The organism is Streptomyces sp. NPDC031132, assembly GCF_055570595.1.
The window spans coordinates 60680-117153 of record NZ_JBVIGX010000021.1 but is presented as its reverse complement, the minus strand read 5'-3'; the positions used below and the strand labels follow the sequence as shown (position 1 = coordinate 117153).

At 72.1% G+C, this 56474-nt stretch carries 50 protein-coding genes and 1 tRNA gene (1 of these 51 cut by a window edge); 28 read left to right on the top strand and 23 right to left on the bottom strand.

Going from position 1 to position 56474, the window contains the following annotated elements; all coding sequences use genetic code 11:
• The 8 genes from ACZ49B_RS26860 to ACZ49B_RS26825 all read left to right on the top strand — a co-directional run.
• A protein-coding gene (locus ACZ49B_RS26860) for an AfsR/SARP family transcriptional regulator (RefSeq protein WP_468310701.1) crosses the window boundary here: on the top strand, positions 1–78 show its 3' end. It extends 1971 nt beyond the left edge of the window; 78 of the gene's 2049 nt are visible here — the last part of the coding sequence; the start codon falls outside the window, past its left edge; it ends in the stop codon at positions 76–78.
• A 150-nt stretch (positions 79–228) separates the two neighbouring features.
• On the top strand, positions 229–1536 hold the full coding sequence (gene purB, locus ACZ49B_RS26855; protein WP_468310699.1) for an adenylosuccinate lyase: 1308 nt from the start codon (positions 229–231) through the stop codon (positions 1534–1536).
• Positions 1523–1927: a GNAT family N-acetyltransferase gene (locus ACZ49B_RS26850; RefSeq protein WP_030299240.1), complete on the top strand. Its 405-nt coding sequence runs from the start codon at positions 1523–1525 to the stop codon at positions 1925–1927. Before purB ends, ACZ49B_RS26850 begins: the two co-directional genes overlap by 14 nt.
• A gap of 66 nt (positions 1928–1993) precedes the next feature.
• Positions 1994–3766, top strand: a complete 1773-nt coding sequence (locus ACZ49B_RS26845) for a hypothetical protein (protein ID WP_468310696.1) — start codon at positions 1994–1996, stop codon at positions 3764–3766.
• Positions 3756–5213: an amidase gene (locus ACZ49B_RS26840; RefSeq protein WP_468310692.1), complete on the top strand. Its 1458-nt coding sequence runs from the start codon at positions 3756–3758 to the stop codon at positions 5211–5213. Before ACZ49B_RS26845 ends, ACZ49B_RS26840 begins: the two co-directional genes overlap by 11 nt.
• Positions 5210–6781 carry a glutamine synthetase family protein gene (locus tag ACZ49B_RS26835; RefSeq protein ID WP_468310689.1) on the top strand — a complete coding sequence of 524 codons (1572 nt, stop codon included), beginning with the start codon at positions 5210–5212 and terminating at the stop codon, positions 6779–6781. Before ACZ49B_RS26840 ends, ACZ49B_RS26835 begins: the two co-directional genes overlap by 4 nt.
• Before the next feature lie 110 nt (positions 6782–6891).
• Positions 6892–7554 carry a thymidylate kinase gene (locus ACZ49B_RS26830; RefSeq protein WP_468310686.1) on the top strand — a complete coding sequence of 221 codons (663 nt, stop codon included), beginning with the start codon at positions 6892–6894 and terminating at the stop codon, positions 7552–7554.
• Positions 7554–8777 carry an MFS transporter gene (locus tag ACZ49B_RS26825; protein WP_468310683.1) on the top strand — a complete coding sequence of 408 codons (1224 nt, stop codon included), beginning with the start codon at positions 7554–7556 and terminating at the stop codon, positions 8775–8777. Before ACZ49B_RS26830 ends, ACZ49B_RS26825 begins: the two co-directional genes overlap by 1 nt.
• 38 nt (positions 8778–8815) lie before the next feature.
• Here the strand turns inward: ACZ49B_RS26825 and ACZ49B_RS26820 are convergent, their stop codons facing one another.
• The 9 genes from ACZ49B_RS26820 to asnB form a co-directional block, all read right to left on the bottom strand.
• Positions 8816–10015 carry a GNAT family N-acetyltransferase gene (locus ACZ49B_RS26820; protein ID WP_468310680.1) on the bottom strand — a complete coding sequence of 400 codons (1200 nt, stop codon included), beginning with the start codon at positions 10013–10015 and terminating at the stop codon, positions 8816–8818.
• Positions 10016–10067: 52 nt separating this feature from the next.
• Positions 10068–11117 (bottom strand): methyltransferase, encoded by a 1050-nt coding sequence (locus tag ACZ49B_RS26815; RefSeq protein ID WP_468310679.1) that lies wholly within the window; start codon positions 11115–11117, stop codon positions 10068–10070.
• On the bottom strand, positions 11114–12049 hold the full coding sequence (locus ACZ49B_RS26810; RefSeq protein ID WP_468310676.1) for a TauD/TfdA family dioxygenase: 936 nt from the start codon (positions 12047–12049) through the stop codon (positions 11114–11116). Before ACZ49B_RS26810 ends, ACZ49B_RS26815 begins: the two co-directional genes overlap by 4 nt.
• Entirely contained in the window at positions 12050–13378 is a 1329-nt protein-coding gene (locus tag ACZ49B_RS26805) for a biotin carboxylase N-terminal domain-containing protein (RefSeq protein WP_468310673.1), read from the bottom strand.
• 20 nt (positions 13379–13398) lie between these two features.
• Complete coding sequence (locus ACZ49B_RS26800) at positions 13399–14160, bottom strand: metallophosphoesterase (protein ID WP_468310670.1); 762 nt, start codon at positions 14158–14160, stop codon at positions 13399–13401.
• Positions 14157–15269 carry a phosphonopyruvate decarboxylase gene (aepY, locus tag ACZ49B_RS26795; protein ID WP_468310667.1) on the bottom strand — a complete coding sequence of 371 codons (1113 nt, stop codon included), beginning with the start codon at positions 15267–15269 and terminating at the stop codon, positions 14157–14159. The genes ACZ49B_RS26800 and aepY overlap by 4 nt, the downstream gene beginning before the upstream one ends.
• A complete protein-coding gene (locus tag ACZ49B_RS26790; RefSeq protein WP_468310664.1) occupies positions 15266–16120 on the bottom strand; it encodes an isocitrate lyase/phosphoenolpyruvate mutase family protein in 855 nt (284 codons plus the stop codon). Before ACZ49B_RS26790 ends, aepY begins: the two co-directional genes overlap by 4 nt.
• The gene (locus ACZ49B_RS26785; RefSeq protein WP_468310661.1) at positions 16120–16821 is read right to left on the bottom strand and encodes a class I SAM-dependent methyltransferase; all 702 of its coding nucleotides are present in this window, start codon (positions 16819–16821) and stop codon (positions 16120–16122) included. Before ACZ49B_RS26785 ends, ACZ49B_RS26790 begins: the two co-directional genes overlap by 1 nt.
• A gap of 95 nt (positions 16822–16916) precedes the next feature.
• The gene (gene asnB / locus ACZ49B_RS26780; protein ID WP_468310659.1) at positions 16917–19100 is read right to left on the bottom strand and encodes an asparagine synthase (glutamine-hydrolyzing); all 2184 of its coding nucleotides are present in this window, start codon (positions 19098–19100) and stop codon (positions 16917–16919) included.
• Positions 19101–19516: 416 nt separating this feature from the next.
• On the opposite strand from asnB, the gene ACZ49B_RS26775 reads away from it, so the two are divergent.
• Positions 19517–22228, top strand: coding sequence for an AAA family ATPase (locus tag ACZ49B_RS26775; RefSeq protein WP_468310656.1), 2712 nt, complete (start codon positions 19517–19519; stop codon positions 22226–22228).
• A gap of 80 nt (positions 22229–22308) precedes the next feature.
• Here ACZ49B_RS26775 and ACZ49B_RS26770 read toward each other — a convergent pair.
• Both ACZ49B_RS26770 and ACZ49B_RS26765 read right to left on the bottom strand, forming a co-directional pair.
• A tRNA-Pro gene (locus ACZ49B_RS26770) sits at positions 22309–22382 on the bottom strand.
• Positions 22383–22550: 168 nt separating this feature from the next.
• Complete coding sequence (locus ACZ49B_RS26765; RefSeq protein ID WP_468310653.1) at positions 22551–23489, bottom strand: metallophosphoesterase; 939 nt, start codon at positions 23487–23489, stop codon at positions 22551–22553.
• A gap of 67 nt (positions 23490–23556) precedes the next feature.
• On the opposite strand from ACZ49B_RS26765, the gene ACZ49B_RS26760 reads away from it, so the two are divergent.
• The gene (locus tag ACZ49B_RS26760; protein ID WP_468310651.1) at positions 23557–24018 is read left to right on the top strand and encodes a GatB/YqeY domain-containing protein; all 462 of its coding nucleotides are present in this window, start codon (positions 23557–23559) and stop codon (positions 24016–24018) included.
• Between the two features lie 80 nt (positions 24019–24098).
• Here the strand turns inward: ACZ49B_RS26760 and ACZ49B_RS26755 are convergent, their stop codons facing one another.
• Positions 24099–26405 carry a transglycosylase domain-containing protein gene (locus tag ACZ49B_RS26755; protein WP_468310649.1) on the bottom strand — a complete coding sequence of 769 codons (2307 nt, stop codon included), beginning with the start codon at positions 26403–26405 and terminating at the stop codon, positions 24099–24101.
• Positions 26406–26802: 397 nt separating this feature from the next.
• Between ACZ49B_RS26755 and ACZ49B_RS26750 the strand changes: the two genes are divergently transcribed.
• Positions 26803–27153, top strand: coding sequence for a WhiB family transcriptional regulator (locus ACZ49B_RS26750; RefSeq protein WP_030299276.1), 351 nt, complete (start codon positions 26803–26805; stop codon positions 27151–27153).
• 62 nt (positions 27154–27215) lie between these two features.
• Here ACZ49B_RS26750 and bagB read toward each other — a convergent pair whose 3' ends face one another.
• Both bagB and bagA read right to left on the bottom strand, forming a co-directional pair.
• Positions 27216–28571 (bottom strand): ATPase BagB, encoded by a 1356-nt coding sequence (bagB, locus tag ACZ49B_RS26745; RefSeq protein ID WP_468310646.1) that lies wholly within the window; start codon positions 28569–28571, stop codon positions 27216–27218.
• Positions 28568–29548, bottom strand: coding sequence for an ATPase BagA (gene bagA / locus ACZ49B_RS26740; RefSeq protein ID WP_468310644.1), 981 nt, complete (start codon positions 29546–29548; stop codon positions 28568–28570). The genes bagB and bagA overlap by 4 nt, the downstream gene beginning before the upstream one ends.
• Before the next feature lie 72 nt (positions 29549–29620).
• Here bagA and ACZ49B_RS26735 point away from each other — a divergent pair, with 72 nt between their 5' ends.
• The 5 genes from ACZ49B_RS26735 (at position 29621) to ACZ49B_RS26715 (ending at position 32457) form a co-directional block, all read left to right on the top strand.
• The gene (locus ACZ49B_RS26735) at positions 29621–29782 is read left to right on the top strand and encodes a DUF4177 domain-containing protein (protein WP_007264966.1); all 162 of its coding nucleotides are present in this window, start codon (positions 29621–29623) and stop codon (positions 29780–29782) included.
• Positions 29779–30249, top strand: a complete 471-nt coding sequence (locus tag ACZ49B_RS26730; protein WP_468310641.1) for a RidA family protein — start codon at positions 29779–29781, stop codon at positions 30247–30249. Before ACZ49B_RS26735 ends, ACZ49B_RS26730 begins: the two co-directional genes overlap by 4 nt.
• A gap of 266 nt (positions 30250–30515) precedes the next feature.
• Complete coding sequence (locus ACZ49B_RS26725; protein ID WP_468310727.1) at positions 30516–31328, top strand: NUDIX hydrolase; 813 nt, start codon at positions 30516–30518, stop codon at positions 31326–31328.
• Positions 31325–32170 carry an MBL fold metallo-hydrolase gene (locus ACZ49B_RS26720; protein WP_468310638.1) on the top strand — a complete coding sequence of 282 codons (846 nt, stop codon included), beginning with the start codon at positions 31325–31327 and terminating at the stop codon, positions 32168–32170. Before ACZ49B_RS26725 ends, ACZ49B_RS26720 begins: the two co-directional genes overlap by 4 nt.
• The gene (locus ACZ49B_RS26715; protein WP_468310635.1) at positions 32167–32457 is read left to right on the top strand and encodes a hypothetical protein; all 291 of its coding nucleotides are present in this window, start codon (positions 32167–32169) and stop codon (positions 32455–32457) included. Before ACZ49B_RS26720 ends, ACZ49B_RS26715 begins: the two co-directional genes overlap by 4 nt.
• 8 nt (positions 32458–32465) lie before the next feature.
• Here the strand turns inward: ACZ49B_RS26715 and ACZ49B_RS26710 are convergent, their stop codons facing one another.
• Positions 32466–33266 carry a nucleotidyltransferase domain-containing protein gene (locus tag ACZ49B_RS26710; protein ID WP_468310633.1) on the bottom strand — a complete coding sequence of 267 codons (801 nt, stop codon included), beginning with the start codon at positions 33264–33266 and terminating at the stop codon, positions 32466–32468.
• Positions 33267–33371: 105 nt separating this feature from the next.
• Positions 33372–34046 (bottom strand): Crp/Fnr family transcriptional regulator, encoded by a 675-nt coding sequence (locus ACZ49B_RS26705; protein WP_003981529.1) that lies wholly within the window; start codon positions 34044–34046, stop codon positions 33372–33374.
• A gap of 353 nt (positions 34047–34399) precedes the next feature.
• Between ACZ49B_RS26705 and nth the strand changes: the two genes are divergently transcribed.
• The 3 genes from nth (at position 34400) to ACZ49B_RS26690 (ending at position 37303) form a co-directional block, all read left to right on the top strand.
• The gene (gene nth, locus ACZ49B_RS26700; RefSeq protein ID WP_468310725.1) at positions 34400–35167 is read left to right on the top strand and encodes an endonuclease III; all 768 of its coding nucleotides are present in this window, start codon (positions 34400–34402) and stop codon (positions 35165–35167) included.
• A gap of 161 nt (positions 35168–35328) precedes the next feature.
• A complete protein-coding gene (locus ACZ49B_RS26695) occupies positions 35329–36087 on the top strand; it encodes an NUDIX hydrolase (RefSeq protein ID WP_468310631.1) in 759 nt (252 codons plus the stop codon).
• Between the two features lie 13 nt (positions 36088–36100).
• On the top strand, positions 36101–37303 hold the full coding sequence (locus ACZ49B_RS26690; RefSeq protein WP_468310628.1) for a MarP family serine protease: 1203 nt from the start codon (positions 36101–36103) through the stop codon (positions 37301–37303).
• Positions 37304–37659: 356 nt separating this feature from the next.
• On the opposite strand, the gene ACZ49B_RS26685 is transcribed toward ACZ49B_RS26690, so the two are convergent.
• From ACZ49B_RS26685 to ACZ49B_RS26665, 5 genes are all read right to left on the bottom strand, one after another.
• The gene (locus ACZ49B_RS26685) at positions 37660–38619 is read right to left on the bottom strand and encodes an alpha/beta fold hydrolase (protein WP_468310627.1); all 960 of its coding nucleotides are present in this window, start codon (positions 38617–38619) and stop codon (positions 37660–37662) included.
• Positions 38616–39074: a phage holin family protein gene (locus ACZ49B_RS26680; RefSeq protein ID WP_468310624.1), complete on the bottom strand. Its 459-nt coding sequence runs from the start codon at positions 39072–39074 to the stop codon at positions 38616–38618. Before ACZ49B_RS26680 ends, ACZ49B_RS26685 begins: the two co-directional genes overlap by 4 nt.
• Positions 39075–39170: 96 nt before the next feature.
• Positions 39171–40634, bottom strand: coding sequence for a Na+/H+ antiporter NhaA (gene nhaA, locus ACZ49B_RS26675; RefSeq protein ID WP_468310621.1), 1464 nt, complete (start codon positions 40632–40634; stop codon positions 39171–39173).
• Positions 40635–40816: 182 nt separating this feature from the next.
• Positions 40817–42814: an acetate--CoA ligase gene (acs, locus tag ACZ49B_RS26670; protein WP_468310619.1), complete on the bottom strand. Its 1998-nt coding sequence runs from the start codon at positions 42812–42814 to the stop codon at positions 40817–40819.
• Between the two features lie 222 nt (positions 42815–43036).
• Complete coding sequence (locus tag ACZ49B_RS26665; protein WP_468310617.1) at positions 43037–45586, bottom strand: SulP family inorganic anion transporter; 2550 nt, start codon at positions 45584–45586, stop codon at positions 43037–43039.
• Positions 45587–45819: 233 nt separating this feature from the next.
• On the opposite strand from ACZ49B_RS26665, the gene ACZ49B_RS26660 reads away from it, so the two are divergent.
• On the top strand, positions 45820–47130 hold the full coding sequence (locus tag ACZ49B_RS26660; protein WP_468310615.1) for a polysaccharide deacetylase family protein: 1311 nt from the start codon (positions 45820–45822) through the stop codon (positions 47128–47130).
• Here ACZ49B_RS26660 and ACZ49B_RS26655 read toward each other — a convergent pair.
• The gene (locus ACZ49B_RS26655) at positions 47084–48124 is read right to left on the bottom strand and encodes an ATP-binding protein (RefSeq protein ID WP_468310614.1); all 1041 of its coding nucleotides are present in this window, start codon (positions 48122–48124) and stop codon (positions 47084–47086) included. The genes ACZ49B_RS26660 and ACZ49B_RS26655 overlap by 47 nt on opposite strands.
• Positions 48125–48233: 109 nt before the next feature.
• On the opposite strand from ACZ49B_RS26655, the gene ACZ49B_RS26650 reads away from it, so the two are divergent.
• On the top strand, positions 48234–49055 hold the full coding sequence (locus tag ACZ49B_RS26650) for a Fic family protein (RefSeq protein ID WP_468310611.1): 822 nt from the start codon (positions 48234–48236) through the stop codon (positions 49053–49055).
• 943 nt (positions 49056–49998) lie between these two features.
• On the opposite strand, the gene ACZ49B_RS26645 is transcribed toward ACZ49B_RS26650, so the two are convergent.
• Positions 49999–50835, bottom strand: coding sequence for an HAD family hydrolase (locus tag ACZ49B_RS26645; RefSeq protein ID WP_468310722.1), 837 nt, complete (start codon positions 50833–50835; stop codon positions 49999–50001).
• Positions 50836–51378: 543 nt separating this feature from the next.
• On the opposite strand from ACZ49B_RS26645, the gene ssd reads away from it, so the two are divergent.
• From ssd to ACZ49B_RS26610, 7 genes are all read left to right on the top strand, one after another.
• On the top strand, positions 51379–52551 hold the full coding sequence (gene ssd, locus ACZ49B_RS26640; protein WP_468310719.1) for a septum site-determining protein Ssd: 1173 nt from the start codon (positions 51379–51381) through the stop codon (positions 52549–52551).
• On the top strand, positions 52548–53696 hold the full coding sequence (locus ACZ49B_RS26635; protein ID WP_468310608.1) for a TadA family conjugal transfer-associated ATPase: 1149 nt from the start codon (positions 52548–52550) through the stop codon (positions 53694–53696). The genes ssd and ACZ49B_RS26635 overlap by 4 nt, the downstream gene beginning before the upstream one ends.
• Positions 53693–54577, top strand: a complete 885-nt coding sequence (locus ACZ49B_RS26630) for a type II secretion system F family protein (protein WP_468310606.1) — start codon at positions 53693–53695, stop codon at positions 54575–54577. Before ACZ49B_RS26635 ends, ACZ49B_RS26630 begins: the two co-directional genes overlap by 4 nt.
• Positions 54577–55353: a type II secretion system F family protein gene (locus tag ACZ49B_RS26625; protein WP_468310603.1), complete on the top strand. Its 777-nt coding sequence runs from the start codon at positions 54577–54579 to the stop codon at positions 55351–55353. The genes ACZ49B_RS26630 and ACZ49B_RS26625 overlap by 1 nt, the downstream gene beginning before the upstream one ends.
• Before the next feature lie 86 nt (positions 55354–55439).
• Positions 55440–55637 carry a DUF4244 domain-containing protein gene (locus ACZ49B_RS26620; protein ID WP_030299318.1) on the top strand — a complete coding sequence of 66 codons (198 nt, stop codon included), beginning with the start codon at positions 55440–55442 and terminating at the stop codon, positions 55635–55637.
• Positions 55638–55671: 34 nt separating this feature from the next.
• Complete coding sequence (locus ACZ49B_RS26615) at positions 55672–56001, top strand: TadE family type IV pilus minor pilin (RefSeq protein ID WP_468310599.1); 330 nt, start codon at positions 55672–55674, stop codon at positions 55999–56001.
• The coding region (locus ACZ49B_RS26610; protein ID WP_468310596.1) for an Rv3654c family TadE-like protein at positions 55998–56474 on the top strand (477 nt) is incomplete at its 3' end. The genes ACZ49B_RS26615 and ACZ49B_RS26610, both read left to right, overlap by 4 nt.

Sequence of the window (56474 nt, the reverse complement as noted above, 5' to 3'; positions counted from 1 at the left end):
GGACCGGCCGTGCGCGCCGGCGCCGGGGCCGCCGTTCCCGCCGCCGCCCTGCCACCGGAGCTCGGCTTCACCGCCTGAGCCCCACGACCCCACGACACACCACGACCCTCACGAGCTCCACGTCCCGCACCGATCCCCACACCCCCCACGTCCCGTCCCCCGCCGTGCCGCCCGAGGTGTGCCACCCCTCGGCTCCCGGCCCACGGGGAGAGCCGAGGAGAACCGACCTTGATCGAACGCTATTCCACTCCGGAGATGGCCGCGCTCTGGACCGAGGAGCACAAGTACGAAACCTGGACGCGCGTCGAAGTGCTCGCGACCACGGCCCAGGTCGAACTGGGCGTCGTGGACCAGGGCAGCCTGGACGACATCCGCCGCGCCCCCGTCCCCGCCGTCGCCCGCATCCGGGAGCTGGAGCTCACCCGCGACCACGAGATCCTCGCCTTCCTCGCGGCCTACACGGAGACGATGCCGGCCGCTTCCGCGCGGTGGGTGCACCACGGGATGACGAGCTACGACCTCGTCGACACTTCCCTCGGACACATCCTGGCGCGCAGTTGCGACCTCGTGCTGAACGCCGCCCGTACGTTCGCCGAACTGCTCGTGGAGCGCGCCCTGGAGCACTGGGACACGGTGTGCATCGCCCGCACCCACGGCATCCACGCCGAGCCCACCACCTTCGGGCAGAAGCTCGCCGTGCACGCCTTCGCCCTGCACCGCAGCATCGCCCGGCTGACCGCGGCCCGCGCCGCCGTGGCCGTGGGCACCATCTCCGGCCCGGTGGGCACGTACGCGCACATCTCCCCGTACGTCGAGGAGTGGGTGTGCGGGCGACTCGGGCTCGGCGTCGAGTCGATGCCGACCCAGGTCGTGGCGCGCGACCGGCACGCCGAGCTGCTCTCCGCACTCGCCGTGACGGGGGCCGTCGTCGAGCAGTTCGCCCTCGAGATGCGGATGCTGCAGCGCACCGAGGTCGGGGAGGTCGACGAGCCGCGGACCAGCGCCTACCAGGGGTCGAGCGCGATGCCGCACAAGCGCAACCCGACGACGAGCGAGCGGCTGTGCGGCCTCGCCCGGATCCTGCGTTCCCACGCCGGGGCGGCCTACGAGAACGTCGCGCTGTGGCACGAGCGGGACCTCGCGCACTCCTCCGTCGAGCGCGTCATCCTGCCCGACAGCCTGACCGTGGCCCACTACCAGCTCGTCTCGGCCGCCGGGCTGCTGCGCGGGCTGCGGGTGTTCCCCGAGCGCATGGCACGCAACATCGACGCCACCCGGGGCCTGGTCTACAGCTCCGAGGTGTTCCTGGACCTGGTCGACCGGGGCCGGGAGCGCGAGGAGGCCTACCGGCTGGTCCAGGCCGCGGCCACCGAGGCGTGGGAGACCGGCACGAGCCTCGCCGAGGGCCTCGGCTCCCGCGGTGTGGACGTCACCGGTGAGCAAATGGACCCGCGGCGCTTCCTCGGCAACCGCGACCACCTGAAATCCCGACTGATCGAACTCAGCAAGGAGCTGCAAGACCATGTGGAAGTGTGAGCCCGTCGTCGGTGCCAGCCTCGACGTCACCGAAGTCACCGCCCTCTACCGCGCGTCCACCCTCGGCGAGCGCCGTCCCGTCGAGGACGTCGAGCGGTTCACCCGGATGCTCGCCGGTGCCAACCTCGTGATCACGGCCCGCCTCGACGGCCGGCTCATCGGCATCGCGCGCTCGATCACCGACGGCTCGTACGTCACGTACCTGAGCGACATCGCCGTGGACGCCGAGTTCCAGCGCCGCGGCGTGGGCCGGGACCTGATCCGGGCGACCCGGGAAGCCGCGCCGCAGGCGAAGCTCGTGCTGCTCTCGGCGCCCGCCGCCGTCGCGTACTACCCCCACATCGGGTTCACCCGCCACGAGTCCGCATGGACCCTCGATGCGCTCGGCTGAACCCGGGCCCCGCGGGGTCGGCCGCCCGTCCCCGATCCCGAACCGCCGTCGAATGACGTTCCGTAGGTGACGACAATGCAGCTGAAGACGCCCGGATTCGATGCCCAGGTCAAGGCGGCCGCCGAACGGGCCCGCGCCTGTGGCCTGGCCGCCGACGCGATACGGATAGCGGCCACCCTCGACGGGATGGTCCCCGAGCAGGTCGGCCGAGCGGCCATGGGGCTCGGTGAGCGCGTGTACACGGAGATCGCCGAGTCCCAGGTGGCCGGTTTCGCCCCGACCGGCGGCCCCGAGGACGGGGCCGGTGCCCAGGCCCGGGCCGAAGCCGGCGCCGGGGCGGAGAGCGGTGCCGAGGACCTGCTGGTGCTGACCGGGACCGGGCGGCTGCGCGTCGTCCCGGCCGGTACGCAGCCCGCCGGCGGCGAGGAGGGCGAGCCGCTCGGCACCCTCAAGTGGCAGTCCCGGCCCGAATCCCTGGGCAGGCTGTGGGCCCTGGCCCAGGACGTCCAGCGGCTGCAGTTCGAGGAGATCCACCGCTGGCTCGCACAGCAGGGCGCCGACTCGGTCCGCGAGCGGATCGACGCCGTCGCCCACGCGCTGGTCCACATGGCCCCCGTGCTGCTGTACGTCGGCGACCGCTTCTACAGCAACCTCGGCAAGTTCAGCAATCTGCCCGGGCGTTCCATGGGCCCCGGGGCCGAAGGATCCGTGCTCACCGCGCTCCGGGAGACCCCGGCCGCACGCTGGTCCCCCGAGGACGCCACCTTCGTCGTGTGCATGTACGCGCTCATCAGCTCGGGCTCCCCGGTCCGGGCCGAGGAGTTCAACGGGGTACAGCTGGCCCCGGACCGGCTGGCGGACTTCCTCCGCGAGCGCATCGAGGCGTACGGGGCCGAGCTCCCGGACCTCGCCGGCGAGCCGACGGGCGCCGCCCTCGACGCCCTGGCCGCCGCCTGCGCCGGCGGGCGGGCGGAGCTGTTACGCCGCGGCGCCGTGTTCTACCGCGAGATCAACGGCGCCTCCCTGCACAAACGGGAGCGGATCATGGCCGAGCCCCTCGGCTGGGACGAGCTCCCGGCGCCGGTGGCGGGCCTGCTCTCCGGCGCCGCGGGCCGGCCCTTCCCCGTCGCGGCCTCGCCCGAGACGGTCCGGGCGTACGCCGAGGAGGTCGTGGAGCGCGTCGTACGGCTGGCCCCGCCCGCCGGGTTCACCAGCGCGTACGAGGGATTCCTCCACCGGTTCTTCGAGACGCTGGCCGACGCCCTGGACTGCGACGTCGTGATGGGCCGCGGCCCCAAGAGCGTCGCCGTGCTGCACAGCGACCACCCGGCCGAGGACCGGATAGCCCTGGCCACCCGCGATTTCTACTGCTGCGTCGCACCCGGCGCCGCCTTCGCGCGGAAGTTCGCCGACGACCGGGCAGGCCTCGCCCGGACCCTCTCCGCGTACAGCGCACGGATGCGCTACAACACCTGGCACTACCTGCCGCACAGCATGTCCTGGACCGAGGAGTCCCCGGGCCGCGACGACTGGTTCTTCGCGCCCATGACGGCCGACATCACCAACTGGTCCGACCAGCACCACACGGGGCACGTCACCTTCGGCGTCCGGCACGCCCTGCGCGTCCCGCTCGGCATCGTGCTGGAGGGCGCGTACCGCCCCGGCCTGTACGACCTGCGGCTGCTGCGCACCTCCGGCGCCGAGTTCGAGCTGCCCCACCTGCGGGCGGCCATGGTGACGGGCCGGATCCAGGCGCTGCTGCACCAGGCGGCCGCCGACCGGGGGCTGGAGGTCGGCGACTTCGACAACGGCTGGTACCGGGCCTTCCATGGCGCCTGACCCGCAGTACGCCGACATCCGCAGCCTCCGCGCGGCGTACGGGGACGGCAGCCTGCTGCCCTCGGAGCACCTGGCCGCCACCTTCGCCCTGCTGGACCGGTGGGAGCCGGGCATCGGGGCCTTCCTGACCCTCGCCCGCGAGCGCGCCACGGCCGAGGCCGCGGCCGCGGACCGGCTGCTCCACCGGTACGGCAAGGCCGTCTGGGAGGACCGGCCGCTGCTCGGCATGCCCGTCTCGGTGAAGGACCTGACCCCGACGGAGGGCATCCGGACCACCCGGGGCTCCCTGCTGCACGCCGACACCGTGCCCGACCGGGACGCGCCGGCCGTGGCCCGGCTGCGGGCCGCGGGCGCCGTGGTCATCGGCAAGACCAACACCACCGAGGGCGGGTGGAGCGCCGCCGGGGTGAACCGGCTGCAGGGTCCGACGCGCAACCCGTGGGATCCCGCCCGCACCCCCGGCGGCTCCAGTGCCGGTGCGGCCGCCTCGGTGGCCGTGGGCATCGGCGTGGGCGCCACCGGCACCGACGGCGCCGGGTCGATCCGCATCCCGGCGTCGTTCTGCGGGGTCGTCGGGTTCAAGCCCTCGCTGGGTCGGATCCCGTACGTGCCGCAGAGTCCGGAGGAGCTGTCCCACCTGGGGCCGCTGACCCGGACGGTGGCCGACGCGGCCCTGCTCACGCAGGTGATGTCCGGCTACGACCCGGGCGATCCGCTGTCCTTCGGGGTCCCCGGCGCGCCGACCGGCGACCCGGAGGCCGCGGCCGGGCGGCTCCCGCGGCTGCGCATCGGCTGGATCCCCTCGCTGGGCGATCCCGCGCCGCAGCCCGGCATCGCGGCCGCCGCCCGGCGGGCGGTGGAGGCGCTGGCCGGCCGGGGGCACACGGTCGAGGAGATCCCGCCGCCGTTCGATGACCCGTACCCGGCGCTGGAGACGATCCTGGCCGGCTGGGAGGCGGCCGCCCACGCGCGCGACCTGGACGAGGTCGCAGGCCGCCTCGACCCCGGCCGGCTCGAGGTCATCCGGTACGGGCGCGGGCTGAGCGCCGCCCGGCTGGCCCGGGCGTACGAGGAGCGCGCCGTGCTGCGGGCCCGCAGCCAGGCCCTGATGGAGCGGTACGACCTGCTGGCCATGCCGACCGTGGCCATCGAGCCGTTCGCCGCCGAGCTCCACGAGCCGCCGGAACCGGTCCGCAAGGGCGCCCTGTCCTGGCTGGCGTGGGCGCCCGAGGCCTACACCTTCAACCTGACCGGCCAGCCCGCGGTGTCCGTCCCGGCGGGCCGCCTGCCCGGGGGCCTGCCCGTCGGCCTGCAACTGGTGGGCGGGCGCCACGAGGACCTGCGGGTCCTGGCCGCCGCGTACCAGGTGGAGCAGGCGCACCCCTGGCACCACGAGTACGCAGCACTCACCGCACCACGCCCGGAAACCGAAGGGGAACCGACATGACGAAGCCCACCACCGCGCGGGAAGCCGGCGAGCGCCGCTACGCCCGCTTCGCCACCGGCAGCGTCGGCTTCGTCGAGCGGCACGGCCTGTGGAACGCGGAGCAGCGGGCCGCGGCGGACGCCCTGGAGGAGACCCTGGCGGGGCTCGAGTTCGTCCGGGTCGGCTTCGGCGACCCGCACGGGCTGATGCGCTCCAAGACCCTGACGGTCGACGCCTTCCGCACGGCGCTGCGCAACGGCATCGACATGAGCCCCGGCCCGTTCGTCTTCGACACCGGGCACGCCGTGGGCGTCGACTTCTTCGCCCCCGGCGGCGGCATCGGCATCCCCGAGCTGACCGGCGCCGGAGACTTCCTGATCGTGCCCGACCCGCTCACCTTCAAGGTGCTGCCGTACACCGAGGCGGCCACCGGCTGGGTCATCGCCGACGAGTACCTGCGCGACGGCAGCGCCCACCCGCTCTCCAGCCGCGCCGTGCTGCGCCGCCAGTGCGCCCGGGCCGCCGGGCGCGGCCTGAGCTACGTCGTCGGCCTGGAGGTGGAGTGGTACGTGACCCGGCTGGCCGGCGCCCGGGAGCACGGCCCGGCGGCCGCCTCGGCCACGGCCGCCGCGGCGGTCGGCGGGTTCGGCGTGCAGGGCGAACCGCCCGCCGTCGAACCGGTCAACAGCGGCTACCAGTTCAACCTCGACACCTTCACCGACGGCCTGATGCACGTCGTCACCCCGCTGGCGCGCGCCCTGCGCGAGCTCGGCCTGCCGCTGCGCACCGTCGAGCACGAATCGGGGCCGGGCCAGCTGGAGTTCACCTTCAGCCCGATGAACGGCCTCGACGCCGCCGACGCCATGCTGCTCTTCCGTACGGTCGCCAAGCAGATCTGTGCCCGCCTCGGCCACCACGCCTCCTTCATGGCGCTGCCCCGGCTGGAGCGCTTCGACCCGAGCGGCTGGCACCTGCACCAGTCGCTGTTCGACACGGCGGCCGACCGCAACGTCTTCGTACCGCAGGAGGGCACGGCCCTGCTGTCGGACGAGGGGCTCGGCTACGTCGCCGGGCTGCTCGAACACGCCGCGGACATCGCGCTGTTCGCCATTCCGACCGTCAACGGGTACCGCCGGCTCGACGAGCAGTTCTCGCTCTCCCCGGACCGGGTCGTGTGGAGCGCCGAGAACCGGGGCGCCCTGGTCCGCGTGCTCGGCGGCCCCGGCGAGGAGTCCACGCACCTCGAGAACCGGATCGGCGAGCCCTGCGCCAACCCGTACCTCTACCTCGGCTCGCAGCTCGCCGCGGGCCTCGACGGCATCGAGCGCGGGCTGCGGCCGGGCGGTCTCGCGCAGGACCCGCACGCCCCCACGGCGGCGGCCCTGCCGCGCGACCTGGCCGAGGCGGTGGCCGCGGCGGAGGGCAGTGCCCTGGCCCGGGACCTGCTGGGCAAGCCGCTCCACGACTGCCTCGCGCAGCTCAAGCGCAGCGAGGTGTCCCGGTTCGGGGACTGGCTGGCCGCCTCGGGGCCCGCCGGGCCGGGCGAGACCACCGTATGGGAGCACCGTGAGTACTTCGGCGCCTACTGACGCAGGCCCGCCGGGGGACGGGTGGGGACCCCGCGGGACCACCGCATGACTTCCGTACGGCGACGGCCCGTGGCGGACCTTCCGAAGGGATTTGAACAGTGATCGTTGCGATGGACGGACCCGACGGCGCGGGCAAGAGCACGCAGGTCAAGCGACTGCGGAGCTGGGCCGAGAGCCAGGGCCTGTCGTTCCGCGTCGTCGGCAAATGGCAGGTCTTCGAGGAGGCGGAGGTACCGCAGGCCCGCTTCCTGCGCGGCACCTCCCTCGACGAACTGCGGGTCTGCATCGCCGAGATGCCGAACCCGGCCCGGATGCTCTTCCTCGGCTGGCTCAACACCCTGGCCGCGGAACGCGCCCGCGCCGCCGAGGCGGACCTCGTCGTCCTCGACGGCTACTGGGTCAAGCACGCCGCCACCGAACTGCTGGCGGGCTGCCCCCAGGCGCTCGTGGACGCGATCGTCGACGCCATGGCCCCGGTGGACACCGTCGTCTTCTTCGACGTCACGCCCGAGGAGGCGCTGCGCCGCAAGAAGGGCGACATCACCCCGTACGAATGCGGCCGGGACCCGCAGTGCCGGCCGGAGAGCTTCCTGGCGCACCAGACGGCCACCCGGGCGGTCATGCTCGACTGGGCGGCCCTGCGCGGCTGGGACGTCGTACGGGCGAACACCGCCGAGGCCGCGGCGCAGCAGCTGCGCAAGCTGCTCGCGCCCAAACTGGGGGTCGAGGTCAACCCCCGTCCCGCGGGGGCCGACGCCCCGGCCGGACACTGATGCCGGGTGACGGGCAGGGGCTGCGGCGCGGCCTGGCGGCCGCGCTGTTCGTCCGCTACCTCGGGGCGGGCAGCTGGGCACCCCTGCAAGTCCTGTTCTTCGTCCGGTCCGTGGGCCTGTCCACCGGCAACGTCGTCATGGGGCTGACGGCGGCCGGGCTGGCGGGCCTGGTCGCCGGGCCCGTCGTCGGCCGGCTCGCCGACCGGTTCGGGCCGCGCGAGGTGGGCATCGCCGGACTGGCCGCCCAGGCGGGCGCCGCGGGCGCGCTGCTACTGGTGGAGGGCATGCCCGGGTTCCTCGTGGTGATCACCCTGATCGCCCTGGGGCGCGGCGCGTTCCCCGCGATCAGCGGGGCGCTGATCGCGTACGTCGGCGGCGAGGACCGGGTCGCGTATCGGGCCCGGATCTACTCCCTGCAGAACCTCGCGATGGTCTCCGGCTCGCTGCTCGGCGGGCTGGCGCTGCAGGCCGACACCCGGACCGCCTATGTGATCGCGATCTGCGCCGACGTCGTCTCGTACCTGGTCGCCGCGCTGCTGGTGGCCCGGCTGCCGCATCTGCCGCCGGTGCCCAAGGAGCCGGGGGGCGGGCAGCGCTACGCCCTGGCCGACCGCCCGTTCCTCGCCGTCAGCATGCTCGCGGGGACCCTCGTCATGTTCGACGTCTTCATGACCGTGCTGATGCCGGTGTGGATCGCCGAGTACACGGACGCGCCGCGCTGGACGGTGTCGCTGGTCTTCGCGCTCAGCTGCGCGCTCGTGGTCCTGCTCCAGACCAAGGTCGCCAAGGGGGTCGAGACCCCGCACGACGGGGCGCTGGCCATGCGGCGCAGCGGTCCGGTCATCGCGCTGGCCATGGGGCTGGTCTTCGCCGCCGCGCACGTCCCGATGTACGCGGCGATGGGGCTGATCCTGATCGGCACGGCGGCGCTGACCTTCGGGGAGATGCTGTTCACGGCGGGGGAGTACGCGCTGTCGTTCGGGCTGGCTCCCGAGCACGCCCAGGGCGAGTACCAGGGCGTGTTCTCCGTCGGCGTCGGCATCGGCGGCGCCGTGGCGCCGGCCGTGCTGAACGCGCTGTGCCTGAGCGCGGGCCCGCTGGGGTGGGTCGCGCTCGTCGCCATCATCGTCACGGCCGGGGCGGCGGTGCCGCCGGTGGCGGCGATCGCCGAACGCGGCCGGGCCCTGCGCGAGAAGGACCGGGAGCCCAGACCGGCCGGGTGAGCGTCGCGGCCGGCCTGGGCCCGTCTTCGGGGTGCGGCCTACCGGCCGCGCGCGTCCACCAGCTGCGCCACCCGCGACTCGATCCCCGGGTCGTGGGAGGCGAACTCCGCGCGCCGTGCCTTCTCCTCGGCGCGTACGCGCTCCAGCACCGGCCCGGTCCACGGGGCGTCGAGGACGATGCCCCACAGGGGGCGGAGGCGTGCGGCCCGGGACACCTTGGCCTGGAAGGCGTCGCAGCTCAGGTCCACGGAGCGGTAGCCGTGGGCCGCCGCGTACTGCACGGCCTCGTAGTAGGTGAGGTTGAAGTACAGCTTGGCCTCGCGGGCGAGGGAGTCGTCCAGGCCGTGCGAGCGGGCGTACATGGTGTCCCCCCAGAAGAAGTACTGGGTGAAGCCCACCATCCGCTCGCCCTGGTAGGCGGCCAGGATCCGGCAGTTGTCGTCGAACAGCGTGGCCTGCTGGGCGAAGCGCTCCGACTCGCTCGCGTCCGTGACGGGATGGCCGTAGCGGATCAGCACCTGCGCGGAGAGCGGGCCGAGCAGCTGGTGGCACTCGGAGAGGCGCTTCACCTCGGTACGGCAGCCGGCGTCCGTGTAGCGGCGCATCTCCCGGCGGATGGACGTGAACTGGTGCGAGGTGAACCGCCTGCGGTACCCCTCCAGGCCGTCGGGGTCGACGGGCAGGACCGCGGTCGCGTCCATCATCACGACCTGGTCCCGTGGGCCCAGCAGCGGAAGCAGCCGCTCCACCGACTCGTCGGTGAGGTAGAGCAGGGCCGTCAGGGCGCCGTCGGCGGCGCCCAGGGCGCGGAAGCGGTCCAGTACGGTGCGCACGCCGGCCGTGGCGAGCGGCTCGGCGGTGCCCGGCGCGACGATCACCTCGCTGGTGTAGCCGAGGCGGGTGCCGCCGAGGAGCAGCGGGCGCTCGGGCGTGGCGGGCTCGGCGGCCCCGGGGAACAGGACGGCGGGATCGTAGAAGTGCGGGACCTTCCCGGTGAAGCGGTGGGTGGGCAGGCCGGCGACGTACGAGCCGCCGCTGGAGGCGACCAGGTGACGGGAGCCGGAGTCGTGCAGCTCCTCGCCGTAGAGCAGCCAGCGGTGGCTCGAGTAGAGGGCGGCGTCACCGGCGAGTGCGTTCCACTCGCCGACGTCCGCGTCGCGTATCGAGGCGAGCTCGACGAGCTCCGGGCCCTGCGGGTCCTGCGTACCGTCGGCCACGCCGTCCGTCCCTGCCGTCACGCTGTGCGTCCTTCCCGATCATGAACTGGTGCGCTGGTCATGCCGGTCAGCTTCACCCGGGCGCCCGGTCGAGGATGCGAAAGTCGGCCATTCCTTCGTCGATGCGCAGGTAGGCGAGCCGGGCGGCGGTCGCGCCGCGGCGGGCGTACATGCCGACGGCGGCGGCGGTGAGTTCCCCGGGGTCGGCCTGCGGGTCGGTCTCCAGGTGGTCCGACACGGTCGTCTGGACGAGGTCGGAGTCGGCGTCCACCGCCATGCGCTCGGTCAGCGTGACCGTGAGGCCGTATCCGTTCTCCGCGGCCCAGGCGCGCAGTTCGCCGTCGATGACGAGCTCCTGGCCGGCTTGGAGGAGGAGCCCGGTCAGATGGGCCGTTCCGCCCGCGCCCAGATGCCGGGGCAGTCCGGCGAGGACCCGGCGGCCGATGCTGAACCCGTCCTCGCCGCCTTCGTGGGCGGCCTCCTCGCCGTGGGCCGAGAGGGTCGGCAGGAACGGGATGTTGGCGATGACGCGGTCGTACGGCTCCACCCCGGCCGGGAGCGGGTCGTACAGGTCGCCGACGAGGACGTCGATCCGGTCGTCCATCCCGTTGATCTCCGCGTTGAGCCGGGCCACTTCGGCCGTTTCGGGCAGCAGCTCCACCAGCGTGGCCCCGGCCCCCCGCTGCGCTGCGACCAGTCCCTGGAAGCCCGGCCCGGAGCAGAGGTCGAGGACGCGGTCCCCGGCCCGGCAGCCGGAGCGCCGGGCCAGGGCGACGGAGTCCCGGCCGAAGTAGTGGCGTACGGGGAACGGACTCGGCGGCTCCGCGAAGAGCCACACCCCGGCGGAGCGGAACAGGCTGACGTCGACCAGCCGGACCTCGTCCCCGCGCTGGACGGCGACGCCCCTCTTGACCAGGGCGGACAGCACCTCCGCGAGGGCGGGCGGCAGCCGGTCGGCCGCCAGGGGCTCCCCGAGCAGCAGGAAACCGGCGAGGGCGCGCAGCTCCCCGTCGAGGCCGCGGGTGGCGGCGGCCCACTGGAGGCGGTCCACCGAGTCCCCGGGGAAATCGGCCAGGAACTCGGCCAGCCCGGACCGTTCGAGCGCGGTGACGAACCGCGTCACAGGACGGCCCCGGCCCCGGCCGTGCCGCCGCCCGCAGCCGCGCCCGCTCCCGCGTCTTCATCCGGGAGCCCGATCCAGGTGCGGAGCATCAGCCGGCCGCCGTCGACCGGCTTCTCTTCGTCGAACGCGGTCCGGCCGTGCACGATCGACCGGTTGTCGATGAAGATCATCTCGCCGGGCGCCAGCCGCCCGTGCGTCTGCAGATCGCGCCGGTCCAGCAGCGAGTCCAGCAGGTCCAGCGCCTTGACCTGCTCGGGCGTCAACTGCGGTACGTGCGGGTGCCGGTGCCCGATCTCGATGTAGTCCCGCAGGTAGTACATGCGCTCCCGGCCGCCCCTGAACTCCAGGACGGGACGCTCGGTCGTCAGCGGCACCCCCGGGGTGTCGTCCCGGGTGTCGAAGTGGACGGGCAGCCGCAGCGCCGCGAGCTCCTCGGGGTGGGCCCGCAGGATCTCCAGCAGATCGCTCACGTGCACCGTGACCAGCGCTCCGCCGCTGGAGGCCTGCCGGAAGCAGAACAGCGTGAAAATGTCCGGAAGCCGCCCCGGCCGGTGCGCCGCGTCCGTGTGCAGGCTGCCGCCCTGCCGGCTGTCCGAGTAGCGGCCGGTCGCACCCTCGCCGAGCCGCACCCCCCGGTCCCGTACGTCCCGCAACAGGGCTCCCGCACCGTCCTGCGGCAGCAGGTCCCCGGCCAGCCGGGAGACCGCCACCGTGAACCGGCGCGCCTGCTCCTCGGTGAGGTGGTCCAGGCCGCCGAGCACGAAGTACCCGGGCCGGGCGTCGAGGTGGCGCCGTACGTACTGCCGGATGGCCTCCCCGAACTCCCGGTACCAGTCGGCGCGTACGTCGCCCTCCCCGCTCTCGGCGACGGCCGTCGCCAGCGCGCGGTCGACGGGGTGGCGGACGGTCGAGAACGGATCGTTGCTGTTCATTCAGACTCCCAAGGCCTGGCTGCCGAGACGCTCCGGGACCAGTCCCGAACCGCGCAGCCACACGGCTATCTCTTCCGCGCAGTGCGCGACCCCCGAAACCCCGCTGCCCGCGACGGCCCGGAGCACCGCCCCGGCGGCCGCGCCGCGGCTGTCACCGCAGGCCAGGACCTGGGTGACGATGTTGTCGAGCACGACCGGCCTGCGCAGGTCGAGGGCGCAGTTGTACGTCACCCCCGGCTCCGGGGCCAGCTCCAGGGCGGTGATCAGGCCGGGCGCCCCGCCCGCCGCCGGCTCGATGAACAGGCGGGCCTCCAGACAGTGCGTGTCCCGGTCGACGCGGATGCGGCCGGGACCGGGCACCGCGCCCTGCGCCAGCTCCATCTGGAGGGCCACCACGTCCAGGCCGGTCTGCGCCTCGCACATCCGGTAGGCCAGCGGCAGCCGGCCGTTGACCTCCAGGAAGTAGTGGCCGCGGGCGCCGACGATGAACTCGACCGTCGCCACCCCCCGCAGCCCCATCCCGGTGACGAGCCGGGCCGTGTCCCTGCGCATCCGCTCCAGCAGCTCCGGCGCCACGCCCTGGACCGGGGAGGCCTCCAGCAGCTTCATGCTGCCGTCGACCAGCAGGCTCTCCCGCTCGCCGAGCGGGTGCACGGTCCCGGCGTCGTCGACGGCGACGGTGACCCCGACCACCCGGCCCTGCTCCACGTACCGCTCGGCGTACCAGTCGGTGCCCTCGCCGCCGGCCGGGCCCGCGTGCCCGCCCGAGTCGTCCCTGTCCTCGTCCTCGGCGATCAGGGCGAGTGCCTGCTCCGCCTCGGCCTCGGTCTGCACGATGCGCACACCGAGGCCGCCGCAGCCGGTGACCGGCTTGAGGATCACGGGCAGCCCGATCTCCTTGACCAGCCCGGCTATCTGCCGGTGCCCCGTCGCGTGCGGCAGTACGGGCAGGCCGAGCCGGTCGGCGGTGGCGACCGCGTGGTCCTTGTCGCGGGCCGCCGCGAGCACCTCGGCCGTCGGCCCTATGAAGGCGATCCCGGCCTCGGTGAGCTGCCGGGGCAGCTCCGGATCCTCCGCAAGAGCCCCGTAGCCCGGGTAGACCGCGTCGGCGCCGCAGCGCCGGGCCGCCTCGACGATCCGGCCCACGTGGTCGTACGTCTCCGCCAGCCCGGTGCCCTCGAGGTACTCGCACCCGTCCGCGGCGAGCGTGTGCAGCCGCTGGGGGTCCGACAGGGCGACGACGGCGATCGGTGACCATCCCAGCGTGCGGAAGGTGTCGACGGCCCGGGCCGCGATCGCACCGCGGTTGGCGATCAGGACTCTTTTCATGGCCTGCTCTCAGCCTTCTCTCAGTGGTCGGGATGCGGCCGGCCGAGCGCCCGGTAGTGCGTGACCAGCCGCCGCCGGTCGTCGAGCACGTGGAAGGCCAGCGCCGGGGCCAGCTCGTAGTCCACGGCGGGCCGGCCCTCGAAGGGCAGCGGCACGGTCGACGCCACCCCGGGCGCCACCAGCAGCGGAAGGCCCGCGAACGTCGTGGCCGCGGCGACGTGCGCATGACCGCACAGCAGGGCCACGACCTGCGGGTGCCGTTCCAGCACCGCGGCGAGGCGCTCCTCGCCGAACTGCCGGACCCGGTCCACGTACGGGGTGTGCAGGTCGACCGGCGGGTGGTGGAAGCAGACGAAGACCGGCAGTTCGCCGCCCTCGGCGGTCAGCGTCTCGTCGAGCCACCGCAGGGTGAGGTCGCTGAGAAGGCCCTCGTCGCTGCCCGGGATCGTCGAGTCGCACAGGACGAAGACGGCTCCGGGCGTACGGACGACCTGGTTCAGCTCCTCGTCCCCGGGCGCCGCGTCGAGCAGTCCGGTACGGAACGCACCGCGCTCGTCGTGGTTGCCGGGCAGCACCAGCACCGGGTACGGCAGGTCGAACAGCTTGCGGGCCTGCGCGTACTCGTCCGCCGTGCCGTGGTCGGCGATGTCCCCGGAGACGAGGACGGCGTCGAGGGGACCGGGGAGGTCGCGCAGGTAGTTCATGACCGTCAGCGCGCGCTGCGTGGCGCGTTCCGAGAGGTCCAGGTGCAGATCGCTGACGTGGGCGATGACGGTGGTCACGGCAGGTCGTCCTTCCGGGATGCGGTCGCCGCGGCCTGGAAGCGGGCCCTGACCTCGGCGTTGGTGTGCGCCGACGTTACCCGCGGAGGGGTGGCCCCACCCCTGCCGATGTGCAGGGCCACCAGGTGCGGGCCGGGCAACCCCTCGATCTCGGCCATGTGCGCGGTGACTTCCTTGGCCGAGCGGCAGACCCGTCCCGTGCGGTACCCGGCCGCGAGCGCCAACTCGTCCCAGCGCATGGCCATATCGCGGGTGCGCTGGCCGCCGGTGGAGTCGTACGCGCCGTTGTCGAGCACGAAGTGGGTCAGGTTCGCGGGGCGCCGCTCGCCGACGAGCGCGAGCCCGCCGAGGTGCATGACCGCCGCGCCGTCGCCGTCGATGACCACGACCTGCTGGTCGGGGCGGTTCAGGGCCGTGCCCAGGCCGAGCCCGATGGCGTGCCCCATGGAGCCCTGCATGTAGAAGTTCCGCGGGTTGTCGACGATCCCGAACAGCTCCCGGCTGATCATTCCGGTGGTGCTGTAGACCAGCGCGCCGCCCAGGTGCCCGGCGATGGCGGACACCGCTTCCCGCCGGTCCATCTGCGCGTCCGAGGCGGGCGCCGGCACCGGGTGGGCGTCGACGGTCTTCGCCGGTACGAGCACGACGAACGACCGGTTCTCGCGGCGGGCCTCCTCCGCGCGGTCGAGGAGCCCGCCCAGGCTCTCCTCGGACGGGTCGAGGATGCCGTGGGCGACCCCGACGGACTCCAGTACGCCGATGGTCCCGGCGCCCATGGCCGCGTGGTGCGGCTCGTCGTCCTCGGCGTTCGGCCAGCCCCGCAGGCTGACGAAGAGCAGCAGCGGGATCTCGTACGCCATGGTGAGCGAGGTGAGCGGGTCGAGGAGGTTGCCCAGCCCCGAGTTCTGGGCCAGCACCACGGCCCTGGTCCCGCCCAGCTCGGCGCCGGCCGCCATGGACAGGGCGATGCCCTCGTTGGGCGCCGGTACGTAGCTGCCGCGCTGCTCCAGCAGCGCGAACGGGCCCTTGAGGAAGGAGCACGGCACCCCGCTGAAGAACCCGTACCCGCGGCGGTCCAGCTCCGCGCAGAAGAACTCGGCGCTGATCATGCGCTCCACTCCTCCCACCGGTTGACCTGCGTGAGACCGAACAGCTCCTTCATCGGGGCGATGGCGTCCTCGACCCCGCCGGTCCCGCCCTGCAGCCGGATCTCCCCGAGGACGTCGCGCATGGCGGAGACCGAGGCGCGCAGCGCGTGGTTCGCGTAGATCACCATCGAGACGCCCGCCGCCTGCGCCTCGGCGAGGTCCCAGTGCGGATAGGTGGTCGGTACGACGACCACGGGCGTACGGGCCTGCCAGACCTGGAGGAACTCCAGGATCTCGGCCGGCGTGGACTCCTTGGAGTGGATCAGGATGGCGTCGGCGCCCGCGTCCGCGTACAGGTGGGCGCGGCGCAGTGCCTCGGCGAGCCCGGCCCCGGCGATGAGCGCCTCGACCCGGGCGACGACGGTGAAGTCCCCGGTGGTGCGGGCCCGTACGGCGGCCTGGATCCGGCCGGCGAACTCGCCCGCGTCCTCCAGGTTCTGGCCGCCGCCGAGGAAGCTGTTCCGCTTGGGGAACACCTTGTCCTCGAGGCAGATGCCGCCGATGTCCGCCGCCTCGAACTGGCGGACCGTACGGACGACGTTGATGTTGCCGCCGAAGCCGGTGTCGCAGTCCGCCAGCAGCGGCAGCGAGGTCGCCTGGTTCACGTGCGAGGAGGCTTCGAGCAGCTCGGACATGGTCAGCAGGCCCAGGTCCGGCAGGGCCCGGGACGCGGAGATCTCGAAACTCGACGCCCACAGGCCGTCGAAGCCCGCCTCCTCGACGAGCAGGGCCGTCAGTGCGTCCCTGGATCCGACGATTCGCGCTATCTCTTTGCGCTCCAGTAATTCGCGCAGTCGCGCCGCCTTCGACACTATTCCCCGGCCCTCTGCGCGAAGCGGCCGTGGTTGGTGCCGGCCACGTCCTCCCCGGGCAACTCGAAGACGCAGTGCCAGTGGAAGGATCCCGGCTTGGCGTGCTCGGCGTCGGTGGCGCTGAGCAGCCGGAATCCCGCGTGCAGGCGCAGCAGGTCGGCCGCGTCCACGTACATGTGCGGGTGCACCTTGTCGTCGGTGGCCTCGGGCTGGCGGAAGGTGTTGGGGCTGACCTCGTTGCCGCGCCCGTACTCGCCGTTGCGCTTGGAGAGCATCGTGGACTGGTAGACGCCGCCCGGGCGCAGCACGCGCCGGACCTCGTCGAGGACCTTGGCGAGGCCGGCCTCGTCGTTGTGGTAGACCACGTTGAAGGCGAGGACGTAGTCGAAACTGTCGTCCGCGTACGGAAGTTCGCCGAAGTCGCCGACATCGAGGCCGACCTGCACCCCGCGCTTGACGCTCTCGTCCCGGGCCGCCAGGACGGCCGCCTCGCTGGCGTCGGTGCCGGAGCTGGTGAACCCCGCCTCCGCGAACCAGAGGGCGTGCCGGCCGACGCCGCAGCCGAGGTCCAGTACGTCCACGGCGCCGAGCTTCTGCAGCCGGGCGGCCTCGTCCACGACCCACGGGTGCGGCCGCGACCAGTCGCCTGTGCGCCCGCTGTCGGTGCGCCAGACCTCGTCCCAGTAGAGATGGGCTGTCATCGGGGTGACCTCACTCGTGATTACTTCCGTACATCCACATCCGGATGCCGATTTCCAATGGGGGGACCGAACGGCGCGGTGCCCGCACCGCGTTTTCAGGGGCTGTCGACGGTCTCCAGCAGGCCCGCTTCGAGCGATCCGTCCAGCAGCGGACGCATCGCGTCGAGCTCGCAGCCGGCGGCGGCGAGCGCCTCCGACAGCGGCCGGCGCCCGTCGAACCCGCGCAGCAGCCGCAGCCAGTCCGCGTGGGTCAGGTGGTCGATGACGAACCGGATCCCGCCGTCGACCAGGACGTACGAGGTGTTCGCCTCCTGTACGTCGTCCAGTACGAGCACGCCCTCGGCGAGGCGGAACACCGAGGTGTCCTCGATCCGTGCCTGCGGGAACAGCTCCTGGACCTCGGGGCCCTCGAAGTCCGTGACGCGCAGCTCGTACGGGGCGGGCCCGGACGGGGCCCGACTGCCCGGGACGTCCACGGCCATCAGGTCGAGGATGCCCAGGTTGACCACGCGCATCAGCAGCTCGACGTGCCCGGAGCTCTGGTCCCGCTGCAGCCTGCGCAGGGCGCGGTGGATGTTCGCGCCGTCGAGGTACTGGGCGGCGCGCGGCGAGGACAGGGCCTGCTCCACGAGCTCGTCGCCGTTCTGGCCGAGCATCCGGGTGAAGGTGCGGTGCGTGTGGCGCACGCCCTCGCCCTCGTAGAAGGCGAGCTTGGGCCGGCTGATCACCTCGGCGGGCAGGATGTCCCGTACGGCCTCGCGGATGACCTGCTTGTCCCAGAACAGCCGCTTGCGGTAGGCGCGCGGCACGGTCGCCAGCAGCTCGATGATCCGGTGGTCCAGGAAGGGGACGCGGGCCTCGACGCCGTTGCCGGAGGCGGTGCGGTCCTCGACCCAGAAGTTGTACTGCTGCATGTCCCGGAACTTCCAGGCCAGGTAGGAGCCGTACGGGTCGTCCACCGCGCCCGGGGCGTACGCGCCGACGGCGTCGTCGCTGAGCAGCGGCAGGTCGGTGCCCTCCCACCAGACGGAGACGGAGGACTGCGAGCCGAGGGCCTTGCGGCGGGCCATCGTGCGCAGGTTGCCCTCGAAGTCCTCCCAGTCGCCGCCGCCGGAGAGGGCGACGCTGTAGCCGCCGCTGAACTCGTCGGCTCCGGAGCCGAGCAGGATCGCCTTGAGCTCGGGGCGCTCGGCGCGGGCGAAACGATACATCTCGCTCTTGTAGAACTGCTCCGGCCCGCACTGCGGCGTCTCCATCAGCCACAGCAGGCGCCGCCATTCGTCGGGCGAGGGCACCCGGTCGGCCCCGAAGGCCACCTGGTGGTTGGGCAGTCCGAGCAGGTCGGCGGTGGCGCGGGCGTACTGGGCGTCCTTGTTGACGACGGTGGCGCCGGTGAGCGCGGAGAAGGTGTGCAGCCCGGTGTGCGCCGACAGGGCGGTGATGGCCGCGGAGTCGAGCCCGCCGCTGAGGAAGACACCGATCTCGGCGTCTGCGATCAGGCACTCCCGTACGGAGGAGGCGAGCAGGTCGCCCATGCTCTGCACGAAGAAGCTCTCGGGGAGGGCGTCGGCCTCGGCCGGCGTGGGCAGCTCCCAGTAGCGGTGCACGCGGGTGGCCCCGCCGCGCAGGCTGATGTCGACGATCGACCCGGACGGAACGTGATCCACGCCCTTGAACCAGCTGACGGGCTCGTCGTCGGTCATCACCGGCGCGGAGCTGAGCCCCTGGTCGGCGAGGGCGCGCGCCCAGTCGAGCTCGCGCGGACAGTCGGGGTGCGCGAAGAGAGCCTTGACCTCGGAGCCGAAGAGCACGGTGTCGCGGTTGCGGTGGACGAACAGCGGCTTGATGCCGAGCCGGTCACGGGCGAGCAGCAGCCGCTGCTCACGCAGGTCGATGACGGCGATGCCGAACATCCCGCGCACGTCGTCGAGGAACGCGAGCCCCTTCTCCAAGTAGAGGTGGAGCAGGACCTCACAGTCACTCTCACTCCGAAAGCGAACCCGCCCCTCGAACCCCTTCCGCAACTCGCGGTAGTTGTAGATCTCCCCGTTCGCCGCGAGGATGACGTTCCCGTCCTCGCTGATGAACGGCTGCCGCCCGCCCTCGGGGTCGATCAGCGCGAGCCGCGTGAAGGACATGCACGCCGGCCCGGTGTGGTGGAACTGCATGTCGTCCGGCCCGCGCGGCCGCAGCGCATGGGCCATGTCGCGGAGAATCGCGTCGGCCGACCCCGCGAGGGCGCTTCCGTCGGTGTGGGCGAATCCTGCAATTCCGCACATATGGCTTCCGATTCCCCTGTGACGTGGTGACTGGAGCGGACATGCCACGCCCCCCGGTCCGGGAGGCGTGGCATGTGGGTCGCTACTAGCGGACAGCGGCGACGATGGTGCCCTGGTCGACCTTCTTGGCCTCCGGCTTGATGTAAACCTTCATTTCTTTCACCTCCGCTCGGCGTCAGTGGTCATTTGCTGTTGAAGAGCATCCACCGCCCCGGTGTTGCCCCGGTGGCGCGAGGGTGGCGCCCGGGCGTCCCGGCCCGCGCCCGTCCGTCGACGCCTGCGCCACGGAAGTCGCCGTTGTCCGCGCCCTGTTCTCGCGGAGTCACACGTACCGCCACACCGTCTGACCTACCGTGGACGAGGGCAGTGCCCTGAGCTGGCCCGCTCCACAGTCGAGGCACGGGACGGGGGGACCCGTGGCGCCGACAGGATTCGTCGATCGCGTTGAACACATGGGGGAACTGCGCTCGTTCGTTGCGGCGCTGATGGACGGGCAAGGCGGTCGGGCGATCGCGGTCGACGGTGTTTCGGGAATGGGCAAGTCCGCTCTGCTGAGAGCGTTCGAGACGGAGGCTGCGGCCTCCCCGGGCCCGGCTGGATGCAGGATCGTCTCCACCCGCTGCCACCCGGGCATTGGTCCCGGCCTCACGTACGGGCCGGTGATCGACCTCCTTCTGAAGCTGAGCGGGGCTCAGGAGGCCAGGTCGCGAGGGAAGTTCCGCCGCATTCTGGGGGCCACCGGCCAAGGAGTGGTCAGATCGGCTCCGGACGTGCTGTCCGCGATCGTCCCCGGCCTGGGAGCAGTGTTCACTGTGGGCAGGGAGATCACGGAGGCCTCCCTCGATTCCGGGTCCATCCCCTTCGACAGCTTGCTGCCGTTCCAGCAGGGTGCAGCGATGCGGATCGGCGAGGGGCTGCTGGACCTGGTCAGACAAGGTCCGCCGGTGGTCCTTGTGATCGATGACGTCCAGTACAGCGATCCCAGCAGTCTGCTCGTGCTCGATCAGCTGTTACGCAGACTCTCAGACGAGCCGGTCGCCGTCGTGCTCAGTCATACCAGCGACGGCGCCTATGCAGAGGGCCCCGGTTCCACGGTGGAGGAACTGCTGCACCGCTGGGCCACGGAAGGCCTGCTGGTACGGCGGACGTTGGCCGGGCTGCCGCAGGATGCAATGACTGAGCTTGTCGCGCACCGACATCCCAGTGCGCCGCCCGCACTCGCGGAGCAGCTGGCCCTGTTGACGGCGGGGCACGCCATCTTCGTGACGCTCTGCCTCGACGAGTGGAATCCGGGTGACGGAGCGAACGTCGCCCTGCCCGCCAGCCTGTCGAGGGTGGTGGAGAGCCGACTGCAGACGCTCTCGGAGCAAGACCGCGTCCTGCTGGTCACCGGGGCCACGCAGGGGGAGGTCTTTCTTTCCCGGACCGTGTCCGCAGTGGCCGGTCTGCCGCACGATGTGGTGATGGAGCGGCTGCGGCTCATCTCCAAGCATCGCCGTCTGATCGTTTCCGCCCCGGCTCCCGGCTGGGCACGGCGGGAGGCATCGGACTGCTACCGCTTCGAGCACCGCGCATTGTGGAGCGTCGTCTACGCCCAGCAAAGCACCCAGCAGATGCGCTCCCGGCACGGCCACGTCGCCGAGTGGATCGCCTCCGGACAGCCGCGTGACATGACCCTGGAACGCCGACTGGAGATCGCACGCCACCTGAAGAACGGGGGGCCCGGCTGCCTGGCGGCTTCTGCTGACGCCCACTACGCCCTGGCACGGGACGCGGCGACCGAGGGGCTGTCCTTCGCCGAGGCCGAGAGCCATTGCGAGGAAGTGATCAATGCCGTGAGGGAATTGCATGAAGGCGATGAAGGGCGAGACCGGAGGTTCGTCCAGGCCGTGGAGCTTCTGCTGTCGCTCACAGAGGTCCGCTGGCGAGGTCAGACCGCGCCCGCGGGCGGCCCGGACATCGATGCCCTCGCAGCCGAGGCGGAGGCTGCTGCTGCTCGGTGTGCCGAGCCGGAATTGATCATCCGGGCCACGCTGCTGCGCGGCAAGACGCTCCTCGCCACACAGGGGCTGGTTCCCTCGCTGGACAAGCTGAGGGCATCCGTGGAGCTGGCCGAGCGGCACGGCGACTCCGTGGCCCTGTTCGTGGCCCGCATCGAGTATGGCCGTCAGGTCTCCAAGCGCAATCTTGCGGAAGGCCTGGCGCAGCTGCGGGAGGCGGAGCGCTTGTACACATCGGACCCGCGCCTCGGCGACGGCGCCGAGCCGGTGCTCCAGCACACCCGCAACCTCGGCGAGATGCAGCTCGGTATCACCCTGTTCGACAGCGGCCATCTGTCCGAGGCGCTCACCCGGCTCAACCGGTGCGTGGCGCGGCTGCGGGCTGAGCCGCTGAACGCGGAGCTGCCCATAGCGCTGAACTACCTTGCCCAAGTGCATGCGGGTCTCGGCGCCTTCCGAAACGCGGAGGAGGTGCTGCGCGAAGCGCTGGAGTTCGAGGCGGAGCGTGGTGGTGACAGCGGCTGGCACGCCTACAACGCAGCTCTTCTCGCCCGCATCATCGCCGTACGGCCGGACCGGGTGGAGGAGAGCCGGCAGCTCATCGTCGACGCCTGGGCGGAAACCGAGCGGACCTGGCTGGTCAACCTCGTCCCCATCGTGCGGAACCTCTACGCCGAAGTGCTCATGGCCCAGGCGGACCGCCCCGGGGAACCGCTGGACGATGCAGAACGCCTGGCCATCGCCACCTGCGAAGAGACACGGCAGAGCGGCATGGTGAGGAGCGAGATCGCCGCGTACTCCCTGCGCAGCCGGATCCTGATCAGGAAGGGCGACACCGCGGGCGCAGCGGAACACGCCCGGGAGGCGCTGCGCATCCTGGACGAGGTCGGGGACATGCCCGCGCTGCGGACGGAGGAGATCCTCTACTACTCGGCGGAGGCACTCAGGGCCGGAAGCTCTGAGGCAGAGGCGCAAGGATTGTTCGCCCGCGCCCGAAACGAAGTTCTCCGAAAGGCCGGGCTCATCCCGGACCAGGCGATGCGGCGGGCCTTCCTGGCGGACGTCCCCCTCAACCGCTCCATCCTCGGCGAGCACGAGGACCGCGTAAGCACTCCCAGCGGTCCATGATCCCCCGAGGCTCCCGGGCAAGAATGCAGGAAGGGCCTGATCCGCGATGCGGATCAGGCCCTTGACCTGGTCTTACGAAGTCGGGGTGGCGGGATTTGAACCCACGACCTCTTCGTCCCGAACGAAGCGCGCTGCCAAGCTGCGCTACACCCCGATCGCCGCCTGGCGGTGTTGTTGTCCTGGCGACATCGATTACTTTAGCGGACCCTCGGCCGGAGACGAAATCCGGTTTTCGCGAGGGGACGGCGGGGGCGGTCCGCCGTGGCCTGGGCCGGCCGCCGGGCCGGGGATCGTCTGATCACGGTGATGCGAAAGACAGACCCTAGGCCTTGGGGGTCAGGGTCAGGAGCGTGGCTTCCGGGGGGCAGGCGAAGCGGACCGGGGTGTAGCGGTTCGTGCCGCAGCCCGCCGAGACGTGGAGGTAGGCGCGCTTGCCGTCCGTCTCGTACGTGGAGAGCCCCTTCACCCGCTTCGTGTCCAGGTCGCAGTTGGTGACGAGCGCCCCGTAGAAGGGGATGCACAGCTGACCCCCGTGCGTGTGCCCCGCCAGGATCAGCGGGTACCGGTCCGCCGTGAAGGACTCGAGGACGCGCAGGTACGGGGCGTGCACGACGGCCATCGAGAAGTCGGCGTCCGCCTCCGGCCCGCCCGCGACCTGCTCGTAGCGGTCGCGCTTGATGTGCGGGTCGTCCAGGCCGGTGAAGGCCAGTTCCAGGTCGGGCAGTTTCAGGCGCCCGCGCGTGTTGCCGAGGTTCACCCAGCCCGCCGCGTCGAAGGCGTCCCGCATCTCCTCCCACGGGTTGTGCACGGCGCCGACGACCGGCTTGTTGCCGTTCAGCCCGTGCCGCCCCTGGACCTTCTCGATCAGGTAGCGCCCGGGGTTGCGCAGCCGCGGCCCGTAGTAGTCGTTCGACCCGAAGACGTACACGCCGGGGAAGGACATCAGCGGACCCAGGGCGTCCAGTACCTCCGGGACGCCCTCGGTGTCGGAGAGGTTGTCGCCCGTGTTCACGACGAAGTCCGGGCGCAGGCCGGCCAGCGACTGGAGCCAGGCGCGCTTCTTGTGCTGGCCGCCGACCATGTGGATGTCGGAGACCTGGAGTACGCGCAGCGGGCGCATCCCGGCGGGGAGGACCGGCACGGTGATCCGGCGCAGTCGGAACGACCGCGCCTCGAAACCGGCGGCATAGGCCACACCGGCGGCCCCGACCGCCGCGATCGAAGCGGTGACCTTCAGGGGTACTCCGTAACGCGCACGCATGGCCCCATCGTCTCAGACCCGGAAAACCGGCGGGCGCCACTGCCCCTGCACCTGGCAGACTCAGGTCATGACCACGCTCAAGGCCAAGCTCCAGGAAGACCTCACCACCGCCATCAGGGCGCGCGACGAGCTGCACTCGTCCACGCTGCGCCTGACCCTCTCCGCCATCACCAAGGAGGAGGTCGCGGGCAAGGAGGCGCGCGTGCTCTCCGACGACGAGGTCCTCAAGGTGATCGCCAAGGAGGCGAAGAAGCGCCGCGAGGCCGCGGAAGCCTTCGCGCAGGGCGGTCGCCCCGAGCAGGCCGCGCGCGAGACGGCGGAGGGCGAGTTCCTCGACACCTACCTGCCCAAGCAGCTCAGCGACGAGGAGCTCGGCGCGATCGTGGCGCAGGCCGTCGAGGAGGCCAGGGCCGCGGGTGCCGAGGGGCCGCGGGCCATGGGCGCCGTCATGAAGATCGTGAACCCGAAGGTGGCCGGTCTGGCGGAGGGCGGCCGCGTCGCCGCCGCCGTCAAGAAGCACCTCGCGTAGGCGTACGAGCAGAAGCGAACGACGGAGGGCCCCGGCTGCGCGATGCGCGGGCGGGGCCCTCCGTTCGTCTGTCCTGCCGGCTAGTCCTCGAGGCCGCCGATGATGCCGCCCGGGAACGGGTCGGTCGGGCCGGTGCCGCCCGTCGCGCCGCCTGTTGCGCCGTCCGTCGCGCCGCCCGTGGCACCGGCCGCAGTCTGGCCTCCGGGGCGGCCGCCCGGCTTGCCGTCGCCGCCCGGCTTGCGGGGCTTCCCCGGCTTGTTCGGGGTCTGGTTCGGGTTCGGGTTCGGAGTGGGACGGCCGCCGCCGGCTGGCAGCCCGCCCTCCGGGATGGTCACCGTGGTGAAGTTCGGCGCCTCCCGGCCTTCCAGCGCGCCCGAGACCGCCTGCTTCCAGATCGGGCCGGGCAGCCCGCCGCCGTAGACCTTGTCGTAGTACTGGCCGCCGATGGTGATGTTCTCCATCGACACCTGCTTCGAGCCGCCCGAGCCGACCCACGTTGCGCCCGCCATGTTCGGCGTGTACCCGACGAACCAGGCGTTGTAGCGACTGTCGGTGGTACCGGTCTTGCCCGCGTTCTGCCGGTCGGTCAGACCCGCGGCGGTACCCGTACCGGAGTCGATCACGCCGAGCAGCAGCGTGTTGACGGTGTCGGCGGTCTTCTCCGCCATCACGCGGTCGCACTGGGACTTCGGCACGGCCAGTGCCTTGCCGTGCGCGTCGGTGATCGACTCCAGGGCGACCGGGGTGCAGTACACGCCGCGGTTGGCGAAGGTCGCGTACGCGTTCGCCATGGTCAGCGGGGACATGCCCTCGGTTCCGAGCGCGATCGCCGGGACCTCGGGGAGCTTCGTGCCGTCGGCCGGGATCACGCCGAGCTTGGTGGTCATCTCGGTCACGGGGCAGAGCCCGAGCGCGTTGTCGGAGATCATCTCCACGAAGTACGTGTTGACCGACTTGGCCATCGCGTCCCTCATGCCGTACGGGCCGATCTCGGACTCCGACTCGTTCTCCACCCGGTCGTGCGAGGTGTTGACCCAGGGCTTGTCGCCGCAGGTCTGCACCGGGCTCGGGTACTCCATGTCGTGCGGGGACGGGTACGTCTTGCCCGCCGACACGCCCCGCTCCAGGGCCGCGGCCGCGACGAACGGCTTGAAGGTCGAACCGGTCGGGAAGCCGAAGTTCGATCCGCCCATCCGCTTGTCCACGGAGAAGTTGATCTGCGTCTCGTTCTTGCCGAAGCCGTACGGCTTGGACTGGCCCATGGCGAGCACCCGGCCCGTGCCCGGCTGCACCAGGGTCACGGCCGTGGCGACCTTGTCGTCCTGGTTGACGTGGTCCTTGATCGACTCGTTGACGGACTCCTGCGACTGCGGGTCCAGCGTCGTGCGCACGGTCAGGCCGCCCTGGTTCCAGAGCTTGGCCCGCTCCTCGCGGGTCTTGCCGAACACGGGGTCGGTCAGGAACGTGTTGCGCACGTAGTCACAGAAGAAGCCCGCGCCCTTGACCGCGGTGATGCAGCCGTTCTTCGGCCGCGTCACCTTCAGCGTCACCGGCTTCTTCTTCGCCTCGTCCGCCTCGGCCTGCGAGACGTCCTTCATGTCGGCCATCCGCTGGAGGACGACGTTGCGGCGCTTCATCGCCTCCTGCGCGTCGTTCACCGGGTCGAACCGGCTCGGCGACTGCACGACGCCCGCCAGCAGCGCCGACTCGTCCAGGGTCAGGTCCTTGGCCGGCTTGCTGAAGTAGCGCTGAGCGGCGGATTCGATTCCGTATGCCTGCTGGCCGAAGTAAGTGATGTTGAGGTAGTTCTCGAGGATCTTCTTCTTCCCGAGCTCCTCCTCGACCTGGATCGAGTACTTCAGCTCGCGGATCTTGCGGCCCAGGCTCTTCTCCTGGGCCTCGCGCACCTTGGTCTCGTCGTCGCCGGCCTCTTCGACGAACACGTTCTTCACGTACTGCTGCGTCAGCGTCGACGCGCCCTGCGCGGCTCCGCCTTCCTGCGCGTTGCGGTTGACCGCGCGCAGGATGCCCTTCAGGTCGATCGCGCCGTGCTCGTAGAAACGCGAGTCCTCGATCGCGACGATCGCCTTCTGCATGTACGGGGAGACGGCCGTGAGGGGCACCACCTGCCGGTCCCGTGAATAGACCGTGGCGATCAAGCCACCCTCGGCGTCCAGAATCGTCGTGCGCTGACTCAGCGGCGGTGTCTTGAGATTGGCCGGGATCTCATCGAATCCCTCGACCGTGCCCTTGGCGGCGAGCCCCAGGGCGCCTGCGCCCGGGATCGCGATACCGGCCAGCACAACTCCGGAGAGAACGGACACCCCGAGGAACTTGGCGGCCTGCTGCGGCCCCGTGAGCCCGGCGCCCGAGCGCTTCTTTCCCATGGAGGGCAGCCTACGTTCTCATTCGCCGGACACGCGCGAATGCCTTGGCCTAAGCTGTCCCCAACTGTCACAGCAGTGCGGTGCGACATCAACCCCTCGGCTTGATTTTCACCCTTCCCGAATGGGGTGGACTTATGTCCGAATCCCGCCCCTCACTCTGACGGTCGCTCGTCCATGGTCCGCCGATTCCACCCGAATTGCCGGAATGGTCGGGCATGTCGCCGGATCACTCCGTCGGGTGATCTGCCGCTTACCCATAGTCCGTTCGGACCATTCAAGATTGGGCCCGTCGGGGGTGTTGCACTGTCCCCGCCTTCCGTAACGTCCTCAACTGGCAGCGGTGAATATGCCGCTACCGCCGTGGGGGAGCCTCGATTCGGGAGAGGACGGCGCCGGGATGGGCTGGGTTACCGACTGGAGTGCGCAGGCAGCCTGCCGCACTACCGATCCGGATGAACTGTTCGTTCAAGGAGCGGCACAGAACAGGGCCAAGGCGGTGTGCACCGGATGTCCGGTGCGGACCGAGTGCCTGGCCGACGCGCTCGACAATCGTGTCGAGTTCGGAGTATGGGGCGGAATGACCGAGCGGGAACGTCGCGCATTGCTGCGCCGGCGTCCCACCGTCACCTCGTGGCGACGGCTGCTCGAAACCGCCCGCACGGAGTACGAGCGCAGTACAGGCATCCTCACCGTGGATGTCGATGCGGAGATCGACGTTCCGTACGAGACGTACGCGGCAGCCGGGTAGACCCACCCGCGCGGCCCGTGTACGAATGCCCCCTCACCCGGAGGCATTCGTCGTACGAACGCCTACGCTCCGGCCGGAACCCCGGCCGCGAGTCGCTCTCCGATGGCCCGCAGCCCGGCGAGGTCGTGCACATCGCCGGGCAGGGCGGCCACCTCGGCCACCGCCACCTCGGGGTGCAGCGAGGTGAAGCGATCGCGTGTGCGCTGTTCGCGCGCGATCACCTGCATCCGTTCGGCGTGCAGGCGCAGCAGTCCTGCGGTGATCTCGTCCACGTCGGCATCGGCGTCGGGGTCGGCTTCGGGGTCTGAGGCTGCGTGGGCATGGGCGTCGGCACGGGTATCGGCATCGGGGGAGCCGGTCTCGGTCCCGCTCCCGGGAGTGTCCGTGGCATCGGCGGCCTCCGCGGCCGAGTCACGAAGTCCAGCTTTCCCGGACTCCTGATCGACAATGCCGCCTTCCTCAAGATTCTCTGCGGCGGCCAACGCCCGCTCTGCGGACAGCTGGTCGGCACCGCTGGCGTGCACCCGGTTCAGTACGAGCCCGGCCAGCGGCATCTGCTCCGCGGCCAGCCGCTCCACGAAGTACGCCGCCTCCCGCAGCGCGTCCGGTTCGGGCGCCGCGACCACCAGGAACGCCGTACCGGGAGCCTGCAGCAGCCGGAACGTCGCGTCCGCGCGGGTGCGGAAACCGCCGAACATCGTGTCCATCGCCGCCACGAACGTCTGCACGTCCTTCAGCAGCGAGGCACCCATCAGCTTGCTGAGCGTCCCGGTCATCAGGGACATGCCGACGTTGAGGAACTTCATCCCCGCCCGGCCGCCCACCTTCGCCGGAGCCATCAGCACCCGGATGAACTTCCCGTCCAGGAAGGACCCCAGCCGCTTCGGCGCGTCGAGGAAGTCCAGCGCGGACCGGCTCGGCGGGGTGTCCACGACGATCAGGTCCCAGTCGTCGCGGGCCCGCAGCTGGCCCAGCTTCTCCATCGCCATGTACTCCTGCGTGCCCGCGAACCCGGCCGACAGGGACTGGTAGAAGGGGTTGGCGAGGATGGCCTCCGCGCGGTCCGCGTCCGCGTGACCCTCGACGATCTCGTCGAAGGTCCGCTTCATGTCGAGCATCATGGCGTGCAGTTCGCCGCCGTCGACCCCCTTCACCTTGCGCGGGGTGTTGTCCAGCGAGTCGATCCCCATCGACTGGGCGAGCCGCCGCGCCGGGTCGATGGTCAGCACGACCACCTTCCGCCCGCGCTCCGCCGCCCGTACGCCCAGGGCCGCGGCGGTGGTCGTCTTGCCGACCCCGCCGGCGCCGCAGCAGACGATGATCCGCGTCCCGGGGTCGTCCAGCAGCCGGTCCACGGCCAGCCGCGCCGGAGTGTCCATGCCGGTGCCCCCCTTCATGCCCGTCGTGGCCTCGGTCATTCCTCGCCCGCCTGCTTCCGCAGCTCCGAGGCCAGCTCGTACAGCCCGGCCAGATCCATCCCCGCGCCGAGCAGGGGGAGTTCGTACGTCGGCACGTCCAAGTGCGCCAGTACGGTGCGCTGTGCGCGCTCCAGCTCCACCCGGCTCGCGTGCTCGGCGGCCTGCGTGAGCAGCGGGTCCACCAGCCGCTCCGCGAGCCCGCCGCGGCGCGCGCCGCCCAGGCCCGCCCGGGACAGGGCCTTGGCCACGTCCGCACGGCGCTCGCCTGCGGCGGCGCGCAGGGCGTCCTCGTCCAGGTGGTGCGGCCGCACCATGTTGACGACGACCCGACCCACGGGCAGCCCCGCCTCCTCGAGTTCGGCGATCCCGTCCGCGGTCTCCTGGACGGGCATCTCCTCGAGCAGCGTGACCAGGTGGACGGCCGTCTCAGGGGACTTGAGCACCTTCATGACGGCCTGCGCCTGGTTGTGGATCGGCCCGAACCGGGCCAGCCCCGCCACCTCGTCGTTGACGTTCAGGAAGCGGGTGATCCGCCCGGTCGGCGGGGCGTCCATGATCACGTGGTCGTAGACGTACCGGCCGGCCTTGTCCTTGCGCCGGACCGCCTCGCACGCCTTGCCCGTCAGCAGTACGTCCCGCAGCCCGGGCGCGATGGTCGTCGCGAAGTCGATCGCGCCGAGCTTCTTGAGGGCGCGGCCGGCGGAGCCGAGCTTGTAGAACATCTGGAGGTAGTCCAGCAGGGCCCGCTCGGCATCGATGGCCAGGGCGAACACCTCCCCGCCGCCCGAGGCGACGGCGATCTTCCGCTCCTCGTACGGGAGCGCCTCCGCGCCGAAGAGCTGCGCGATCCCCTGCCTGCCCTCGACCTCCACCAGAAGCGTCCGTCTGCCCTCGCGCGCGAGGGCGAGCGCGAGTGCCGCGGCGACCGTGGTCTTTCCGGTTCCGCCCTTGCCGCTGACCACCTGGAGCCTGCTCACAGCGTCTGAGCCTAACCACTCGTCCCTCGGGCTGCGCATGAGCCCTCGGTGTCAGGCGTTACGCTCGCCCCCATGACCAAGAAGTTCGAATACGCGACGGTCCCGCTGCTGGTCCACGCCACCAAGCAGATCCTGGACACCTGGGGCGAGGACGGCTGGGAGCTCGTCCAGGTCGTGCCCGGCCCGAACAACCCCGAGCAGCTCGTGGCCTACCTCAAGCGGGAGAAGGCATGAGCGGCGCTGTCGAGGCGAAGCTGGCCGAGCTCGGCCTGACCCTGCCGGAGGTCGTCCCGCCGCTGGCCACGTACCAGCCGGCCGTGCGGTCGGGCGCGTACGTGTTCACCGCGGGGCAGCTCCCGATGGTCAAGGGCAGCATGCCGGTCACCGGCAAGGTCGGCGCCGAGGTCTCGGCGGAGCAGGCCAAGGACCTGGCCGCGACCTGCGCGCTGAACGCCCTGGCCGCGGTGAAGTCCGTGATCGGTGACCTCGACAAGATCGTGCGTGTCGTGAAGGTCGTCGGCTTCGTGGCCTCGGCCCCCGACTTCACCGGCCAGCCGGGCGTGCTGAACGGTGCGAGCGAGCTGCTGGGTGCGGTGCTCGGCGAGAAGGGCGTCCACGCCCGCAGCGCCGTCGGCGTGGCGGTCCTGCCGCTGGACGCCCCGGTCGAGATCGAGATCCAGGTCGAGGTTTCCGGAGCCTGACCGTACGACTTCCCGTACAGCCCCCGTCGGCTCCCGGCGGGGGCTGTACGTGTTCCCGGTACTCGGGTGCGGGCCCGGCCGGGCGGGACGCGGCCTCGGGCAGGGGAGTGGGCCTCGAACATCGGCCCGGATGGCCGTAGCATCCCGCCATGCCCAACGGTGAGCAGGGACAGCAGCAGACACCCGGAGTTTCCGGTGCACACGGCGCCACGCCCGCCGGTGGCCAGTGGTACCCGCCCGAGTGGCCCGACCGGATCCGCGCGCTCATGGACGGCTCCCTCACGCCGGTGGAGCCCAGACGCGCCGCCACCGTGATGCTGCTCCGCGACACCCCCGACGGTCCCGTCGTGCACATGCTGCGCCGCAGGGCCTCCATGGCCTTCGCGGGCGGCGCGTACGCCTATCCCGGCGGCGGGGTCGACCCCCGCGACGAGGACCACCTCGTCGGCTGGGCCGGTCCCGGCCGGGACGAGTGGGCCGCCCGCCTCGCCACCGACCCCCGCACCGCCCAGGCCATCGTCTGCGGCGCCGTCCGCGAGACCTTCGAGGAGGCGGGCGTCCTGCTCGCCGGCGAGAGCGCCGACACCGTCGTCGGCGACACCACCGGCGACGACTGGGAGGCCGACCGTACGGCCCTCGTCGCCCGCGAGCTGTCCTTCGCCGAGTTCCTCGACCGCCGCGGCCTGCGGCTGCGCTCCGACCTGCTCGGCGCCTGGGCCCGCTGGATCACCCCGGAGTTCGAGCCCCGCCGCTACGACACCTGGTTCTTCGTCGCCGCCCTCCCGGAGGGCCAGCGCACCCGCAACGCCTCCACCGAGGCCGACCGGACCGTCTGGATCCGCCCCGCGGACGCCGCCGACGGCTACGACAAGGGCGAGCTGCTGATGATGCCGCCCACCATCTCCACCCTGCGCTCCCTCGAGCCGTACGGGAGCGCCGTCGACGCCCTCACCGCGGCCGCCGCCCAGGACCTGACGCCCGTACTCGCCCAGGCCTCGCTGGAGAGCGGCGAAGTGGTGCTCAGCTGGCCGGGCCACGACGAGTTCACCAAGCGCGTCCGCCCCGGAGGCACCCCGTGACGAATGCCGCCGCTCTGCCCGGACAGCCCCGCGGAATCGTCACCTCTGGGCCCGCCACCGCCCGCGCGGTCAACATCCTGGCCCCCAACGCCTCGGCGATGACCCTGGACGGCACCAACACCTGGCTCGTCTCGGAGCCCGGCTCCGAGCTCGCCGTCGTCATCGACCCCGGCCCCCTCGACGACGTCCACCTGCGCGCGGTCATGGAGACCGCCGAACAGGCGGGCAAGCGGATCGCCCTGACCCTCCTCACCCACGGCCACCCCGACCACGCCGAGGGCGCGGGCCGGTTCGCCGAGCTCACCGGCACCAAGGTGCGCGCCCTGGACCCCGCGCTGCGCCTCGGCGACGAGGGGCTGGCCGCCGGGGACGTGATCCGGACCGGCGGCCTCGAGCTGCGCGTCGTCCCGACCCCCGGCCACACCGCCGACTCGCTCAGCTTCCACCTGCCCGCCGACCGGGCCGTCCTGACCGGCGACACGATCCTCGGCCGCGGCACCACCGTCGTCGCGCACCCCGACGGCCGCCTCGGGGACTACCTGGACTCCCTGCGCCGGCTGCGCTCGCTGACGGTCGACGACGGCGTGCACACGGTGCTCCCGGGGCACGGACCGGTCCTGGACGACGCACAGGGCGTGGTGGAGTTCTACCTGGCCCACCGCGCACACCGGCTCGCCCAGGTGGAGACCGCGGTGGAGAACGGGTACACGACCCCCCAGGCGGTCGTCGCCCACGTCTACGGGGACGTGGACCGCTCGCTGTGGCCGGCCGCGGAATGGTCCGTACGGGCGCAGCTCGAGTACCTTCAAGATCACGGACTGATCCCGGGGGGCCCTGAATGACCACGCTGTTCCTGCTGCTCGCGCTCATCGCCACCGCCGCGTGGATCACCTCGACGGTGACCCTGCGCGTGAAGGCCCTGGAACGGCGCTCGGAGCGGCTGGAGCGGCGCCTCGGCCTGGTCCTGGACCACTTCGGCATCGAGGAGCCGGAGCCGGCCGGGCTGGACGAGGTACGGGCGCTCGTGCGCGACGGCCGCACGATCGAGGCCATCCGCGTCTACCGGCGCATCACCGGGGCGGACCTGCTCGAGGCGAAGCAGGCGGTCGAGGCCCTGACGGACGTCTGAGCGCGCCTTCAGCGGGGCGTCTTGGTGCCGTGCCGGGCGGTGTACTCGTGCGCGAGCCACGGGCCGAGGTCTTCCAGGTACGCGTGCAGCACGGCCGGGTCCTCGGCCGGATCCAGCGCCACTGCGGCCGCGGCCCGCATCTGCGCGGCGCGCTCCGGGTAGTACCGCCCGAAGATCGCCGCGGACTCGGCGAGATCGCTCGTCCAGCCGCCCCACCGGGGCATGACGAGGGTGAACCCGGTGCGCACCAGGTGCCGCGAGAAGTGCCGGCTGAGCCTGCGGTACTCGGCGGGGGTCGACGCGGCCTCCAGCCTGGCCCGCCACCGCGGCAGCAGGGCGGCCAGGTCGCCGTTGGTCTCCCGGGCGAGCAGGCTGTCCGGGCGGTAGCGGGGGAGGTGCTCGGCCAGGTCCGCGCCGAGCAGCGGGGTGCACAGGCAGGCGAGGAACCAGCCCAGGTCGTCGCGTTCCTGCTCGCTCAGCAGGGTGTCCTTGCCGTAGAGCAGGAGGCCGACGCCGTCGATCTCGGGGAAGTCCTGGTCGAGCCCGCGCGCCAGCACCTCGGCGGTGTCCCGGTCCTCGTCGGCGGCCTCGTGGTTCAGCGCGAGCAGCAGGTCGAGGTCGGAGCGCCCCGGGCGGGCCGTCCCGCGCGGCACGGACCCGTACAGGTACGCGCTGTGCAGCCGCTGCCCGTACGCCTCGCCGATCCGCTCGCGCGCGGCGGCGACGACGGGCCCGAAGGCGCCCTGCACCCGGCCGAGCGAGCCCTCGCGCTCGAAGTACCCGTACGCGTCCAGCCCTCTGCGCTCCATGGCCCCTCTCCCCGTCCGGCCCCGCCTGGGCAGCGCCGCCGCACCCGGATACGGCAGAGGGGCCCCGCCCGACCGGGCAGGACCCCTCCGCGCGAAGCCGAGGCGTCAGCGGGACCGCTTCGCCAGCCGCTCCACGTCCAGCAGGATCACCGCGCGGGCCTCCAGGCGGAGCCACCCGCGGCCCGCGAAGTCCGCGAGGGCCTTGTTGACCGTCTCGCGGGAGGCGCCGACCAGCTGGGCCAGCTCCTCCTGCGTCAGGTCGTGCACGACGTGGATGCCCTCTTCCGACTGCACGCCGAACCGGCGCGACAGGTCGAGGAGCGCCCGCGCCACACGGCCGGGAACGTCGGAGAAGACCAGGTCGGACATCTGGTCGTTCGTCTTGCGCAGGCGCCGTGCCACCGCGCGCAGCAGCGCGGTCGCGACCTCGGGCCGGGCGTTGAGCCACGGCTGCAGGTCGCCGTGGCCGAGGCCCAGCAGCTTGACCTCGGTCAGGGCGGTGGCGGTGGCGGTGCGCGGGCCCGGGTCGAAGAGCGACAGCTCGCCGATCAGCTCGCCGGGGCCGAGGACGGCCAGCATGTTCTCGCGGCCGTCGGGGGAGGTGCGGTGCAGCTTCACCTTGCCCTCGGTCACCACGTAGAGCCGGTCGCCGGGGTCGCCCTCGTGGAACAGGGCGTCACCGCGTGCGAGCGTCACCTCGCCCATGGAGGCGCGGAGCTCCGCGGCCTGCTCGTCATCGAGCGCCGCGAAGAGCGGGGCGCGCCGCAGAACGTCGTCCACGAGTCTCTCTCCTATGTCGACCAGCTCAGGGGACCGTGCTCCCCATTTTGCCGGACGGCTCAAACAGTGCGATCAATCACAAGGATGCCGGACGTACGGGCGTGCTGTGCGGCGAGAGGCCAATCAGAGTGGTGTTACCTGAGGTCCAGGCGGGTGTCAGCGCCCGGCCTTAGGCTGGCCGGGTGTCCAATAAGCCGGTGAGAGCACAGGCCAAGGGGTCCGCAGGAGTGACGGGCGCCCCCGATTCAGCTGTGGGCGAACAAGCCCCCGAGAAGGCGTCCGGGAAGCCCCGGAAGGCCCCGCCGAGCCCCCAGGGCAAAGCTTCGGCCAAGAAAACGGAATCGCGCGTGGCCATGGTGCGCCGGGCCCGCCGCATCAACCGCGAGCTGGCCGAGCTCTACCCGTACGCCCATCCCGAGCTCGACTTCCGGAATCCCTTCGAGCTGCTGGTCGCCACGGTCCTCTCCGCCCAGACCACCGACCTGCGCGTGAACCAGACCACCCCGGCCCTGTTCGCCGCCTACCCGACCCCCGAGGACATGGCCGCGGCCGTCCCCGAGGATCTGGAGGAGCTCATCCGGCCGACCGGGTTCTTCCGGGCCAAGTCGCGGTCCCTCCTCGGCCTCTCGCAGGCCCTGCGGGACGACTTCGGCGGGAAGGTGCCGGGCCGGATCGAGGACCTCGTGACGCTGCCCGGGGTCGGCCGGAAAACGGCCAACGTGGTGCTCGGCAATGCGTTCGGCGTCCCGGGGATCACCGTGGACACCCACTTCGGCCGACTGGTCCGCCGCTGGAAGTGGACCGAGCAGGAGGATCCGGTGAAGGTCGAGGCGGAGATCTGCGCGATCTTCCCGAAGAGCGAGTGGACGATGCTCTCGCACCGCGTCGTCTTCCACGGCCGCCGGATCTGCCACGCCCGCAAACCCGCCTGCGGCGCCTGCCCGATCGCCCCGCTCTGCCCGGCGTACGGGGAGGGCGAGACGGACCCGGAGAAGGCGAAGAAGCTGCTCAAGTACGAGAAGGGCGGCCAGCCCGGCCAGCGGCTGAGCCCGCCGCCGGACTACCCGGGCCTCCCCGCCCCGCCGCTGGGCGGCGGCCAGGGGGCCTCCACCGCCTCCTGAGCAAGGGGCAGGGAGCGGGCACGCAGTACGAGCACGGAGTACGCAGCACGGCCGCGCGCCGCCGCACGGCGGCCCGCGGAGGAACGAATCCGGCCCGGGGCTGCGTTGTCCCCGTATCGGGACGGCGACGGTGTCGGCAACGGCAGGGAGCAGGGGTGCCTATGACGCGCGGAGCGCGGGACGAGAGCAGCGTGGCCGAGGCGGCCGCGCCGCCGCAGCAGGGCGGGCCGCAGGCCCCGTACGAGGACCACGGCGGCCCGCGCGTGAGCAGTCAGGGCCTGCCCGGCTGGCTCGATCCCGTCGTGGAGGCCGTGCGGACGGTCCGGCCGACCCAGCTCAGCCGTTTCCTGCCGCCGGAGGACGGCCGGGGCCGCCAGTCCGCCGTGCTGATCCTGTTCGGCGAGGGCCCGCGCGGCCCCGAGCTGCTGCTCATGGAGCGCGCCGGGAGCCTGCGCTCGCACCCCGGCCAGCCCTCGTTCCCGGGCGGCGCCCTCGATCCGGAGGACGGTGATCCGCACACCACCGGCCCGCTGCGCGCCGCCCTGCGCGAGGCCGAGGAGGAGACCGGGCTCGACCCCGCCGGCGTCCAGCTCTTCGGGGTGCTGCCGCGGCTCTACATCCCGGTCAGCGAGTTCGTCGTGACCCCGGTGCTCGGCTGGTGGCGTGAGCCCAGCCCGGTCGGGGTCGTGGACCCGGCCGAGACCGCCCGCGTCTTCACGGTTCCCGTGGCCGATCTCACGGATCCCGATCACCGGGTCACGGCCGTCCATCCGCGCGGCCATCTGGGCCCCGCTTTCACCGTCGAATCGGCTCTGGTCTGGGGTTTTACCGCCGGAGTGATCGACCGGATCCTGCATTTCGCGGGGTGGGAGCGCCCATGGGACCGATCGAGGCAGGTCCCGCTCGACTGGCGCGCATGAGACGGTGACCCTCGTGAACGTGCTGGACATCCTGTTGCTGGTCGCCGCCGTCTGGTTTGCGATCGTCGGCTACCGCCAGGGGTTCGTCGTCGGCATCCTGTCGGTGATCGGCTTCCTCGGCGGTGGTCTCATCGCCGTGTCCCTGCTCCCGCTGGTCTGGGACCGGGTGACCGACAACGGCACCCAGGTGTCCACCACGGTCGTCGTGATCGCCGTGGTCGTGATCATCGTCTGTGCCTCGATCGGGCAGGCCCTCACCACGCATCTGGGCAACCGGCTGCGGCGCCACATCACGTGGTCGCCCGCCCGAGTGGTCGACGCGACCGGCGGGGCCCTGGTCAACGTCGTCGCGATGCTGCTGGTGGCGTGGCTGATCGGCTCGGCGCTCGCCGGGACGTCACTTCCCACCCTGGGCAAGGAAGTCCGCAACTCCAAGGTGCTGCTGGGCGTCTCGCGGGTGCTGCCCGCGCAGGCCAACACCTGGTTCTCGGACTTCAGCTCCACCCTGGCGCGCAGCGGCTTCCCGCAGGTGTTCAGCCCGTTCTCGAACGAGCCGATCACCGAGGTGAAGGCGCCCGATCCGGCGCTCGCCCGCAGCCCCGTCGCCGAGGCGGCGAAGCGCTCGATCGTGAAGGTCGTCGGTACCGCGCCGAGTTGCAGCAAGGTCCTGGAGGGCACCGGCTTCGTCTTCGCGCCCGGCAAGGTGATGACCAACGCGCACGTCGTCGGCGGGGTCGGCGAGCCGACCGTGCAGATCGGCGGCGAGGGCAAGCTCTACGACGGCAAGGTCGTGCTCTACGACTGGGAGCGCGACATCGCCGTCCTGGACGTGCCCAAGCTGAAGGCGCCCCCGCTGGAGTTCACCGACAAGGACGCGGCGAGCAGCAGCGACGCGATCGTCGCCGGCTTCCCGGAGAACGGCTCGTACGACGTCCGCGCGGCGCGCGTCCGCGGCCGGATCAACGCGAACGGCCCGGACATCTACCACCGCGGCACCGTCCGGCGCGACGTCTACTCGCTGTACGCGACCGTCCGCCAGGGCAACTCCGGCGGCCCGCTGCTCACGCCCGACGGCAAGGTCTACGGGGTCGTCTTCGCGAAGTCGCTCGACGACCCGAACACCGGGTACGCGCTGACGGCGGACGAGGTCCGCGACGACATCCGGATCGGCAAGGTCTCCGACCGGCGGGTCGACAGCCAGGGCTGCGCCCTCTGATCCGTACGGGCACTTCGCCCGTACGGAGCGGGGCGCCGCGCCCGGCTACGTCCGTGGATGCCGCAGGCGGGCCGAGACCCAGCGGGCCCGGCGGCGCAGGATGCGTGGGATCCCGAGGCGGGGGTCGTGGCCGTCCCGGCCCGACCTCCCGTGTGTGCCCGGCGTCGCTGCCGGGCGGCGTTCGCGTGCGGTGTCACCGTAGTCGTGCGTCCAGCCCATACAACGAGCTGTGCCCGGGCCCCAAGGTCGGTAACCCCGTCCGGGGCGGCCAATTGGCCTATGCGCCGGGCAATTGAATGGTCGTAAGACAGTCGTACCGGCCGCCGTGTTGACGGCCGGTCAGACGGTGCGCACGGTCAGCGGTCCGGCTCGGGGTCCTTGAGCCAGTTCACGAGCTCGGTGGAGAAGGCGGTGGGATCCTCCTCGTGGGGGAAGTGCCCGAGGCCGTCGAACAGCCGCCACCGGTACGGGGCTTCGACGTACTCCCCGGAGCCGGCCGCGCTCCGGGTCCGCATCACCGGGTCGAGCGAGCCGTGCAGATGCAGCGTCGGCACCCGCACCGGACGCTTCATCCGGCGGTTGAACTGGAGCCCGTCCGGCCGGGCCATGGACCGCATCATCCAGCGGTACGGCTCGATCGAGCAGTGCGCGGTGGACGGGATGCACATCGCCCGCCGGTACACGTCGAGGTCCGCCTCCTCGGGGGGCACGGGCCCGGACCAGTCCCGGATCAACTCCCCCACGAGCGCCCCGTCGTCGGCGACGAGCTGCCGCTCGGGGATGAAAGGCCGCTGGAAACCCCAGATGTGCGAACTGGCCCGCGTCTGACCGAAGTCGGACAGCATCGCCGAGCGCCAGCGCCGAGGGTGCGGCATCGAGGAGACCACGAGCCGGCGCACCAGCTTGGGCCGCATCACGGCGGCGGTCCAGGCGAGGTAGCCGCCCAGGTCGTGTCCCACGAGGGCGGCGTCCGGCTCGCCGAGCGACCGTACGACCCCGGTGATGTCGAGCGCCAGGTTGGCCGGATCGTAGCCGCGCGGGGTGCGGTCGCTTCCGCCCACGCCGCGCAGGTCCATCGCGACCGCCCGGTACCCGGCGTCGGCGAGCGCGGTCAGCTGGTGCCGCCACGTCCACCAGAACTGCGGGAAGCCGTGCAGCAGCAGCACCAGCGGCCCGTCGCCCATCTCGGCCACGTGGAACCGGGCCCCGTTGGCCGCGACGTCCCGGTGGGTCACCGTCCTCCCGCCGGGCACGTCGATCCGGACCGCCGTCGCGGCGGTGGGCGGAGTGCTGGAGTCCGGTGAGGGCGCTGTCATGAGGACGAGCGTGCCACACCCACGGCCTGGTCACTCACCGACCGCGGGTGCGGCTTGACGGTCCCGACGAGCGCCGCGGTCTGCTTGACGGAGGCGATGGTCTTCTCCGGCGGCTTGACCTTCTTGAACTTCGACACGGCGATCAGTGACAGCAGGCCCGCGAGCAGCAGGAACGCCACACCGACGATGAGGAACGACCAGGCGAGCCCGAGCCCGAGGTTGTGGATCCCGTACGCCGCGGCGAAGCTCAGCACGGGCAGGGAGAACAGGGCGAACACTCCTGCGATCCCGATGGCGGTGCCGCCGATGCCCGCGCGCTTGACGTCCTGGCGGATCTCCGCCTTGGCGAGGGCGATCTCGTCGTGCACCAGGGCGGACATCTCGGCGGTGGCCGAGGCGACCAGCTGGCCGAGTGTGCGCTCGGCTCCTTGCGCCCCTTGGTCCACTGCGGTCATCGCTCTCTCCCTCTGTCATCTGCCGTCGTCTGACGTCGTCTGCTGTCGACACCGTGGGCGGCGGCGGTCCTGCGCCCGTCACGGCGTCAGTTCAGATCATGCCGGACGGTCGCCCTCGGCGCTGGACCCGGTGGCCGCTTCGAGCGCGGCGGCCGCGGCGGTTTCGGCCTTGCGGCGGTGCTCCGCGGCCTTCTCCTCGTAGATCTTCGCCATCCGCAGGTGGTACTCCGGCTTGTCCTGCTCGTAGATGTCCGGGATGCCGTCGCGGTCCTCGTCGCGCTCCTCGTCCTCGGTGAGCGCCCTGTACGTGCGGTTGCGCAGCTTGAGCAGGACGCCCGCGACGACGGCGGCGATGAGCGAGCCGATCAGGACGGCGGCCTTGACCTCGTCGGTGAGGATCTGGTCCTCGGTGAAGGCGAGTTCGCCGATCAGGAGCGAAACGGTGAAGCCGATGCCGGCGAGGGAGGCCACGGCGAGGACGTCCGGCCAGGCCAGTTCCTCGTTGAGCTCCGCCCGGGTGAAGCGGGCGGCCAGCCAGGTGCCGCCGAAGATGCCCACGGCCTTGCCGACGACCAGGCCGAGGACGACGCCGAGGGTCTCGGGCCGGGTGAAGACCTGGGCGATCGCCTTGTCGGAGAGCGAGACCCCGGCGGAGAACAGCGCGAAGAGCGGCACGGCGAGGCCGGCCGAGACGGGCCGGACGAGGTGCTCGATGTGCTCGCCGGGGGACGTGCGCTCGCCGTCCTTGCGGGAGCAGCGGAGCATCAGCCCCATGGCGACGCCGGCGATGGTGGCGTGGACGCCGCTGTTGTACATCAGGCCCCAGATGACCAGGGCGAGTGGCACGTAGACGTACCAACCGTGGACGCCCTTGCGGAGCAGGAACCAGAAGAGGACCAGGCCCACGACCGCGCCGCCGAGCGCCAGGAAGTCGATCTCGCTGGTGAAGAACACCGCGATGATCATGATGGCGAAGAGGTCGTCGACGACGGCGAGGGTCAGCAGGAAGGCGCGCAGGGCGGACGGCAGCGAGGTGCCGATGACCGCGAGGACGGCGAGGGCGAAGGCGATGTCGGTGGCGGTGGGGACCGCCCAGCCGTCCATCGAGCCGCCGCCGGCGGTGTTGACCAGTACGTAGACCAGCGCGGGCACGGCCATGCCGCAGAGGGCGGCGATCACCGGGAGGGCGGCGGCCTTGGGGTCGCGCAGATCGCCCGCGACGAGCTCGCGCTTGAGCTCGATGCCGGCGACGAAGAAGAAGACGGCGAGCAGGCCGTCCGCCGCCCAGTGCTGGATCGAGAGGTCCAGGCCGAGGGAGGCGGGGCCGATGTGGAAGTTGCGGACGCTGGCGTAGCTGTCCGCGAGGGCGGGGATGTTCGCCCAGAGCAGGGCGGCGATCGCGGCCACGAGGAGGAGCACGCCACCGACGGTCTCGGCGCGCAGGGCGTCGGCCACGAAGCGCCGCTCGGGCAGGGAGAGCCTGCCGGGGAACTTGCGGCTGTGACGGTCGGTGGGGCGGGGCGTGGCCACGGTGGGACACCTCCGGGTGGTCGACGGCATGACGAACGCTGTTGCCGACCAGACTTCCCGGCGCACCCTGAGAGATTGAGACGTCAAATATTGACGTTTCTCCTACTTTACAGGGTCCGCGCCGTCGTATCCGGTGATCTTCACCTTAAACGGGGGGAGGGTGTCCGGCGCGCCATGCGCCGGACACCCTCCGCCACCCGGAACCGGGACCGTCAGTCCTCGCTGGAAGCGCTGGGCAGCTTGTTCTGGATCAGGTCCATCACCGAGGAGTCCGCGAGCGTGGTGACGTCACCGACCGCCCGGTTCTCGGCGACATCGCGCAGCAGGCGCCGCATGATCTTGCCGGAGCGGGTCTTCGGCAGCTCCTGCACCGGCAGGATCCGCTTCGGCTTGGCGATCGGGCCGAGCGTCGCGCCCACGTGGTCGCGCAGCTCCGAGACCAGGCCGTTGGTCTCCGAGGCGCTGCCGCGCAGGATCACGAAGGCCACGATGGCCTGGCCGGTCGTCTCGTCGTTCGCGCCCACCACGGCCGCCTCGGCGACCGACGGGTGGGAGACGAGCGCCGACTCGACCTCGGTGGTCGAGATGTTGTGGCCGGAGACCAGCATCACGTCGTCCACCCGGCCCAGCAGCCAGATGTCGCCGTCCTCGTCCTTCTTGGCGCCGTCGCCCGCGAAGTACTTGCCCTCGAAGCGGGACCAGTAGGTGTCGATGAACCGCTGGTCGTCGCCCCAGATGGTGCGCAGCATCGACGGCCACGGCTGGGTGAGCACCAGGTAGCCGCCACCGCCGTTCGGAACCTCGTGACCCTCGTCGTCGACGACCGTGGCGCCGATCCCGGGCAGCGCGCGCTGCGCCGAGCCCGGCTTGGTCTCGGTGACACCGGGCAGCGGGGAGACCATCATCGCGCCGGTCTCGGTCTGCCACCAGGTGTCCACGATCGGGCAGCGGTCGCCGCCGATGTGCTTGCGGTACCAGATCCAGGCCTCGGGGTTGATCGGCTCGCCGACCGAGCCCAGCACGCGCAGGCTCGACAGGTCGAACTTCGCGGGGATGTCGTCGCCCCACTTCATGAACGTACGGATCGCCGTGGGCGCGGTGTACAGGATGGTGACGCCGTACTTCTGCACGACCTCCCAGAACCGGCCCTGGTGCGGGGTGTCCGGCGTGCCCTCGTACATCACCTGGGTGGCGCCGTTGGCGAGAGGCCCGTAGACGATGTACGAGTGCCCGGTCACCCAGCCGATGTCGGCGGTGCACCAGTAGACGTCGGTCTCCGGCTTGAGGTCGAAGACCGCGTGGTGGGTGTACGCGGCCTGCGTGAGGTAGCCGCCGGAGGTGTGCAGGATGCCCTTGGGCTTACCCGTGGTCCCCGAGGTGTACAGGATGAACAGCGGGTGCTCGGCGTCGAAGGCCTGCGGGGTGTGCTCGGCGGACTGGCGTCCGACGATCTCGTGCCACCAGACGTCGCGGCCCTCGGTGAAGGCGGTGTCCTGGCCGGTGCGCTGCACGACGAGCACGTGCTCGACCTGCGGACACTTGGCGACCGCCTCGTCGATGGCGGGCTTGAGGGCGCTGGGCTTGCCGCGGCGGTAGCCGCCGTCGGCGGTGATGACCAGCTTGGCGTCGGCGTCCTGGATGCGGGAGGCCACGGCATCGGCGGAGAAGCCGCCGAAGACCACCGAGTGCGCGGCGCCGACGCGGGCGCACGCGAGCATCGCGACGACGGCCTCGGGGATCATCGGCAGGTAGACCGCGACGCGGTCGCCGGCCTGGACGCCCAGCTCGGTCAGGGCGTTGGCGGCCTTGGAGACCTCGTCCTTGAGCTCGGCGTAGGTGATCGCGCGGCTGTCGCCGGGCTCGCCCTCGAAGTGGATGGCGACGCGGTCGCCGTTGCCTGCCTCGACGTGGCGGTCCACGCAGTTGTACGCGACGTTCAGCTTGCCGTCGGCGAACCACTTGGCGAAGGGCGGGTTGGTCCAGTCGAGCGTCTCGGTCGGCTCGACGTCCCAGGTCAGGCGGCGGGCCTGGGCGGCCCAGAAACCCAGCCGGTCCGCCTCGGCCTCGGTGTGCGCAGCCTCTGTCACATTGGCGGCGGCGGCCAGATCGGCAGGCGGTGCGAACCGCCGCTCCTCCTTGAGCAGATTGGCCAGGCTTTCATTGCTCACGACATCTCCCTTTCCCAGGGTGTCCGTTGTGTCCCCGGGCATAGCTCATCAGTCGGCGGCCCTGGTGACAAGGGGTAGCCAGAAATTGGTTTAGACCTATAGTGCGGCCGGGCCCGCGTCGGCCCACGCGCAGAGTGGCCCCTTCCCGCTGCAGGGCGCGGAAAAGGGCCACTCAGTGGCACGGATACCGGAGGGTATCGGTTCAGCCGCGCCCTTGATCCGGATCCGCCGACGACGGCGATTCGGTCATCATCCGGTCGTCATTCAGACGTGTTGTCCGACGCTGTCGAACACCCGGCAGTCGAAGAAGTCCTCGCCTTCGGACAGCAGGTACGCCTGCGCCTCGCCCACGTGGAAGTACATCCCGTGCAACTCCAGCGTGCCCTCCGCGAGCCGCCGGGCCACCGATTCGTGCGCCCGCAGGTGCTCCAGCTGCTGCACCACGTTGGTCAGGCACAGCTGCTCCACGGCGTCCGCCGGGAGCCGGCCCGCGATCCGGGCCCAGGCGTGGTGGCGGCTCGCCATCCGCTCCAGGCTGGGCAGCCCGTGCCGCAGCCAGCGGCGCAGGGGGGTCATCGGGGCCCCGGGGCTGGAGTTCAGCAGCGCCTGCATGGCCCCGCACCCCGAGTGCCCGCACACCGTGATGCTGTCCACCTTGAGGACGTCCACGGCGTACTCGATGGCCGCCGCGACCGAATCGTCCGTGGCCTCGGCGCCCGGCAGGGGGACCAGGTTGCCGACGTTGCGGACCGTGAACAGGTCGCCGGGACCGCTGGCCGTGATCATGCTGGTCACCAGGCGGGAGTCCGCGCAGGTCAGGAAGAGCTGCGAGGGCCGCTGCCCCTCCCGGGCCAGCCGGGCCAGCTCGTCGCGGACGTGCGGTGCGGTGTCCCGCTGGAAGGCGCTGATCCCGCTGGCCAGTTGACCTGCGCCGCGGCGGCGCGGGGCCGGTGTCTCCGCCGCCTCCACGACCTCGGCCTCGTCAGGGGCCGCGGCCGCGCCGGGGATCATCCGCCCGCCCGCCGGCCGGTGGTCGCAGTGGTTCTGCCAGGGGGTCCAGGGGCGGCAGCAGTGGTGCCCGCCGCGCGGGGACCTTTCGGCGCGGTCCGGCCGGTCAGAGCGGTCGGCCTTCTCGGCGTGATCCGGAGCGTGATCCGCCTGGGCGCCGATGTCCGGCCGGTCCGCCCCGGCCGTGCGGGTCGTGGAGCGGCCGGTGGCCTCCAGCGAGCCCCCGTGCAGCAGATGGGAGTCCTGCCAGTCATGGAGCGTCTCGTACGCCGCGTGGTCCATGAACGAGCCGTCCAGCTCGACCACCACGCGCGCGCCGGGCGGGATCTGGTTCAGCACCCGGCTCAGCCGCGGCACCGCGAGGAAGGTCAACTGTCCGCGCGCGCAGACCCGGTGGACCCCGCCCGTCACCTCGACCGTGATCCGGGTCCGGGCCAGCCGGTGCAGGGCCATCGCGACGGCCACGGCGATGCCGATGGTGACGCCCGCCAACACCCCGCCGAGCACGACCGCCGCGATCGTCGTCGCGTAGACGAGGATCTCGCGGTGCCGGGTGACCGTACGCAGATGGGTGGCGTTCACCATCTGCACGCCCAGCGCCATCACCAGGGTGGCCAGGGCGGCGAGCGGGATCAGGTCGAGGACCGGGACGAGCAGCGCGGCCGCGAGCAGGACCCAGAGGCCGTGCAGCATGACCGACCGCCGGGTGGTGGCCCCGGACTTGACGTTCGCCACGCTGCGGACGGCACCTCCCGCGATGGGCAGCCCGCCCAGCGCTCCGGAGAGGATGTTCGCCGCGCCCTGGCCCCGCAGCTCCCGGTCGAGGTCGGCGCGCGGCGGGCGGTTGCCCGTACGCCGCTGGGAGGCGATCAGCTTGTCGGTGGCGACCGCGGACAGCAGGGATTCCACGCTGCCGACCAGGGTGACGGTCAGGACGGCCGCGATGATGCCGAGGACGGGGCCCTCGGGCAGTTCGGGCAGGGCGTGGCTGCTCCAGGACGGCAGGTCCACCCGGGGCAGGCTGAGCCCGGCCAGGGCGGCGAACACCGTGGCCGTGGCGACGGCGGCGAGCGCGGCCGGCACCTTGCGCAGCGCGAGCCCCACCCGCCCGGGCAGCCGCGGCCAGCCGAGCAGCACGGCCAGGGTCACGGCGCTGACGCCGAGCGCCGCCGGGTGTAGCTGGGCCAACTGGTCGGGCAGCCCCTTGACGTTGGCGACGGCGGAGCTCTGCGGAGTGCCGCCGAGGACGATGTGCAGCTGGGCCAGCGCGATCGTGACGCCGACGCCCGCGAGCATGCCGTGCACGATGGCCGGGCTGACCATGAGCGCGGACCGGGCGGTGCGCAGCGCGGCGAGCCCGAGCTGACAGCAGCCGGCGAGCACGGTGATGGCGCAGGTGGTGCGCCACCCGTAGCGCTGGATCAACTCGGCGGTGACGACGGTCAGTCCTGTCGCGGGCCCGCTCACCAGGAGGGGTGCTCCGCCCAGGCGCCCGGCCACGATCCCGCCGACGGCCGCGGCGACCAGGCCCGCTTGGAGCGGGGCGCCGGTGGCCAGGGCGATGCCGAGGGAGAGCGGCAGGGAGATCAGGAAGACGGTCAGGGAGGCGGAGAGATCGGCGTGGAAGTCGGCGCGGTGGCCCCTGCGGGGCGCGCCGCCGGCCTTGCGGCCGATGCTGCTGCCGGTCGTGCCGGTCGTGCCGGTCGTGCCGGTCGTGCCGGTCGTGCCGTCGGGCGTGTCGCAGGGCTTGCTGCCGGGCTTGCTGTCGATCTCTTCGGCGGCGGGCAGGGGGGAGGTGGCTGTCATAGGTTCCCGTCTCCTCTACGGAGGGATGAAGCGGCGGGAGTCTCAACACTCAGTAAATGAAAGGTAATGGAGAGTAAAGGATCGTGGGAGGTAATGGGGGCAAACGGCCTACGAAATAGCACCGAAGGGTGATTAAGCATTTTGTCCGGCTTGTCACATCATCTTCACGGCGGACCGCATGGGACGTTGCGGCGCGGAAGACCCGCAATGGAACCGCGAGGAGAGGTGGACGGATGATCGCCGCCACGAAGAAGATCGCCGGCGGCCTGGTCGCCACGGCGCTGGTGCTGGGCGTCGCCGGGTGCAGCACCTCGGAACCCGCCAAACCCCCGTCCCCCGGGGGCCCGAACGGCAAGAAGGGCGCCCCTCCGGAGGTTGCCCCCGGCAGCGTCAACCGGCTCATCGGCGACGGCTCGACCGCGTACACGGGCGGGCAGCCGAACGTCCAGAAGCCGCAGAAACTGAAGCCCGGTGAGAAGCCGCCTCAGTTCGTGGTGTTCTCGTGGGACGGGGCGGGCGAGGACAGCCAGAAACTCTTCTCGCACTTCCGCGAGGTCGGCAAGAAGTACAACGCCCGGATGACGTACTTCCTCAGCGGCGTGTACATGCTGCCGGAGGAGAAACGTTCCCTCTATACCGCCCCGCAGCACGAGTCCGGCCGCTCCGACATCGGCTTCGGCGATCTCCAGGGCATCAAGGACACGGCCACCCAGGTCCGCGCGGCCTGGCTCGAGGGCAACGAGATCGGCACCCACTTCAACGGCCACTTCTGCGGCCCCGACGGCGGCGTCGGCACCTGGTCGGTGCCGGAGTGGAAGAGCGAGATCAACCAGGCCAAGTCGTTCGTCAAGAACTGGAAGACCAACACGCCCGACCTGAAGGGCCTGGAGCCGCTGCCGTTCGACTATGACAAGGAGCTCATCGGCGCCCGCACCCCCTGCCTCGAAGGCCAGAAGAACTTCATGCTGGCGGCCAAGGACATGGGTTTCCGCTACGACTCCAGCGGCATCAGCAAGCAGATCTGGCCGAAGAAGACGGACGGGCTCTGGGACGTCCCGCTCCAGCTGGTGCCCATGCCGGGCCGGGCCTTCGACACCCTGAGCATGGACTACAACTACCTGGTCAACCAGTCCGGGACGACCACGCAGGGCGACCCCTCGCAGCACGAGTACTGGGGCGAGCAGATGCGCGAAGGCCTCCAGCAGGCCTTCGACCGGGTGTACCAGGGCAACCGCGCGCCGCTGATCATCGGCAACCACTTCGAGTCCTGGAACGGCGGCACGTACATGAAGGCCGTCGAGGACTCCATCCAGTCGATGTGCACGCAGAAGGAGGTCCGCTGCGTGCCGTTCCGCGAGCTGGTCGACTGGCTGGACGCGCAGGACCCGAAGGTCCTGGAGTGGATGCGCGGTCTCGACGTCGGCGAGGCGCCCAAGGAGGGCTGGACGAAGTTCCTGACGGCGGGGCCGCCGGCCAAGCCGGCCGCCCCCGCCGGGGTCAAGCCGGCTGCGGAGCCGGCTGAAGAGGGTGGGGACGAGGACTGACGAGGTCCGGGGCCGCCGGTTCGCAGCCGGTGGTCTCCCGCAGGACGAAACCGGGGTCGACCTGGGCGGCCAGGTCGACCCCGGTCTTGGCGTTGCCCCAGCTCTCCGCGTTCCGCAGGTGGAAGTGGACCATCTGCTCGGTGTACCGCTCCCAGTCGCGGTGGGCGTACGAGTCGTCGGCCGCGTCCTGGAGGGCCTGCAGGGCCAGCCGGTTGCTCGCCTCGAGCAGCTCGAAGGCCGCCGGGCGGCCCTTCTCCATCGCCCGCACCCAGTCGGAGTGCCCCACGGTGACGAGCAGGTCCTCTCCGACCTCGTCCTGGAGGAACTCGATGTCGTCCGTGCCCTGCACCTTGTTGCCGATGACCTTGAGCGCGACCCCGAAGTCCCGGGCGTACTCCTTGTACTGGCGGTAGACCGAGATGCCCTTGCGGGTCGGCTCGGCGACCAGGAAGGTCACGTCGAAACGGGTGAACATGCCCGAGGCGAAGGAGTCCGAGCCGGCGGTCATGTCGACCACGACGTACTCGTCCGGGCCGTCGACCAGGTGGTTGAGGCAGAGCTCGACCGCCCCGACCTTGGAGTGGTAGCAGGCGACGCCGAGGTCCGCCTCGGTGAACGGCCCGGTGGCCATCAGCCGTACGGGCTCCCCGTCGAGCAGCAGCGTGCGCGCGCAGGCCTCGTACACCGGGTTGTCCTCGGTGACGCGCAGCAGGCGCGATCCGGCGCCGGGCGGCGTGGTCTTGATCATCGTGTCGGCGGAGGCGATGCGCGGGTTGGAGCCCCGCAGGTACTCCTTGATCAGGGGCAGGTGCGCGCCCAGGGCGGGCAGCGCGGCGGCCTCGTCCTCGCCGAGTCCGAGCGCGGCGCCCAGGTGCTGGTTGATGTCGGCGTCCACCGCGACGACGGGGGCTTCATTGGCGGCGAGGTGGCGGATGAAGAGGGAGGACAGGGTCGTCTTCCCGCTGCCGCCCTTTCCCACGAAAGCGATCTTCATGTTCACCAAGAGTAGTCTGTTGGTCGCTTTCCGTGGTGCTCCTAAGTGAAGAAGACCACTCCAAGGAGGGGTCGGTGGCGAGGAGGTCCAGTGCGTAGGCTCCCTACTTATGAGTAGCGCTTCTGACCCGCTGGCCGCCCTGGGTTCGCTCCCGGGCGTCGCCGAATCCGTGGATTCCGTACGCAAGGCCGTGGACCGCGTCTACGGGCACCGGGTGATGCGCCGGCGCAGCAGCGAGATCACCTCGGAGGCCGCGCTGCGCGGGGCCCGTGCGAGCGCGGCGCTCTCCGGGGCGGACTGGGCGCTGGAAGAGGTGCGCCGCCGGACCGACTTCGGGGCGGAGACGGAGGCGCGCACGGTGGGCGCCGCGCTGCGCCTGACCGCGGAGGCCGGGCAGCTGCTGAGCATCTGGCGCCAGTCGCCGCTGCGGGTGCTGGCGCGCCTGCACCTGGTGGCGTCGGGGTCCACGGCCGATGGTGACGTGGTGGGCCGCCCGCGGCTGGCGGGCGAGCCGGTGGACGAACCCCTGATCACCGTCCCGCTTCCGAGCGCGGAGGAGGTGGCGGGCCGCCTGGACGGCCTGTCCCGGCTGATCATCGCGGGCGGCTCGGCTCCGGCGCTGGTCACGTCGGCCGTGGTGCACGGCGAACTGCTGGCGCTGCGTCCGTTCGGCTCGTACAACGGGCTGGTTGCGCGGGCGGCGGAGCGGATCGTGCTGATCAACAGCGGTCTGGACCCGAAGGCGATCTGCCCGGCGGAGGTCGGCCACGCGGAGCAGGGGCGGGACGCGTACCTGGCGGCCTTCGAGGGCTACGTCTCCGGGACCGCGGAGGGGATGGCGGCCTGGATCGCGCACTGCGGCCGCGCGATCGAGCTCGGCGTCCGCGAGTCGACGGCGGTCTGCGAGGCCCTGCAGCGCGGCGCGGCGTAAGGACTGCGGGCCAGGGCTGCGGACACGAGGCTGCGGACACAGGGTTGCGGCGACACCGTCTTGCTTTGGTGTCGCCGCTGGCATTTACGCCCAGTTACCAAGCGTCCTCGATATTTGCCCATCAGGTCGGGGACTTTGCCCGTCACCTGGTGCAGCTGGCCCGTAATCGACGGGTCGACGTCGCGTGGGTGCTCGGCGTTCATGCTTCGGTCCGTGGGCCTTACTGCGTTTTAAAGATGATCCTCTCGGATGTTCTTTGGTCTCGCGGGCCGTTGACTCCTTTGTACTCCGCTTCGCTGACAAGCGGAACCCCTCCCCACTTTTTTTACTTTCCAGGACGGCCCATCCCGAACCGGACACCCCGCATCACCGCAGCTCAGCAGGGTTCCGGCCTCGGCGGGGGTGGCGTAGGGGCGCCCTGCCGGAGCCGCCATTCCCGGCCCGCCGAGCCGGCCCACGCGGCCTTGCCGGAACCACCATTCCCGGCCTACCGAAGCCGGCCCACGCGGCCTGCGGAGTCGGCATTCCCGACCTGCCGAAGCCGGCCCACGCGGCTATGCCGGAGCTTGGCATTCCCGGTTCGCCGAGTCGATCGGCGCGGCTTTGCCGGAGCTGGCCTTCCCGGCCCGCCGAGGCCGGCTCACGCCGCCTTGCCGGGGTCGGAATACGCGGCTTCGGCGGCACCGACATACGCGGCTTCGGCAGCTCCGGTGCACTCGGGCCCGGTCGAACCCGAAACACCCAGCGCCGCGCTGGCACACCCACCCCGGCGGGGACGGCATATCCAGCCCCGCCGGCGTTTGGGGCGCGGGGGTCCAGGGGCGGAGCCACCGGGTCTTTGAGCCCAGCCGGCGTCGCGGCGTTGGGTCCGGGCGGAACCCCAGGGTCCCTGGAGCGCGTCGGCGATGGCGGCGCGGCCCGGGGCGGCGGCCCCGGGGACCGGTCAGGCAGGTGTGGCGGCAGCCAGAGCGATCGCCCGCCGCCGACTGGCGTACCAGACCAGCCCGGCGGTAGCCGCAGCCGCGCCCACCGCCGCCGCAGCGACCAGCGCCGGCCGCGTCGGCATCGACAGCCCGGGCAGCCGCTGCTTCAACCGCACCGGCCGGTTGAACACCAGCACCGGCCACTCCCGCGCCACCGCCTCCTTGCGCAGCGCCCGGTCGGGATTGACCGCATGCGGGTGCCCGACGGCCTCCAGCATCGGGATGTCCGTCACCGAGTCGCTGTACGCGTAGCACCGCGAGAGGTCGTACCCCTCGGACTCCGCGAGCTCCCGCACGGCCTCGGCCTTGGTGGGCCCGTAGGCGTAGTACTCGATCTCGCCGGTGAAGCAGCCGTCCTCGCCGATGACCATCCGCGTGGCGACGACCCGGTCCGCGCCCAGCATCTCGCCGATCGGCTCGACGACTTCCGCGCCTGACGTCGACACGATCACCACGTCGCGGCCCGCGGTGTGGTGCGCCTCGATCAGCGAGGCGGCCTCGTCGTAGATCAGCGGGTCGATGAGGTCGTGCAGGGTTTCGGCGACGATCTCCCGCACCTGCTGGACGTTCCACCCCTTGCAGAGGGACGACAGGTACTCACGCATCCGCTCCATCTGATCGTGGTCGGCGCCGCCGACCAGGTAGATGAACTGGGTATACGCAGTGCGCAGCACGGCTCGGCGGTTGATCAGGCCGCCCTGGTAGAAGGACTTGCTGAACGTCAGAGTGCTTGACTTCGCAATGACCGTCTTGTCCAGGTCGAAGAAGGCTGCGGTGCGGGGCGACGAGTGCGGCAAGGGCTGGATTTCCACGCCCCGAGCATATGCGCCCACCATTCGGCGTAAGGTGTGGCGCGTGGGTTTGCCTGAGAAGGCTCTCGGGTACACCATGGAAGTCACGGATCGTTCGCGACCGTGCTAACCCGGTCTGGCTCCTCCCCCCCCGAGTCGGACCGTGGGGACGACCCCCGCTCTCCCCCCCGGCGGGGGTCGTCGCATGTCCGGACGCGGTTTGCGTCCTTGCCTTCGGCCCCAAGTGACCATTCCTGCAGCCCTCCTTCCTCGGCGGGCCCTGCGTGGCGAAGGCCCTCACCCCCTCAGACGCGTGACGCTGCGTAGTCGTTCCGCCGCGCTCTGGAACTCACCTGTTGGGGTGATGGAGTTATTCACAGGGCGTCTGTTGTCCACAGTTTTGGGGCAAGATCCACTTCATTTTCCGGATCGCTGCACGGTGATTCCAGCCGCGAAGTCCGCGGTGCTGGGATTTGCAGTGAGAAGGGGGCGGAGATCGTGGCTGGATCGAAGTCGTGTGAAGTGCCGGAGCGCGCGGAAGCAGGCGGAATCAGGCCATTGAGCGCTCCGGGCGCGGTGGTGCCCGCCGGCGGGCGGCCGCTGATCATCACCGAGGACCCGCTGCTGCTCGACGATCTGCTGCGGCTGTGCGCGGCTGCGGGCGCCGAGCCGCATGTGCACCATGCGGTGCCGGAGCAAAGCGGAGGCGGTGGTGGCGGAAGCGGCGGCAGGGGTGAAAGCGCCTCCGGGAACGCCTTGGAGGCGGCCGGAAGCGTCGGATGGGAGTCTGCGCCGCTCGTGCTCGTCGGGGACGACGCCGCCCGCCGGGTGCGCGGTGCCCCGCGCCGTGGCGGGGTGCTGCTCGTCGGCAGGGATCTCGACGACCCCCTGGTGTGGCAGCGGGCGGTGGAGATCGGCGCCGAGGAGGTGCTCCGGCTGCCCGACGCGGAGAGCCGGCTCGTCGACCGCATCGCCGATGTGGTGGAAGGAGCCGGGAAACCCGCCCTCGCCGTCGGGGTGATCGGCGGCAGCGGCGGGGCCGGAGCCTCCACCCTCGCCTGCGCACTCGCCCTGCGGGCCGCCCGCGCCGGGGAGCGGACCATCCTCATCGACGGTGACCCCCTCGGCGGCGGCATGGATGTGCTGCTCGGCGGCGAGAGCGCCGAAGGGCTGCGCTGGCCGGACTTCGCGGGCTCCCGGGGCCGGGTGGGCGCCGGCGCGCTGGAGGAGTCCCTCCCGGAGCTGCATGCCCTCCGGGTGCTCAGCTGGGACCGCGGGGACCGGGTGGTGGTGCCGCCCGCGGCCATGCGCTCCGTGCTGGCCGCCGCGCGGCGCCGGGGCGGGGTCGTGGTGGTCGACCTGCCCCGGCGGGTGGACGAGGCCGTGGCAGAGGCCCTGGCGCAGCTGGACCTGGTGCTGATGGTGGTGCCGGGCGAGTTGCGGGCCGTGGCCGCCGCGGGGCGCGTCGCGGCCGGGGTGCGGATGGTGGCCCGGGATGTCCGCGTGGTCGTACGGGGCCGCTGTCCGGGCGGGCTCGACGCCGAGTCGGTGGCCGGGCTGCTGGGGGTGCCGCTGGCCGGCGAGGTGCCGGTCGAGGTGGGGCTGCCGGGGCGGGTCGCCGAGGGGGAACCGCCGGGCGGGCAGGGGCGGGGCGCGCTGGCCCGGTTCTGCGACGGCTTCTGGCGGCGGGCGCTCGGTCCCGCCCAGGGGGTGGCGGCATGAGCGCCGTGCTCCTGGACGCGGTGCGGCAGCGGCTCGCCGAGAGCGGGGCGGAGCCGACCCCGGCCCGGGTGGCGGCGGCCCTGCGGGCGCAGGGCCGGCTGCTCGGTGACGCGGAAGTGCTGGGTGTGGCGGCCGAGTTACGGTCCGAACTGGTCGGCGCCGGCCCGCTGGAGGCGCTGCTCTCCGATCCGGAGGTCACCGATGTCCTCGTGGCCGCCCCGGACCGGGTGTGGGTGGACCGCGGCGGCGGGCTGGAACTGACCGGGGTGACGTTCGCTGACACCGATGCCGTGCGCAGGCTCGCCCAGCGGCTGGCGGCCGTCGCGGGCCGGCGCCTGGACGACGCCCGGCCCTGGGTGGACGCCCGGATGCCGGACGGCACCCGGCTGCATGCCGTACTGCCGCCGGTGGCGGTGGGCTCGGCCTGTCTGTCGCTGCGGGTGGTCCGGCCGCGGGCGTTCACGCTGGAGGAGCTGGTCGAGGCGGGCACGCTGCCGCCCGGCGGTCAGGCGCTGCTCCGGGACATGGTCGAGGCCCGGCTGTCGTTCCTCGTCTCCGGCGGGACCGGCACAGGCAAGACCACCCTGCTCAGTGCCCTGTTGGGGCTGGTCGGCCCCGGCGAGCGGATCGTCCTCGCCGAGGATTCGGCCGAGTTGCGGCCCGACCATCCGCATGTGGTCCGGCTGGAGACCCGACCGGCCAACCAGGAGGGGGCGGGTCTGGTCACCCTCGCGGATCTGGTCCGGCAGGCGCTGCGGATGAGGCCGGACCGGCTCGTCGTCGGCGAGGTCCGGGGCGCCGAAGTGGCCGATCTCCTGGCGGCTTTGAACACGGGCCACGAAGGGGGCTGCGGCACGGTCCATGCGAATGCGGCGGCGCATGTGCCGGCCCGCCTGGAGGCGCTCGGGACGGCCGCCGGGCTCGACCGGGCCGCCCTGCACAGCCAGTTGGCGGCCGCGCTGACCCTGGTGGTCCATCTGGTCCGGGACCGGGCCGGGCGGCGCCGGGTGGCCGAGGTGCATGTGCTGGAACGGGACGCCGCCGGGCTGGTGGTCACCGTACCGGCGCTGCGCTGGTCCGCCCGGGGGTTCGCGCGGGAGCGGGGCTGGGAGCGGCTGCGTCCGCTGCTGCGGGGTGCGCGGTGAACGGCGCGGCCGCGGTGCCGGTGCCGCTGTTCGCCGGGGTGCTGTGCGCCGGGACGGCCGCCTGGGCCCTGGCCGGGGGAGACCGGGTGTCCCGGCGGGCCCGGGTGGTGCTGGCCGGGGTGGGGCCCGTGGTGCCAAGCGGTCCACTGCGCCGCGAGCGGCTGGTGATCGCCGTACGGGTGCGGGCCGCGCGCTGGCGGGAGTGGTCCTGCCTCGGGGCCGGGCTCGTGGTCGCGCTGCTGGGCGGGTCGGTGATCCCGCTGGTGGTGGGTGCGGCCGCGGTGCCGGTGGTGCGGCGGTGGCTGCGGGTCCGGCAGCGGGAGCGGGAGCGCAGTGCACGGGCCGCCGAGGTGATCGCGCTGTGCGGGGCGGCGGTGGGCGAGCTCCGGTCGGGGGCCCAGCCCGGGCAGGCGCTGACTGCGGCGATGCGGCGGACGGCCGCGGGCCCCGGTGGGCCGGGCGCGGCGGAGGCGGGGGTGCTGGCTGCCGCGGCGTTCGGCGGGGACGTTCCGACGGCGTTGCGGCAGGCGTCACGCGAGCCCGGAGCGGAAGGGCTGGGCGGGATGGCCGCCTGCTGGCGGATCTCGGTGGACGGAGGCGCGGGGCTCGCTGCCGGACTGGACCGGCTGGAGGGGGCGTTACGGGCCGAGCGGGACCGGCAGGAGTCGCTGCGGGCCCAGCTGGCGGGGGCCAGATCGACGACGGCGGTGCTCGCCCTGCTGCCGCTGGTCGGCCTGCTGATCGGCACCGGGCTCGGAGCGGATCCGCTCCACGTGCTGCTGCACAGCCCGGTCGGGTGGGGCTGTCTGTTGGCGGGCGGGGTGCTGGAGGCGCTGGGGCTGCTGTGGTGCCGGCGGATCGTACGGGCGGGGGAGCGGTGATGGGGGGCTTCGTGATCCACAGGCTGGGGATGGCGTTGTGCGTCGCGGTGGCGGTGCTGTGCACGGCCTCGGTGGTGGCGGCGCAGGTCCGGGCGCGGGCGGCCCGACGCAGGATCGCCGTGCTGCTGTCGGCGGAACCGGAGCGGCGGGCGCCGGTCATCGGATCCGCGATACGGGCGGCGGTGGCCGCGTGGGCCGGCCCGGCCGGGGCGCTGCTGGCGGTCTGGGTGCTGGTCGGCGGGTTGCCGGGGGTGCTGGCCGGCTGCGGTGCGGCGATCGGGGTGTGGCGCTTGCTGCGGCGGGCGCGGCCGTCGGCCGGGGTGGATCCGCAGGAGGTGGAGCGTCAGCTGCCGTTCGCAGCGGATCTGTTGGCCGCCTGCCTGGCGGCCGGTGCGGCGCCTGTGGAGGCAGCGGAGGTGGTGGGCGAGTCGCTGGGCGGCCCGGTGGGCGAGCGGTTGGCGCTGGCCGGGGCGGAGCTTCGGCTCGGCGGCGAACCGGGGGACGCGTGGGGGAGGTTGGCGGAGATACCGGGCGCCCGGGCGCTCGCGGAATGCCTGGAGCGCGCCGCCCGGACGGGGGCCCCGGCAGCGGAGCCGGTCTCCCGGCTGGCGACGGCGCTCCGGGAGGACAGGGCCCGACAGGCCGGCGCCCGCGCCCAGCGGGCGGCGGTGCTCGTCACCGCTCCGGTGGGGCTGTGTTTCCTCCCTGCGTTTCTCGCGGTCGGAGTGGCCCCGGTGGTGATCGGAATGGCCTCCGGTCTCCTCGCGGGCACCTGAAGTCACTGCATGAACTCAAGCCTCAACTCCGAGCCTGAAATCACAACTGAGATCACGTCGAGAACGAAAAACAACGGGAGGTCGTCATGAGGATCATCTGGTTGCGCCTGCGGTCCGCGCTGAGCGGTCGGGCGAACGATGCGGGGATGTCCACTTCCGAATACGCCATGGGCACGATCGCGGCCTGTGCATTCGCGGCCGTTCTGTACAAGGTGGTGACGAGCGAGGTGGTCTCCACGGCACTTCAGTCGACCATCGGAAAGGCACTCGATGTGCCGTTCTGAGGAAAAACGCCGGGGAGCGGGCGACCGGGGATATGTGACGGCGGAGGCCGCCCTGGTGATCCCCGCGCTGGTGCTGTTCGCGGCCCTGCTCGTGTGGGCGCTGATGGCGGCGGCCGCGCAGATCCGGTGTGTGGACGCGGCCCGGGTGGGAGCCCGGGCGGCGGCCCGGTCGGAGCCGCCGGGCGTGGCGGTGGCGGCGGCCCGGTCGGCCGCCCCGCCGGGGGCGGAGGTCGGGGTGGAGCGCGAGGGGGACCTGTGGCGGGTCCGGGTCGCGGCTCCGGCGCCGGGCCCGGGCGGGCTGCCGGTGCGGCTCGGGGCGCAGGCGGTGGCTCTGGCCGAGGACAGTGTGGGGCCGCCGCCATGAGCCGGGACCGGGGTTCGGCGACGGTGTGGGCCGCGCTGGTGGCGACGGTGCTGGGGGCGGTCTTCGGCGGTGTGCTGCTGCTCGGCCAGGCCGTCGTCGCCCGTCACCGCGCGGCAGCCGCGGCCGATCTGGCGGCCCTCGCGGCGGCGGCGACCTGGACCCACGGGCCGGAGGCCGCCTGCGCCGCAGCCCGCCGGGTCGCCGGGGCCCAGAGCGCGGCCGTGACCGGCTGCACCGTCCAGGGCGAGGTGGCCGAGGTGACGGCCCGCCCCGCAACGGGCCCGTTCGCCCCGACGATCAGTGCCCGGGCGGGACCGCCCCTGCCCGCCTCCGACGGAGGACCGGCCTCTGACCGTGGACCGGCCTCTGACCGTGGACCGGCCTCTGACCGTGGACCGGCCTCTGACCGTGGACCGGCCTCTGACCGTGGACCGGCCTCTGACCGTGGACCGGCCTCTGACCGTGGACCCGCA

Excerpts from the sequence above, each read along its gene's own strand:
- ACZ49B_RS26620 (WP_030299318.1), top strand. The coding sequence starts at position 55,440 with ATGAGGATCATCTGGTTGCGCCTGCGGTCCGCGCTGAGCGGTCGGGCG.
- ACZ49B_RS26695 (WP_468310631.1), top strand. The coding sequence starts at position 35,329 with ATGACGCGCGGAGCGCGGGACGAGAGCAGCGTGGCCGAGGCGGCCGCG.
- ACZ49B_RS26840 (WP_468310692.1), top strand. The coding sequence starts at position 3,756 with ATGGCGCCTGACCCGCAGTACGCCGACATCCGCAGCCTCCGCGCGGCG.
- ACZ49B_RS26715 (WP_468310635.1), top strand. The coding sequence starts at position 32,167 with ATGACCACGCTGTTCCTGCTGCTCGCGCTCATCGCCACCGCCGCGTGG.
- bagB (WP_468310646.1), bottom strand. The coding sequence starts at position 28,571 with ATGACCGAGGCCACGACGGGCATGAAGGGGGGCACCGGCATGGACACT.
- ACZ49B_RS26755 (WP_468310649.1), bottom strand. The coding sequence starts at position 26,405 with ATGGGAAAGAAGCGCTCGGGCGCCGGGCTCACGGGGCCGCAGCAGGCC.
- aepY (WP_468310667.1), bottom strand. The coding sequence starts at position 15,269 with ATGATCAGCGCCGAGTTCTTCTGCGCGGAGCTGGACCGCCGCGGGTAC.
- ACZ49B_RS26660 (WP_468310615.1), top strand. The coding sequence starts at position 45,820 with ATGATCGCCGCCACGAAGAAGATCGCCGGCGGCCTGGTCGCCACGGCG.
- ACZ49B_RS26850 (WP_030299240.1), top strand. The coding sequence starts at position 1,523 with ATGTGGAAGTGTGAGCCCGTCGTCGGTGCCAGCCTCGACGTCACCGAA.
- ACZ49B_RS26735 (WP_007264966.1), top strand. The coding sequence starts at position 29,621 with ATGACCAAGAAGTTCGAATACGCGACGGTCCCGCTGCTGGTCCACGCC.
- acs (WP_468310619.1), bottom strand. The coding sequence starts at position 42,814 with ATGCCCGGGGACACAACGGACACCCTGGGAAAGGGAGATGTCGTGAGC.
- ACZ49B_RS26725 (WP_468310727.1), top strand. The coding sequence starts at position 30,516 with ATGGACGGCTCCCTCACGCCGGTGGAGCCCAGACGCGCCGCCACCGTG.
- nth (WP_468310725.1), top strand. The coding sequence starts at position 34,400 with ATGGTGCGCCGGGCCCGCCGCATCAACCGCGAGCTGGCCGAGCTCTAC.
- ACZ49B_RS26710 (WP_468310633.1), bottom strand. The coding sequence starts at position 33,266 with ATGGAGCGCAGAGGGCTGGACGCGTACGGGTACTTCGAGCGCGAGGGC.
- ACZ49B_RS26785 (WP_468310661.1), bottom strand. The coding sequence starts at position 16,821 with ATGACAGCCCATCTCTACTGGGACGAGGTCTGGCGCACCGACAGCGGG.
- ACZ49B_RS26825 (WP_468310683.1), top strand. The coding sequence starts at position 7,554 with ATGCCGGGTGACGGGCAGGGGCTGCGGCGCGGCCTGGCGGCCGCGCTG.
- ACZ49B_RS26830 (WP_468310686.1), top strand. The coding sequence starts at position 6,892 with ATGGACGGACCCGACGGCGCGGGCAAGAGCACGCAGGTCAAGCGACTG.
- ACZ49B_RS26635 (WP_468310608.1), top strand. The coding sequence starts at position 52,548 with ATGAGCGCCGTGCTCCTGGACGCGGTGCGGCAGCGGCTCGCCGAGAGC.
- nhaA (WP_468310621.1), bottom strand. The coding sequence starts at position 40,634 with ATGCCGTCGACCACCCGGAGGTGTCCCACCGTGGCCACGCCCCGCCCC.
- ACZ49B_RS26765 (WP_468310653.1), bottom strand. The coding sequence starts at position 23,489 with ATGCGTGCGCGTTACGGAGTACCCCTGAAGGTCACCGCTTCGATCGCG.
- ACZ49B_RS26760 (WP_468310651.1), top strand. The coding sequence starts at position 23,557 with ATGACCACGCTCAAGGCCAAGCTCCAGGAAGACCTCACCACCGCCATC.
- ACZ49B_RS26685 (WP_468310627.1), bottom strand. The coding sequence starts at position 38,619 with ATGACAGCGCCCTCACCGGACTCCAGCACTCCGCCCACCGCCGCGACG.
- ACZ49B_RS26750 (WP_030299276.1), top strand. The coding sequence starts at position 26,803 with ATGGGCTGGGTTACCGACTGGAGTGCGCAGGCAGCCTGCCGCACTACC.
- ACZ49B_RS26730 (WP_468310641.1), top strand. The coding sequence starts at position 29,779 with ATGAGCGGCGCTGTCGAGGCGAAGCTGGCCGAGCTCGGCCTGACCCTG.
- ACZ49B_RS26665 (WP_468310617.1), bottom strand. The coding sequence starts at position 45,586 with ATGACAGCCACCTCCCCCCTGCCCGCCGCCGAAGAGATCGACAGCAAG.
- ACZ49B_RS26680 (WP_468310624.1), bottom strand. The coding sequence starts at position 39,074 with ATGACCGCAGTGGACCAAGGGGCGCAAGGAGCCGAGCGCACACTCGGC.
- ACZ49B_RS26805 (WP_468310673.1), bottom strand. The coding sequence starts at position 13,378 with ATGAAAAGAGTCCTGATCGCCAACCGCGGTGCGATCGCGGCCCGGGCC.
- ACZ49B_RS26655 (WP_468310614.1), bottom strand. The coding sequence starts at position 48,124 with ATGAAGATCGCTTTCGTGGGAAAGGGCGGCAGCGGGAAGACGACCCTG.
- ACZ49B_RS26625 (WP_468310603.1), top strand. The coding sequence starts at position 54,577 with ATGGGGGGCTTCGTGATCCACAGGCTGGGGATGGCGTTGTGCGTCGCG.
- ACZ49B_RS26650 (WP_468310611.1), top strand. The coding sequence starts at position 48,234 with ATGAGTAGCGCTTCTGACCCGCTGGCCGCCCTGGGTTCGCTCCCGGGC.
- ACZ49B_RS26835 (WP_468310689.1), top strand. The coding sequence starts at position 5,210 with ATGACGAAGCCCACCACCGCGCGGGAAGCCGGCGAGCGCCGCTACGCC.
- asnB (WP_468310659.1), bottom strand. The coding sequence starts at position 19,100 with ATGTGCGGAATTGCAGGATTCGCCCACACCGACGGAAGCGCCCTCGCG.
- ACZ49B_RS26810 (WP_468310676.1), bottom strand. The coding sequence starts at position 12,049 with ATGAACAGCAACGATCCGTTCTCGACCGTCCGCCACCCCGTCGACCGC.